Source organism: Micromonospora sp. CNZ299 (assembly GCF_002754415.1).
The window spans coordinates 5082237-5139070 of the sequence record NZ_PEFG01000001.1; the positions used below are offsets into that span (position 1 = coordinate 5082237).

Consider the following 56834-nt stretch of genomic DNA (forward strand, 5'->3'; position numbering starts at 1 on the left):
AGCGCTACCACCACAACCGGCGACCGCCCCTTACCGACCCGGGACCGGCCGGGGCATGATGTGAGCAGGCGTTTGTCCGACCTCACGGGCCGCCGTGGGAGGCGACGATGACGGCAGCGGCACACCGACCGGCCACTCTCGAGGACGTAGCGCGGGTCGCCGGGGTGTCCCGGTCTACGGCGTCCCGGGTGATCGCCGGCACGGGGTTCGCCTCGCCGGCTGCCCGGGAACTGGTCACAGCGGCCGTCGACCAGCTCGGTTACGTGCCCAACCCGGCAGCCCGGGCGCTGGTCCGCGGCGGCGGTGGCGGCGTACGAATGGTCGTGGCCGTGCTGGGCACCAGCGCAGCGGTGCTGGACGACCCGTACGTGCACCGGGTGGTCGGTTCGGTCGCCCGGGTGTGCACGCCCTCCGGGGTGGGGGTGGCGCTGCACTGGTTGCCGCTCGACGACCCACGAGGCCTCGACCAGCTCGACGATCGCAGCGTGTGCGGGGTGATCCTGGTCAACACCACCGAGGACCTGTTGGAGTCGGTGCCCCGCTCGCTGCGCGGCAGGGTGGTCTCGATCGGCGTCGGCTCGGCGAGCGTGCCGTCGTTCGACGTCGACAACGGCGCCGGCTCCGAGGAGGTGCTGCGCCACCTGTACGCGACGGGTCGCCGCCGGATCGCCATGGTGACCGGCCCTCGGTGGCTGCCCTGCGCGCAGCGCCCCGTTCAGACGTACCGCCGCCTCATGAGCCAGGCCGGCCTGCCGGAGCGGATGCTTCCCGGGGATTTCACGGCGGCGCGTGGCCGGGTGGCGGCGGGCGTGGCGCTGCGTCAGTGGCCGGACCTCGACGCGATCTACTCGATCAGCGACGACACCGCGCTCGGGGTGATGGCGGGCCTGCGGGACGCCGGTGTGCGGGTGCCCGACGACGTCGCGGTCGCCGGCTTCGACGACATCCCGCTGGCCGGGCTGACCGCCCCGGCGCTGACCACGGCGAGCCACCCGGTGGGGCGGATCGCCGCCGCCGCGGCCACCGCACTGCTGGACGGACGTCCGTCCGCGCCGGTGACCCTCTTCCCGTCCGCCCTGGTGGCCCGGGCCAGCGCCTGAGTCGACGGTCAGCACCTCGGCGACGGTTAACCCAGGTCGGGGCGGGTAACCGTGTCGGACGTTTTCCTCGACTGCGAGGGGTGGCCTGTGCCCGACTCCGCGCCGCCGTACCGGACCCCGCAGGACCCCCGGCACGGCCGGTTGACCGCCCGCCGCCACGCGCCGGTGGTGCCGGGGCCGACCGGGCTCGTGCCCATGAATGGCCCCGACGGTGACCAGCTGGCGATGGCGTACGCCCCGGAGCCGGCCGCCGACGGATCGGTGTACCGGTTGGTGCTGCTCCTGCACGGTGCGGGCGGCTCGGCGCGGCAGGGGCTGGACCTGCTGCTGCCCGTCGCGGACGAGCACCAACTGCTGTTGGTCGCCCCGCAGTCGTCGGCGGCCAGCTGGGACCTGATCGCTGGCGGCTTCGGCGCGGACGTGGCGCGGATCGACGGGCTGTTGGCGACCGTCTTCGACCGCTACCCGATCCAGGAGGTGACGTTCGGTGGGTTCTCCGACGGTGCCTCGTACGCGCTGTCGCTGGGCCTGGCCAACGGCGACCTGGTCGACGCGGTGCTGGCCTTCTCCCCCGGTTTCGCCGCGCCACCGGTCACCCACGGTCACCCCCGGATCTTCATCTCGCACGGCGTCGACGACCGGGTGCTGCCCATCGACGTGTGCAGCCGCCGGCTCGTCCCGCACCTGCACAGCCGTGGCTACGACGTCACCTACGAGGAGTTCCCCGGCGGTCACGAGATCCCGCCGCCGATCCGCGCTGCCGCCACCACCTGGCTGACCACCTGACCGGGCCGCGGCCAGGAGGCAGGGCGTCGGTCGGGGACGGGTCAGATCGCCGGGAGGCCGAGGGCTTCGTCCACCCGGGCAAGGACGGCGGCGTCGTCGTCGGGGTTGACGCCACGTAGCAGGTCGATGGCCGTTGCCCGGACCTGACCGATGATCATCGCCAGTGGGAGGGCCTGCGTCGAGCCGAAGAGCTGCCCGGCGGTGCGCACGGCGGCGAGCGCCGACTCGTCGGCCCGGGTTGCGTGCTGATCGGCGGTCTCGTCCTGCCCCGTCAGGTCGGCGGCGAGGGCAGCGCCGGCCTCGCGGACCGCCTCGGCCAACGACCGCAGGGCCGCACCCAGCTCGGGTGGTGCCGGGGCGTGCGTCCTGCTGAGTGTCACACCGGCGCGGGCCAGAACCCGGACGTTGCGTACCGCGTAGTCGATCTGCCGGATCGACTCGTCGACCGACTTCAGCCTACCGATGTGCCGACGTCGACGGACGTTGAGCTGCAGCGCCTCGCCGGCGGCGAGCACGCCGTCGCGCAGGCCGTCGACCCGGGCGTCCATCCCCCGGGCCTGCGTCAGCGCGGCGACCGCCGCGGCCTCGTCGCGGTGATCCAGGGCGTCGGCGATCCCGCCCAGCAGCCCGGCCAACTCGTCGAAGGTTCGCCGAACCTCGGCGACCAGCGGCGCGAGGGGGCGCCGGGCGTCGACCAGCAGACTGGCCGCGAGCGCGACCGCGCCACCGATCAGCGCGTCGACGAAGCGGAACGGCACCAGTGTGCCGTCCGGTGGTGCGACAACCACCAGGTAGAGCGCGGAGACCGCGGCCTGCACCAGCGTCACGCCGGTGGCACCGAAGGCCACCGCGAGGAGCACGGTGAGCAGGATGACGGTGAAGACCGTCCAGGTGCTGCCGGGGCCGAGCGCCTGCACCACCAGGTCCGCGACGAGCACCCCGGCGGCGACCCCGAGGACGACCTCGACGGCCCGGCGGATGCGCTGGCCCCGGGCCTGACCGAGAACGATCAGCGCTGCGGCCGGTGCGAAGAAGGGCTGCGGATGCCCGAGCAACCGGGTGGCGAGCAGCCAGGCCACCGTGGCCGCGACTGTTGCCTCCACCACCGGTCGCCAGCCGTGCCGCACACGCCCGCCAGCCGTCCGCAGACCGCTGAACCGCACCATCGCCAACCTTCCCGAACACCCGCCGACCAGCCACCGCGACGCGCCGCCCGACCCACGGCACCCCGAGGCGATCGTCTCCCATCACGCGACAGACCTGATCGGCGGGCTGCTCCGAGGAGACGACGGAGTCGGGGCGGTCAGCGTCCGGTCAGGGCGCGCAGCAGCGTACGGACCGCGGCGCCGAGGTCGGCTCGGCTGGCCGCGCTGCCGGGCTGTGGGGCGCTGAGCGCGCCCGCGCCGACCAGCCGGTCGAAGAGCAGCCCGTCCACGAACGCGACGAACTGGTCGCCCTGCCGGTGCGGGTCGGCGGCCCCTGCCCGGGTCAGCAGGTCCCGGGCCTGCACCCGCAGGCCGGTGCCGTGTTGCAGGATCCCGCGCAGCTCGGGCCGGTGCACCGCCTCCAGCAGGCAGGCGTAGCGGGCCAGGGTCCGGCTGCGACCGGTGCTCAACCACCGGTCGAGCACCTCGGCGACGCCGGTGGCGAGCGCGTCGAGGTCGTCGGCGTCGAGCTGAGGGGCAGGGGTCGGGGGCGGCGGCTGGGTCGGCAGGTCGTACGCCGCGAGGTCGCCGCGGTCGCGCTCGGCGAGCCGTCCCACCACCGCCTCGATCAACGCCTGCCGGGTCCGCAGGTACGCGGAGGTGGTGCCGGGTGGCATCCCGGCGCGGCCGTCGACCGCCCGGTGGGTGAGCGCTCGCATGCCACCGTCGGCGATCAGTTCGATGGCCGCGTCGGTCAGCAACGCGATCCGGTTCGTCCGGGCCGTCACGGCGCTCCCCCTTCCGGTGGTCCGCAGGTAGTATCACTCTTCTACAGATGTAGAAAGGTGATCGACATGGCTGACGCACACGCGGTGGTGGTGGGCGCCGGAATCGGCGGGTTGAGTGCCGCGCTCGCCCTGCACCGGCACGGGTGGCGGGTCACCGTGCTGGAACGCGCCGCCGAGCCGCGCGAGGTCGGCGCCGGCCTGACCCTGATGGCCAACGCGCTGCGCGGGCTCGACGCCCTCGGCCTGGGCCCGGCCGTGCGCCGCGGTGGAGCCGAGGCGCCCGGCGGGATCCGCGACCGGCACGGGCGGTGGCTGTCCCGGGTGGACGGGGCGGAGATGATCCGGCAGCTGGGCACCACCGCGCTCGGCGTCCACCGGACCACGCTGCACCGCACGCTGCGCGAGGCACTGCCCGCCTCGGTGCTGCGGACCAGCGCCGAGGTGGAGCACGTGGAGCCCGGCCCGGACCGCGCCGAGGTGCGCTTCCGGGGGCCTGCCGGCTCACAGACCCTCACCGCTGACCTGGTGGTCGGCGCCGACGGCCTGCGCAGCCGGGTCCGCGCCCAGCTCTGGCCGCGACACCCCGCCCCGGAGTACGCGGGCTCGACGGCGTGGCGGGCAGCCATCGCGTTTGCCGAGCCGGTCCCGGCCGCGATCAGCTGGGGCCCTGGTGCCGAGTTCGGCATGGTGCCGCTCGGCGACGGCCAGGTCTACTGGTACGGCGCGGTGAACGCCCCGCCCGGAGAGCACGCCCCCGACGAACTGGCGGCCCTGCGGGAGCGCTTCGGCGACTGGCACGCGCCCATCCCGGCGCTGCTCGCGGCGACACCACCCGGCGTCGTGCTGCGCAACGACATCCACCACCTGGCCGTGCCGCTGCCCTCGTACGTACGGGGGCGGGTGGCGCTGCTCGGCGACGCCGCCCACGCGATGACACCCAACCTCGGGCAGGGCGCCGGGCAGGCCATCGAGGACGCGGTGGTGCTCGGCGCGGTCTGCGCCGGCGGCGCCGACGGACTGCCGGCCGCCCTTGCGGCGTACGACGAGCAGCGTCGCCCGCGCAGTCAGGCCATCGCCCGGGCGGCGTTCCGGGCCGGCCGCTACGGCCAGCAACTGCGCAACCCTCTCGCCATCGCGGTACGGGACAGCGCGTTGCGGCTCACCCCGGGCCGAGCCGCCCTGCGCGGCATGGCCCGCTATGCGGACTGGAGCCCTCCGGCGGGTTGAACCGGCCCGGTGACCGCCCGGCCGGTCGTCATCGCGGCGTACTCGGGTGAGGAGAGGAACTGGGTCAGCACCTCGACGGCACCCGGTGTCCAGGGGCGGCCGTCGAGCACCTCGTCGCCGGGTACGAAGACCATCGCCGCGCCCTCACCGAGCACCACGTCCTCCTGTCGGGCCCGGGTGCGGCCGAGGAAGTAGTGCTTCACCCAGCCCAGCTCGGGAAACGGTTGCACGGCGATCGGGCGCAGCGGCCCGTCCGCACGCAGGCCGGTCTCCTCCCACAGCTCCCGCTCGGCGGTTTGCTCCGGCGTCTCCCCTGGCTCGCCGTGGCCACCGGGCAGACCCCAGACGTCCGGGTGGTGCGGCGCGTTGCTGTCGCGCAGTTGCAGCAGCAGTCGCCCGCCGGGGTCCACCAGGAGCACACACGCGATAATGATCATTCGGTCAGCCTACGGTCGCCGAACAACTGATGTCGCCCCAAAGCTCCAGAATAGTCATTCGGGCTGTCGTCGGGCTCAAACGAATGCGACAGCGCGCCGGTACAATCGGCGACTGCCTTGTGACCGATCGCTGACTGCCGACTGTGAAAGCGATCACACACACTGAGCCCATGAACAGGAGAGTCAACCGCGGTAAGGCACTCCGCGTCGCGGTGTGTCTCGTCCTTCTCGCCGCGCTGAGCAGTTGCATGCAGCTCAACATGGGCCTCACCGTCAACGCCAACGACACTGTCGACGGGCAACTGCTGCTGACGGCCGAGAAGTCCGTGCTGAGCGCCCGGAACAAGAACATCACGGCCGCCTTCGCGGAGCTGCGGCAGAACATTCCGGCCCTGCCCGCCGGAGAGGAGACCGGGTACGAGGACAGCAAATTCTTCGGCTCCCAGATCAGTTATCGCAAGGCACCGCTGGCGGGTTTCGACACGGAGAGCGTGAAACTGGTCCGGGACGGCGACCTGTATCGCTTCACATTGCCGCTCGACCCGAAGAAATACGGCGGAAAGGTCGCGCAGCAGAATCCGCAACAGCAGCAGGCCTTCCTCAAGCTCATGTCGTTCGAGATCTCGGTGACATTTCCCGGCCGGGTGATCGACAGCAATGGCACGGTGAACGGCCGGTCGGTCAGCTGGCGTGTCGACTCCAACCAGGACAAGCCGAGCGAGCTGCGGGCCGTCGCCGAGGCGCCACCCCGAACGTCCGCCTCGCCGGCCGCCGCCGGGGACGACGGCGGGGGGTTCCCGTGGCTGCTGGTCGGCGGCGGCGCGCTCCTGCTGCTGCTGCTGCTCGCCGCGGTGGGCGTACTCCTGGTGCGCCGCCGGCAGGCCGCGACGCCGGCAGCGCCCGGCCCGACGCCGCCCGGTCCGACGTCGCCGGGCCCGCCCGTCGGCGCCCCGGGGCCCGGCTGATCCACCTGGTGGCCGGCTCAGCCGGCCACGCCCGGCCCCGGCCGCCCCCGAGACGACGGCGACCGGCCCCGGTGTTCCCCACCGGGAGCACCGAACCTCACCACCACCACATCCCGGTCGCACCATCGCAGAAAAGGGGGATCGCCGTGAACGATCTCTTCACCTGGGCAGCTCTGGGGACCATCGCCGGCGCGAGCGCCGCCACCCTGCTGGCCACCAACGTCATCGGCGGGCTGCTCGGCCCGAGCGGCGACAAGTTCCGCAAGTGGATCGCCATCGGCATCGCACTGCTGCTGTCCTACGTGACAGCGGCATTCGCTGACGACGCCGGCGGCGAGAAGTGGGTCATCGCGTTCTTCAACGCCCTGGTCATCTTCTCCGCCGCGCTCGGCGTCAACCAGTTCCCGCCCGGCAACCGACAGGCGACGCAGCCGTCGCCGACCCAGGTCGCACAGGGTCGTGAGCCCCGAGTCTTCCGTTCCTGGGTTTGAGGGTGACGTCATGGTCTTCGGAATCATCAGCGCGGCGGTCCAGGTCAGTCTTGGCGCCCTGTTCGGTTTCCTCGCCGGTGGCACGATCGGGCTGATGGTGGGCGCCGTCGTGGGCCTGCTGGTCGGCGCGGTCTTCGGCTGGGCGGTGGCCTCCGCCGGGGTGTACGCGCCGGACGCGCGCGGCATCTTCCTCTTCGTCGTCGACCACACCTGGAGTCTGCTCAACACGGTCGTCGGCGCCATCTACCTGGCCGCACACCTGATCTTCGGGCACTCGCTGGACCGGCCCACCTCACAGGGCAGCGGACGGGTCAGCGTGGTGGAGGGGGTCTCGCCCCGCTACGCCACCACCATCGGCACCGTCTGCGCCGGCTCCAGCTCCGGCATCCAGCGGCACGAGGACGTGCACATCTTCCAGGGTCGCCTGCTCGGGCCGCTCTACATCCCCCTCGTCCTGGCGAACTACGTCCTGTTCACCATCGCCCCGGTGTGGCTGCTCTACCACGACCACGCCAACGCCCCGATCAACCGCTTCACCCGGTACTTCGAGATCGGCGTCTACCCGCACGTGTGGAACGAGGCCATCGCGTACCGGATCCAGGGGACGCCGCCGCGATGACCACTGACGGGCGCGGACCGATCGAGACGGCCACCGCCGAGCTGGTCGCCTGGCTGACCAGCGCGGCGGGGGAACCGGTCCCGGTCGGCCCGCCCCGCACCGACGGCGACGCCGACGGGCTCACCCTCTGGCCGCTGGAGCTGCGCCCGGCCCGGCAGACCCGCTCCAGCGGCGCGGTCCGTGAGCCGTACCGGTTCACGGTCCGTTTCCTGCTCTGCGTGACCGGGCCGGCCGGGTTGCCCCGGCTGGACCGGGTGCTCACCGCCGCGACCAGCGACGGCAGCTATCCGGTCGTCCTGGAGGCCGGTGACCCACCACTGTGGGCGGCGTTCGGCTCGGCACCGCGCCCGGCGCTGCTGATCGACGTACCCGCGCAGGTGGACCACCCGACCCCGGCCGCGCCGCCGGTGCTGCAACCGCTGCGCCTGCGGCAACTGGGAGTGCGCGCCCTCGCCGGCCGGGTGGTCGGTCCCGAGGACCAACCACTGGCGGCGATGCGGGTCGAGCTACCCGGCACCGGGTCCGCCACCCGTACCGACCCCGACGGCCGGTTCCTGATCGTCGGCATCCCGCACGACCCCGAGCACCCGGCTCCGGTCCGACTCCGGCTGACCGGGCGGGGCCTCGTCCTCACCGCCGACGTCGACCCCACCGAGGCCGACATCGTCATCGTCTGCGCGCCACCGACCCACTGACACCCACCCGCACAGGAGGACCGATGCCCAGCTACTTCTCCCCCGGCATCTATGTCGAGGAGGTCCCGAGCGGCGCCCGACCGATCGGCCCGGCGAGCACCAGCATCGCCGCGTTCGTCGGCATCGCACCGGACCGCTCCGCCCACCTGGGCAAGGCGGTGCCGGTCAACAACTGGACCGAGTTCCTGCGGCTCTTCGCCGGCGGTGAGCGGGTGGAGAGCACCCCGCTGGCCCGGGCGGTCTTCGGCTTCCTGGACAACGGGGGCGCCCGCTGCTGGGTGGTCAACGTGGGTGAGGGCGGCGCGATCACCGGCAGCGGCCAACGCCGTGGCGGTCTGCAACTACTGGAGGCCGTCGATGAGATCTCCATCATCGCGGCGCCCGGCTTCCATGACGTGGTGTCGCACGAGGCGCTGCTCAGCATGGCCGAGCGCACCCGCACCATGGTCGCGATCTGCGACCCGGCACCGGACATCGACGACATCTCCGCGTTGACCCGGGTCGCCACACCGTCGTCGGGAAAACCCCCCAAGCCCGCCGAGAGTACGGGCGGCGGCTCGGGCGGTCCCGGTGGCGGCTCGACCCAGCCGGGCGGCTCCGGTGGGCACGAGGGGGCGGCCTACCGGCCCCGGCAGTCCGAGTTCGGGGCCTTCTACTACCCCTGGCTGCGGGTCCGCGACCCGATCAGCGGCGAGTTGGAACTCACCCCGCCGAGCGGGCACCTGGCGGGCATCTGGGCCCGCACCGACGCCCTGCGCGGAGTGCACAAGGCACCCGCCAACGAACCCGTACGCGGCGCCGTCGACCTGGGCTACCTGGTCACCCGACCGGAACACGACGTGCTCAACCCCAAGGGCGTCAACGTGATCCGCTATTTCGCCGGTGAGGGCATCCGGGTCTGGGGTGCCCGTACGCTCGCCGCCGAGGCCAGCGAGTGGCGCTACCTCAACGTACGGCGACTCAGCATCGCCATCGAACAGGCCATCGCCAACGGCACCCGGTGGATGGTGTTCGAGCCCAACGACTTCACCCTCTGGCGCTCGATCCGGCGTGACATCGGGGCGTTCCTCACCCGGGTGTGGCGCGACGGCGCGCTGCTCGGGCGCAGCCCCGAGGAGGCGTTCTTCGTCAAGTGCGACGAGGAGACCAACCCGCCGGACGTCCGCGACGCCGGCATGGTGATCGCCCACATCGGCATCGCCGTCGTCAAGCCCGCCGAGTTCGTGGTGTTCAAGCTGAGCCAGTGGGCCGGCGGCACCGAGACCGAGACGATCGGAGGCTGACATGCCCACCACCGCCACCCCGCAGCCCGGCGCCCCGGTCGACCCGTACCGGGCGTACAACTTCCGGTTGCTCATCAACGGCGTCACCAACGGCCACTTCACCGAGATGACCGGGCTGGAGGTGAACATTCCCGGGCAGCCGTACCGGGAGCACGGCCTGGGCCGGATGCGGATGGTGCCCGGCCAGGCCGAGTACGAGCCGGTGACGCTGCACTTCGGCCTCACCGCCTCCCGCGAGCTGTGGGACTGGGTGAACGCCACAGCGCAGGGCACCCTCAACCGGCGCAACGTCTCGGTTGTGCTGCTCGACTCGGTCGGCACCGCCGAGGTGCTGCGCTGGAACCTGATCGACGCCTGGCCCACCCGGTGGCGTGGCGCGCACCTCAACACCCTCAGCCACGAGATCGCCATCGCCTCGTTGACCCTGCGCTACGAGGGACTGGAGCTGGAGACCGGCGGTGCCACCGCGCCGACACCCGCGTAGCTGGCTGGCCGGCCGGCTGCGCTCGGCCGCCGGGGCGGTGCAGCGCCTCGCCGGCCGGGTCGAGCCCACCGGCCACCTCCCGCAACGGCCGCCCCCGGACGCGCCGACGGACGCGCCACGCCGCTTCGGGGAACCCCCGCGGCACTGGCTGGACCTGGTCGCCGCTCACGCCCCCGGTCTGCTCCGCGACCTGGACCTCGACGCGTCCCCGACCGACGCCGGGCAGATCCGGGGCCACGACGACCAGCAGGACGGCCCGGCGACAGCTTCCGTGCCCCCGCCGGACGGACCGATCCGGGGGGCGGACGGGCCGATCCGGTGGGCGGACGAGCCGAGCCCGTGGGACACGACGGATCGACCCGGCACGCCGGCCGGGGAGGACACCGGGCGCTCCACCGGCACTGACGGATTCCGCGCCGACGGCACCCGTGGCGGGTTCGGCGACACCGCCGGCACCAGCCGGACCGGCGCGGTCACCCAGGCCGATGCTCGGGGTGGTCGTGTCCTGTGGTCAACCGGTACGCCGGGCAGCTTCGGCGCACCGGGCGGCCCCGCCACGGCGGGCGGCGTCGGACCCGTGGACGGCACCGGACGCGCAGGCACCCACGCAACGGTCGGTGACCTCGGAACGGCTGGCCGGCACAACATCGCAGGCCAGCACGGCACCGACGGCACGGCGACCGGCGTCGACGGCAGGGCCATCGGCGTCGGTGGCACGGCATCCGGCGTAGCCGTGCCGCGCACGGTGGACGGAGCCGGCAGGTCGGGCGGATCCCGGTCAGCGGGCGGGACGCGGCGGTCGGACGGCGCGCCTGACGGCCTGGCGAGCGGCAGCGCGATCCGCGGCGGCGGTGCGGTCGGCGGCGGCGGCGGCGGTGCTTACGACGCCGCGGAGACTCCCGGGGGACCCGGCGGGGGCACGCCCTTCGAGCCGTCGGGTCGGCACATGCCGGGCCGGATGCGGGACGGTTGGCGCTCGCCGTTTCGGCGGGGCCAGTCGACCGGGTCGGCAAGACCGTTCGGACCAGCGCCACGGGGCGACACCCCGGCCGTAGGCGGAGACGGGCTGCCCCGAGCGAGCGACCGTCCTCTCGCCCCTGAGGAGTTCCTGGACGGTCTCGATCCCTCCGGCCCCAACTCCACCGCCGACGGCACGGGGCGGGGCGGGCTCGCGGCGGTCGAGGCCGCCGACAACGGTCCGTGGCCGGCGCTACCCGGCGAACGGAGGTGGTCCGAACAGCACGCCGGCCCGCGCCCGGGACAGCACCGCGACCAGCGCGCCGGGCACCCGGGTGGGTGGCATGACGGCGACGTCGGAACGGCCGGGGCCGGGAGCGGCGGGTCGACGCGCGATCCGGGTGGCGGAGGGTGGCCGGTGAGCAGGGCGTTCGGGCCGACGGCGCGGACCACTGACCCGTGGCCTGCTCTGCCCGACGACGGAACGTTGTGGACGGTGCCGGGTGACGCCCTGGACGCCGCCCAGCTCGGTCGACTGGACCGGGAACAGGCGGGCGACTGATGGAACGCGTCGCCTTCCTCATCGACTCCTCCGGGGAACGGGTGGACTGCCTGCTCAACCCGGAGACCGTGCAGGTGACCCGGCTCGCCGGCGTACGCCATCGGGGTGTCGTCGGCGGGCAGCTCACCGGGTCCGGGCTGGCCGACGACCCGCTGGTCTTCACCGGTGGGGGCCGCACCGAGCTCGTGCTCGACCTGCTCTTCGACGTCGACTTCGTCCAGGCGCAGGTCCGTCCCGCCGACGTGCGGGTGCTGACCCGTCCCCTGTGGATGCTGGCGGAGAACTCCACAGCCGAGCACGGGTGGCTGCGACCACCGCTGGTCCGCCTGGTCTGGGGCAAGACGTGGAACGTGCCCGGTGTGATCATCGCGGTGGCGGAGCGGTTCGACGCGTTCACCGGCACCGGGTCACCCCGACGCTCCTGGCTGCGGCTGAAGCTGGTCCGGGCCGCCGAGACGGCCGATCAGGCGGAGGCCGGCTTCGCCGAGGAGCTGGCAGCCGCGAGCACCCCGACCGCCGCACCGGGCGGTGCGGTGATCCCCGCCGGCGACGGTGCCGCCGAGCCGGGCCGTTCCGGGGTGCGCTTCGACCTGCTGGCCAACGACGCGCTCGGCTCGCCGCTGCGCTGGCGCCTGCTGGCCGAACACAACCGGATCACCGACCCGCTGTCGGTGCCGGCCGGCACCACGCTCGCCGTGCCACCACCCGGCGCGCCGAGCGGCGGATCGGTGCTGGGTGCGGTGACCGGCGCCGCGCGGGCGCTGGCCGGCGCGGTGGGCGCCGGCGCGTCGTTCGTCGGCGCCTCGATCGCCACCGCGCCCGCCGCCTGGGGCCCGACGGGCCCCACCGCCACCGGCACCAACCCGGGGGGTACGCCGTGACGAGCGTCGCGCCCCGGGCGTTGATCGTCGTGCTCGACGGCGTCGAGCTGGCCGGCGCGGCCCGTCAGCGGATTCGCTCGCTGCGGGTGGCCGCACGGCTCGACCAGCCCACCCAGGCCGAGTTGGTGCTCGCCACCAGCGCCGGGACCGGCGCGTTCGACCCGGCGGTCCGCCCCGGAACGACCCTCGACGTACGGCTGACCGATCACGCCGATGCCCTGTTCGGTGGAGAGGTGACCGCCGTGGAGGTCGAGTACGCCGCCGACGGCGCGGCGGTGCTGCGGTTGCGGGCGTACGACCCGCTGCACCGGTTGCGCAAGCGGCAGGGGTTGCGGGTCTTCACCTCGGTGACCGCCGCCGAGCTGGCCCGGGAGCTGTGCGGCGACGTGGGGCTGGAGGTGACGGCCGAGGTCGACGGCCCACGGCTGGAGCGGCTGTTGCAGCACCGGCACAGCGATCTGGACCTGCTGCGCGAGGTGGCCGGTCGGGCCGGGCTGCACCTGGCCGCCGATGGTGACGGGGTGCGGCTGGTCACCCTCGCCGGTTACGGGGAGCCGGTCGCGTTGACCCTCGGCGCGGGCGTGCACACCCTGCGCCTGTCCACCAACGCCGACCAGGCCAGCGGTGCGAGCGTGGCCCTGGGCTGGCACCCGCAGCGGGCCGAGGTGATCAGCCAGCAGGCCGACGACGCGCGCTGCGGTCGACCCGCCGGCGACCGCCCGGACCCGGCCGACGTGGGTGCCGACGGGGTGCGCACCGCCGTCGACCAGCCCGGCCGCAGCGACGACGAGTTGGCGGCGCTGGCCCAGGCGCGACTGGACACCCGGGCGGCGGCGCTGGTCACTGCCGAGGGGGTGGCCGAGGGCGATCCAACGCTGCGGCCCGGCCGGCGGATCGCCCTGACCGGTGTGCCCGATCCGGTCGCCGGGGCGTACGTGCTGACCGAGGTGGTGCACACGGTGGACGGCAACGGGCACCTGACCCGGTTCTCCACAGTGCCGCCGGTCGCCCCTCCGGCCCCGGCCGGCGGGACTGTGGTCACCCTGGGCACCGTCACCGACGTCGGTGACCCGGACGGGCTGGGCCGGGTCCGCCTGACCCTGCCGGCGTACGGGGACCTGGACGCCGGCTGGCTCGCCGTGCTCTGCCCCGGCGCGGGCCGGGGAAAGGGCCTGGTGGCGCTCCCCGACCCGGACGACACCGTGCTGGTGGTGCTGCCCGGAGGCGAGCCGGCCTCGGGCATCGTGCTGGGTTCGCTGTTCGGCGCCGTCGAGCCGTACGACGCGGGCATCGACGACGGCCGGGCGCGGCGCTGGACGCTACGCACCGCGGGCGGGCAGTCGATCGTCGTCGACGACGTGCAGCGCAGCCTGCGGCTGGCCACCGAGGGCGGCAGCTATCTGGAACTGACCCCCGACCTGGCCACCCTGCACGCGGCGTCCGACCTGGTGATCTCCGCACCCGGCCGGGCCATGGTGGTGCGGGCCCGCAGCGTGGACTTCCTGCACGCCGAGTCGACCGAGGACCCGACGACCGCGGCGAGGCAGGCCCGTTCCCTCGCCCGCGCCCACCACGAAGGAGGCAGCTGATGCGCTGGATCCACAGTGACTCCGTGATCACCTGCGACCACGACGGCCGGGTCGAGAACCGGCCCTCGCAGCAGTGGGTGACCGTGACCGCCGTACCCGTGCTGGTGGACGACGACCCGGAGGGCCGCGACATCGTGGCCTGCCCCAACTACGGCCCGACGATCAAGCCGTGCGGCAAGACGCTGAACGTCCGCGTCGGCTACAGCGACTGGCTACGGGTCGACGGGCACCGGGTGCTGCTGTCACACCTGGAGGGGTTCACCGACGGCACGCCGCCGGGGTTGGTCCACCACACGGTGCGGGACCCGCGCCAGCGGTTCCTGGGGGCGGACCGATGAGGGCCTTCCGCTTCGTCGGCGCCGGCTTCGACGCCGGCCGGAGCGGCGGGTTGGCGCTCACCGCGGCCGGCGGCCTGGCGATGACCGAGGGCGACGAGAGCGTACGGCAGGCGTTGTTCCTGCTCCTGTCGACGACACCCGGCGAGCGGCTGATGCGACCCGGGTACGGCTCCCGGCTGCACCGGTTGGTCTTCGCGCCCAACGACGACACCACGGCCGGCCTGGCCATCCACTATGTCCGGCAGGCCATCGCCCGCTGGGAGCCACGGGTCGAGGTGATCGACGTGGACGCCGGGCCGGATCCGGACGACGCGTGGCGGCTGGTGATCCGACTCGACTACCGGGTGCGGGCCAGCCTGACCCCCGGGCAGCTGGTGTTCTCCGTGGATCTGCTCCCGGTCGACGATCCCGCGCAGGGAGGACCCTCATGACGCTGCCCGTGCCGCACCTGGACGATCGCGGTTTTCTCGACCTGGTCACCGAGGCCCGGGAACGGATCCGGCAGTCCTGCCCGGAATGGACCGACCTGTCGGCGCACGACCCCGGCATGGCGCTGGTGGAGGCGTTCGCGCACCTCACCGAGGTGATGATCTACCGGTTGAACCAGTTGCCGGAGAAGGCGTACGTCTCGTTTCTGAACCTGCTCGGGGTCTCCCGGCACGCGCCCACCGCGGCCTGGGCGGACGTCCGGTTCACCCGCAGCGGCACCGACCGCGGCGCGGTGCGGGTCCCGGTCGGTCTGCGGGTCGCGGCGGCCCGGGGCGCCGACCCCCGGCCGGTCGTGTTCGTCACCACCGAACCGGCGCTGCTGCCCGCCGACGAGGAGTCGGTGACGGTCCGGATGCACCACTGCGACCCGGTCGAGGCGGAGCTGCTCGGCGTGGGCACCGGCCAGCCCGGTCAGGTGCTGCGGGCCGCCCATGCTCCGCTGACGCACACCGCCGAGGCGCTGGACCTGCTGCTCGGTGTGGAGGTGCCGTCCGGCACTGTGGAGCTGGGCGCGGCGGCCCGCGAACACGACGGCCGCACGTTCGAGATCTGGCGACCGGTGGACAGCTTCGCCGGGCTCGGGCCACAGTCCAAGGCGTACCTGGTGGATCGCTGCTCGGGAACCGTCACCTTCGCCCCGGCCCTCGACCTGCGACCCCCCGCCGCGCCCGGCCAGCTCCCGGCGAGCGGGGCGACGGCGGTGACAGTGGCGGCCGTGCCGCCCGCCGGGCGACAGATCCGACTCTGGTACCGCGCCGGTGGCGGGCCCACCGGCAACGTGGCGGCGGGCACCCTGACCAGCCTGCGCGATCCGCTATCCGGGGTACGCGTCGACAACCCCACGCCGGCGGCCGGCGGCCGGGAGATGGAGGCGTTGGAATCGGTGCTGCTGCGCGGCCCGTACGAGTTCTTCGCGCAGCAGCGGGCCGTCACCGCCCGCGACTTCGAGGTGCTCGCCACCAGCTCCGGCGCGGTGGCGAGGGCCCGCGCGTTCACCCGTGCGGCGGTGTACAGCTTCGCAAGGCCCGGCGAGGTCGAGGTGGTGCTGGTCCCGTACGTGCCGCCGACGGCCCGCCCCGGTGGCCGGCTGCCGGTGGCGGTGCTGCGCGAGCACGAGGTGCCCGAGGCGCGGCGTCGGGTCGAGGCGGACCTGGAGGAACGCCGGATGGTCGGGATCCGGTCCCGGGCGACCTGGGCGCGCTTCAAGGCCGTGTCGGTACGGGCTCGGGTGGTGGTCCGGCGCGAGGAGGACGTGGACGCGGTCCGCAGCCGGATCCACGACCGGCTGCACCAGACGTTGAGCCCGCTGCCGACCGCGCTCAACCCGACCGGCTGGCCGTTCGGGGAGCCGCTGCGGGCATCCAACGTGTACCGGCTGCTGGAGCACGCCGAGCCGGGCGTGCGCTACGTCGAGTCGGTGCGGTTCGTGGTCGACGAGGCGCCCGACGCGGAGGTCCGCGCCCTCGCCGTCGACCAGTACCAGCCCCGCACCTGGTACGCCGGTCGCGGCCCGGTGCTGTTCCGTTCCAGCAACGGCGGCGCGGGGTGGGAGCCGGCCGGCCGCTTCGACGGCGAGACGGTGCTGCGGGTGGCGCCCGCGCCCGCGCCGGTGCGGCCGGGCATCGTCGCGCGCCCCGGCTCGGTGGCCGTGGTGACGCTGCGCGCGTCCGGTGGCTCCCGGGTGCACCTGAGCACCGATCTGGGCGAGACCTGGTCGCTGCTCACCGACCTGGACTCGCGGATCTCCGACGTGGCCTGGCTGGACCGCGACGGCGCGGGCGCGCTGCTGGTGGCCACCGACACCGGCCTGTACGAGGTGTCGTTGCTGCCCGGTGCGGTGCCGTTGCAGATCCTGGTCGACCCGTCCGACGCCGACCGGGGGTTCTACGCGGTGCGCGCGTTCGTCTCGGAGCGCGGCGCGCCGGGTGTGGCGGTGGCGGCGCAGGCCAGTTTCGGGGTCTACCTGTCGACAGCGGGTGGCCGACCCGGCAGCTTCACCCACGTCGGCCTGTCCAACGTGGACAACCGGGTCCTCGCCGTGCAGTACGACGGCCCGGCGACCCTGCTGTGGAGCGGCGCCGGCGAGCCGGACCCGAAGAAGCCCGGCCAGGGCTGCCACCGCACCCGACTGTTCGAGTCCGACGTGAAGTGGCAGAGCATGCAGGCCGGCTGGATCGGCGGCACCTGCCGGGACCTGGCGTTCGCCGGGCCACTGGCGGTGGCGGCCACGCAGAGCGGCGGGGTGCTGCGGTTGGACACCCTGGCCGCGCAGCCGCAGTGGCAGTCGGTGTCGGTCAACTGCGGGCTGCCGCTGCGCGACCGGACCCGCTTCGTACCCGTCGACGCCATCGCCGTGAGCGGTCCGACGGCCGGCGGCGCGGCCGGCGGGCCCGGTGCGGCGGAGCGGCTGATCCTGGCCGGCGGCGAACGCGGCGTCTACCGCAGCGCCGGGGCCGTCGACTGGACGCCCAGCGCCAACCAGGCCACCGCCGACGTGGTGACCGTCCCGAATACCTGGCTGCTCTGCTCCGGCGAGCACGACATCGAGGTGGTGCGCCAGGATGCGACGCTCGGCGATTGAACGGCTGCTGCCCGCCGCCTACCAGCGGGCCTGTGTGCCCGGCAGCGTGCTCTGGACGCTGCTGGACGTGATGGAGGCGCTGCACGCCCCGGACGAGGCGATCCTCGCCGAGGTGGACGCCCTGTTCGACCCGTACCGGGCGCCGGACGGGCTGGTCGTGCGCCTGACGCGGTGGGTGGCGATGGACCACGTGGTGGCCTCGCCCCGGCCGGACACCCCCCTGCCGCTGCCCGTGGGTCGGCTGCGTGACCTGGTGGCCAACGCCGCTCTGCTGGCCCGGTGGCGCGGCACCCCGTACGGGATGCGCAGAGCCCTCGAACTGGCCACCGGGTTGCCGGGCTTCGCGATCGACGAACCCGACGAGCAGCCCTTCCACGTCGTGGTGCGGGTGCCGGCGGCCGCCGCCGGCCAGCTCACCGTGATCACCCGCATCGTCGAGGCGGAGAAGCCCGCCTCGACGACCGTCGAGATCGTTCTCGAAGAGGAGTCGTCATGACCACCGAGTGGGCGGTCGTCGCCGCCGCCGAGCAGTTCACCCTCGACCCGCGCAACAGCGGCGAGCTGACATTCACCGTCTCCAACCCGGGCACCGCACCGGACACAGTGGTGTTCGACGTGGCCCCCGGCGACGGCTCCCAGCGGGCGTGGTTCACCGTCGCCGAGCCGCAGCGGGTGGTCCCCGGGCAGGGTTCGGTGTCGTTCCTGGTCAAGCTCGCCGTGCCCGCCGGCACCCCACCCCGGCGCTACGACATGACCGGCTTCGCGTACTCGGCGAACACCGCTCCGGAGGAGAGCTCCCGCTCCAGCGGTCGGGTCACCTACGAGGTGCGGGCGGTCGCGCCGCCACGGCGTACCCCGTGGTTGTGGATCGCCGCGGCGGTGGCGTTGGTGCTGGTGGTGGTGACGGTGGGGGTCGTCCTGCTGACCCGTGACGGCGAGCCGGCCCCCGGTGAGCCGCGGGTGGTCACCGTCGAGGCGGAGAGCCTGGTGGACGCCGCGGTGCTCAAGTCGCCGCAGAACAGCAAGGCGGCAGTGGGTGCGCAGCCCAACTGCTGCGGCGTGACCTGGTCCGGGGACAAGCAGCTGTTCTTCACGGGGCTGGCGATCGGCGATCAGGTCACCGTGACGGTGCAGATCCCGGCCGACGGCACCTGGCGGTTCGCGACGGTACGGACAACGGCCCCCGATTACGCCAACACCGTCTTCACCATCGACGGCAGCCAGGTCGGCGACACGTTCCTCGGCTTCACGCCGAAGGTGCAGAAGACGGAGTTCCTGGACGTCGGAACGGTCCGCCTGGCCAGGGGGCCGCACCAGGTCACGCTGCTGGTGGTTGGCAGGACACAGGGCACGAACTTCTACTTCGCCGGGGTCGACACCATCCGGTTCACCGAGGTCGTGGCGCAGGCCGTGACGCGATGAGCGGCCGGCAGAAGGCGCTGCTGGCGCTGGTCGCCGTCCTGCTGGTGGCGTTGTTCGTGGTCGCGGTCGGCGCGGGCGGTGGCGACCGGGGTGACCCGGGCGCCCGGCGCGGGTTGGTCGACCGGTTGGGTGCGCTGGGCGCCGAGCGCGCGGCGGTGGACCCGGCCACGGTCAGCGCCGACTGCCTTGCCGAGGTCGGCCGGCTGGTCTTCTCCGGCGGTTGCGTGCTGCGGGTCGCCGACCCCGGCGGGTCACGCACCCTGGTGCTGCGTAGCACGGCGCGGTTCACGGTCGTCGCGCCTGCTCCGGGCGACGCCGACCTGACCATCCGCGACGAGGTGGAGCCGGCACCGGACGGCACCGGCGCGGTGGCGAAGGTCGCCGTGGACCAGGCCACCGAGGTCGGCGTGCGCTGTCCCGGCCTGGGTTCCTGCACGGTCGTCGTGGCCGCATCCTGACCGGCTCGTTCCGATTCGAGAGGAGGCCGCCGTGGGTGACCTGCGCAAGCCGTTCCTGCTGCTGGCCATGCTCGCCATCGTCCTGGCGATCGGCGTGGAGCTGGGCGCCGGGCTGCTGCTCGGCGGCGCCGACGCCGGCGCGGCCCTCGCGGACAGCGCCGGAGCGCTGGACGTCGAACTCGACGACGTGTCCGGGGTCAGCGAGCCGTCCGGGCGGGGCACCGGATATCTCGCGTTGATCGACGCGGTGGCGGTCTGGAGCACCGGGCTGTTCTGCCTGGCCCTGCTGCTGCCCGAACGCGTCCAGGGCCGGGTGCAGGGCGTCGCCGGCCTGATCTTCTCGATCATCCTGATCATCGTCGCGCTGATCGCGCTGGTCGTCGCGTTCGTCGAGCTGACGATCATGGTGTCGCTGTTCCTGGCCGCCCCGTTCGGCACACTGGCGTACCTGGCCCTGTGGGGGTTCTTCCCGGTCGGCGAGGCGGCGGTGCTGCTCGGGCTGGTGCTGCTGCTCAAGCTCGTCTGGGCCGGGCTGCTGGTGGCAGCCCAGCCGCGATTCCTGCAGAACAAGGGTCTCGTCCTGCTGATCCTCACCACACTGCTGTGCACTGTCGTGCTGGAGTTCCTGCACAACCTGGTGCCGGTGATCCTGGTCAGCATCGTCGACGACGTGGCGGCACTGGTCTTCGCGATCATCGCGATCATCTGGGGGCTGGTGCTGCTGATCGGCTCGATCCCGGCGATCGTCAAGGCCATCCGGGTCACCGCCGCCCTGCCAGCCCGGACCGGCGGCCGTCAGTGACGGCCGACGGCTCTCGGTACGTGTCGTGCCACGGATGCCTGGTCGCCGCGAGGATCAGCTCGGCTGGTCCGTCACGTCGGACAGGTCGAGCACGGCGATCGCCTCCAGGGTGTAGGTCTCCAGTTCGTCGAACCAGTGGGGATACGACCCCCGCTGGCTGAAGAAGCGGATCGTGGCACCCTGGAGGGCGAAGTCCTCGTCGTCCACGTCCACATGTATGGCGACGACCGCCAGGAGCGTTTCCGAGCCCAACAGGCCGTGCGCCCCCGCCAGCATCCGTCGCGCGAAATGCAGACCACGGGACGCTGCCCTGGGTAGGAAGTCACTTCTCTCCCTGTCCAGGTCGTCGAGCGAGACATGGACGTCGTTGATCTCGTACTCACCGTCGCCCAGGGCGGTCGCCGGGATGTCGCGCAGGCGCTTCGGCCGGTGTGAGACCAGGAGGAGCGCGCCACTCGGCTCCACCACCCAGCCAGCATCGACCGTGTCCTGCTCCAACTCTGGCACCGTCGGCTGGTCGGCGGCGAACGCCGCATTGCGGAGCAGGCTCCGCATGGCGGCGTTGGTCCTCATCACGGACGTGGGATCTCCATGCACTTGAATGCCCTGGTGACGGCTCTCTCCGGATTGTAGTGATACCTCCGGGGCCGGCGGTTCGCTTCGGACACCGCCACGGCTCGGTGCTCGCCGCCGCCACCCTCCTGCAACCACCCCCGCCCGTGCTGGCCAGGGTCTCGCTGTTGACCTGTGGCCCGCCGCTGCGCAACACCTACGCCGGTCACCGACCTGCCGGCACCGCCGCGACCAGATTGGCGACCCGGCCGCGGTCGAGCGTCCCGTCGGCCACCCAGACCCGGTACCGGCCGTTCCGCGTCTCGCCGGCGGGCACCACGGCCGGTCGGTCGAACGCGAACGCCACGCAGACCCCCGGGTACATCCCGGTCCGTACGAACCACCGGTCGCCCGGCCCGAGACCGGCGAAGACCAGGGTGTACGCCCCGCCGCCCGGCCCGGTCCCGGTCAGCGCGAGCCACGGTGCCGCGCTGCCGTTGACGGTCTCCTCCCCCGCCGCGTCGGCGGTGAACACCGCTGGTTCCCCGTCGGCGGCGGCCCGCCAGAAGAACCCGCCGTAGCCGGCCCCGCCGGGGCGACCGTTGGTGGCCGGGCTTCCCAGGCGCACCTCCCGGTCGGCCGGGGCGGTGAGGGCGGAGTCGAGGTCGAGCCGCCAGACGTCCGACGTTGCCGCCGACACGGCGAGCCGTCTCCGCTCGCTCAGCAGGGTCCGGCCGGCCGGATCGCGCCACCGGAGGTCGTGCGCGTACCGGTCCGGGGACCGCTCGGCGTCGCCGACGTGCGCGATCCGCCCGTGGTCGTCGCGCCAGGTGTAGCCGACGTCACGCACGTAGGTGCGCCCGCCCCAGAGGTTGGTGCCGTTGACGTCCTGCACGGCCAGGGAGGCCCCGAGGTGCCACACGTGGTCGGCGGGCAGCGCGTCGGTGACCACCGTGCCGCCCAGGGTGCGTACCGGGTGCAGGTACGGCCGGGGCCCGTGCCGCGCGTCCAACACCGGGTCGAGCACGTACCGGGCCACCTCCGTCCCACCGACCAGCAGCCCGATCTGCTCGTCGGTCGTGGTGGCGTCGGCGGGCCCGGCGGCCCTGGCCGGACGATCGGCGGTCATGGCAGCTCCGGGTGGGCGGGAGCCGGTGCGGCGCCCGTCGCGAACCGCTGACGGCCGGCGACGGCGTGCAGGGCGGCCACTGTGTAACCGGCGAGGATCGGCACAGCGACCGGGGTGACCAGCACCGCGAGCAACCCGGCCAACGCGGTGACGCCGGTGAGCGCAGCCCAGCGGGTGGGCGCGTCGAGGCAGGCGCGGGCGGCGGACCGGGTCGCCGCCCGCCACCGCCCGCCCCCGTTGCCGCCCACCTCGACCACGACCAACCCGGCGTACCCGGCCAGGCCGGCCGCGACCAGTGCCGTCACCAGCAGCGCCACCGGGCCGCCCGGCACCCGGCCGGTGGCCAGTGCCGCCAGGTCGGCGGCGAGAAGCCCGGCCACGGTGAGCGCGAGCAGACTGACCGGCGCGCCGGGCAGCACCGAGCGCCCGAACCGACGCACTGTCGTCCGCGCCGACGGCCAACTGCCGGTACGCGTCCAGTCGTGCACCGCCGCGCTGGCCGTGCCGACCGCCGCCGCGGCGGTGACCAGTGGAACCGCCGCCAGCACCAGCAGGATGCCGAGCAGCGCCAGGTCGGCGGCGTCGCGGGCGACGTCGCGCCAGTCCCGCCGCTCGCCGGCCTCCTCCGGTTCAGCCCTTGATGCCACTGGTGTTGATCCCCTCGACGAGCATTCGCTGGAACGCGACGAAGAACAGGAACACCGGCAGCAGCGACAGCACCGACATGGCGAACATCGGCCCCACCGCGCTCTGGCTGGTCGAGTCGATGAACAGCGTCAACGCGACCGGCACTGTGTAGTCGTCCAGTTGGGACAGGAAGACCAGTTGCCGGAAGAAGTCGTTCCAGGTCCAGATGAACGAGAAGATCGCCGTGGTGACCAGCGCCGGGCGGCTCAGCGGCAGGATGATGTGCCGGAAGATGCCGTACGGGCCGGCGCCGTCGATCCGGGCTGCCTCGTCCAGCTCGCGCGGAACGCCGCGCATGAACTGCACCATCAGGAAGACGAAGAACGCCTCGGTGGCCAGGAACTGCGGGATGAGCAGTGGCAGGTAGGGCCAGTCGCCGCCGACCAGCCCCAACGTCCGGAACAGGATGTACTGCGGCACGATCAGGACGTGCTGCGGCAGCAGCAGCGTGCCGATCATCACGGCGAACCACATGCCGCGCAGCCGGAACCGCAGCCGCGCGAAGGCGTACGCGGCCAGCAGGCAGGAGAGCCCGTTGCCGACGACGGTGAGCAGGCTGACCATCGCGCTGTTGAGGAAGAACCGGCCGAAGCTGACGTCGAAGTTGGACCACCCGGCGGTGTAGTTGCCCGGGGTGAACCGCTCGGGCAGCAGCCCGAGGTTGTTGACGATCTCCTCCTGGGACTTCACCGAGGTCCCGATCATCCAGAACAGCGGGTAGAGCACCACGGCGACGATCGCCACCAGGATGAGCAGCCGCAGCACCGGCCGGCCGCCGGGCCGTCGGCGCGCGTTCGGCGGCGCTGTGGTCGGCGCCGCGCTCGTCGGGGTCACCGTCACCATCACCGGTCCTCGCCGTCGGAGTAGTGCACCCAGAACCGTCCGGTGCTGAAGAAGATCGCGGTGATCACCGCGATGGCGAGCAGGAACACCCAGGCCATCGCGGAGGCGTAGCCCATGTCGAGCTCGGTGAAGCCGGTGATGTAGAGGTTCAGCGTGTACATCAGGGTGGAGTCGACCGGGCCGCCGGTGCCGTTGCTGAGCACGAACGCCGCGGTGAAGCCCTGGAAGCCGTTGATGGTCTCCAGCACCAGGTTGAAGAAGATCACCGGCGAGAGCATCGGCAGGGTGACGTTGCGGAACTGGCGGAACCGGCCGGCGCCGTCGACGGAGGCGGCCTCGTACAGCTCGGTGGGCACCTGCTTGAGCCCGGCCAGGAAGATCACCATCGGTGCGCCGAACTGCCAGATGGCCAGCACCATCAACGTCTCAAGGGCCCAGTCCGGGTCGTTGACCCACGGCTTGCCCTGGATGCCGAAGAGGTTCAGCAGTGAGTTGAACGCGCCGTCGCGGTTGAACATGTTGACCCAGACGATGGCCAACGCGACGCTGCCGCCGAGCAGCGACGGCAGGTAGAACAGCCCGCGGAACAGGCCCACGCCACGCCAGGCGCGGTTGAGCAGCAGCGCCACACCGAGCGCCGCGGCCAGCTTCAGCGGCACGGCGATCAGCGCGAAGGTCAGTGTCACCCGCACCGCGTGCCAGTACGACGGGTCGGCGGTGAACATCCGTTCGTAGTTGGCCAGCCCCACCCACTGGACCTCGGAGAAGGGGGTGAGGATGTCGTAGTTGGTGAAGCTCAGGTACAGCGACAGCAGCATGGGGACCGCCGTGACACCCATCAAGCCGATGAGCCACGGCGACAGGAAGACGTACCCCGCCAGACCTTCGCTGTGCCGGAAGCGCCCGGGCCCACGCCTTGCGGTGTGGGCCCGAACGGATCCGGGGCCGCGTCGGGTCGGGTCGGGCGCCGTGGTCAACGCCACGAACAGCTCCTCTCCTAGCCTGGTGAGGCGGTCAGGCGATGGCGGACTTGCACGCCTCGATGAACTGGGCGGCGGCCTCGGCGGGGGTGGCCCGGCCGTACTGCGCGTTCTCGGCGGCCTTGATCAGCTCGGACTTGACCTTGCTGTGCCCCTTGATCGGCACCTGCGGCGACTTGCCGAACTTCTGGGTCAGCTCCGCCTCCACGGCGATCGACTGCTTCATCGCCGGGTCGGTGGTGTCGTCGCTGACCACCCGGCGCAGGTCCAGGTTGGACGGCAACCCGCGGTCGGTGCCGAGCAGCTTGACCGCCTCCTGGTCGTTGTTCAGGAAGTTGATCACGTCGACCGCGACGTCCTTGTGCTTGCTGCCCTTGAACACCGACCAGTACATCGAGGCCCGGGCCCACTGCGCGCTGGGGTCACCGGGGTAGGCGATCACGCCCAGCTCGTCCTTGGTGTTCTTCTTCAGGTCCGGCATCTGGTTGGCCCACACCCAGGAGGTGGCCGACTTGCCGGTGACCACCAACTGCTTGGTGACATCGCTGGAGTTGCCCTCGTGGATGACGTCGGCGCTCGGCGTGGCCTTGCGGTCCCGGGCACCCTTCCACAGATCGAACCACCTGGTCACGTCCTCGGCGGTGAAGCCCAGCTCGGAGCCCTTGTAGAGGTCCTTGCCCTGCTGCCGGAGCCAGACCCAGAACGCCTTGTAGTCGGCGCTCGGGTCCTGCGTGCCGGGCACCTTGGTCTTGACGGTGACCTGCTCGGCCCAGGCGATGTGCTCCTCCCACGACATTCCGGTGGTGGGCTCGGGCAGGTTGTTCCTGGTCAGCAGCGTCTTGTTGTAGACCAGGCCCTGGGTGTTCTCCCCGGCGGCCAGACCGGCGAGCTTGCCGTCGACCACGCCGTACTGCCAGAGGCTCTCGGGGAACTTGGAGGTGTCCAGCTTTCCGGACTTCTGGTAGGAGGTCAGGTCGAGCGTGGTGTTGCGGGACGCGTACTCGGCCAGGTAGTTGTCGTCGATCTGGAACAGGTCCGGCGGGTTGCCGCCAGCGGTGAGGGTGGCCAGCTTGTCGAAGTAGCCCTGGTTGGCCTGCCAGGTCTTCTCGAACGTCACGTTCGGGTGCTTCCTGGTGTAGAGCGCGAGGGCGTCCTCGGTCAGCTTGGCCCGGGCGTCGCCGCCCCACCAGAAGATGGAGAGCTTGACCGGGGCGTTCGGGTCGGCCGCGCCGCCGCCGTCGTCGTCTCCGCAGGCGGCGGCTCCGAACATCAGCGGCGCGGCGACCGTCACGGCGAGCAGGCCGCGCAGCAGGCGCCGCCGAGGCAGCGCGGTACGGTGATTGCGCCCGGCAGGCGCGTTAGTGGTGGGGGGCGTTGCGGGGTGCATGTGCGCTCACTCCTCGGCATTAGGAGGCGACGGCGTCACCGGTGGCCGCGGTCGGGATGCCCGGGCCCGCAGGGCAATGCGGGTCCGGGCCAGGCGGCGCGGCCAGGGGACGTGCCGGTCGGGCGTACGGGCCCGGGCCGGTCGAGTCGCGGATGACCAGGTCGGTCTGGAGCATTACCTGTGCGGTGGTACGACGGACGCCGAGCGCCGTGCCGGCACCGAGCCCTCGCGCGCCGCGCGGTGATTCGGTGTCCTGTTGCAGCAGCATGTCGACGGCCGTCCGGCCGGCGGCCCCGGTGGGTGTGGCCACCGTCGTCAGTTTGGGGCGGGTGAGCCGGCTCAGGGCGATGTCGTCGACCCCGACGACGCTCACCTCCTGCGGCACCCGCACCCCGAGCGCGTCCAGCCCCTCGATGAGGCCGATCGCCATCAGGTCGTTGTAGGCGAGCACGGCCGACACACCGCTGCGCCGCACCTGCTCGGCGATGGCGGAGCCGCCGGTCTCGGTGGGCGCGTTCGGGCCGAGCACTGTCAGCTCCGCACCACCCGCCCGGGCGGCAGTGCCGGCGGCGCGGCGCATCTCCCGGTTGGTCCACGAGCTGCGCGGGCCACCGAGCAACGCGATGCTGCGGTGCCCCAGGCCGATCAGGTGCTCGATCGCCGCCCGGGCACCCTGCCCGACGTCCATCAGCACGCAGGGCAGGCCGGTCACCTGTCGGTTGACGACCACCAGCGGCACCTCACGGCTGAGCTGTTCGATCAGGCTGTTGCTCATCCGAGGACTGCACAGCAGCACCCCGTCCACCTGCTTGGCCAGCGCGTGGACCAGCTCCTCCTCGGCGGTCGGATCCTCGTTGGTGTCGGCCACGAAGACGTGGTAGTCGCGGTGCCGGGCCTGACTCTCCGCCGCCTTGATCAGTGGCGGGAAGAACGGGTTCGCGATGTCCGCGATGATCAGCCCGATGTTGTGCGTACGCCCGGTGATCAGCGCCCGGGCGGCCCGGTTCGGCCGGTAGCCCAGATCCTCCGCGCAGGCCAGCACCCGGACCCGGGTCTCCGGGTTGACCAGGTGCGGAGCGGAGAAGGTGCGGGACACGGTGGAGATGTGCACACCGGACGCCCGAGCGACGTCCCGGATGGTGACTGGCACGGCGGCCCCCTTCGTCCGATGTGGTGGTGGTCACGTGGGTGTGGCCATTAATGCAAACGGTTGCGCCAGTGTCAACGGTGGATGGTTACGGCTTTGTTGCACCCACACTCCCCTTGGTGACTTGCTGCCCCGCAAACACGGATATTTGCCGCCGATTGCGTCACCCTCGTTGACGCAGTCGGATCGATCGTGATTACTTCACTGCAAACGTTTGCAGGATCACCGGGAGGCGACCGCATGTCACCGAGAGTCGACGGCCGGGTCCGGTACGCCGTCGTGGGCACCGGCGCACGGGCGGAGATGTTCGTCCGCGCTCTGGTGCTCGGCCACGCCGACACCACCGAGCTGGTCGCGTTCGCCGACGTCAACCAGGCCCGGATGGACGCGCACAACCGCTGGCTGGCCGAGCTGGGCCACCGCCCGGTGCCCACGTACCCGGCGGGTGACTTCGCTGCCATGCTGGACTCCGAACGCGTCGACGTCGTCCTGGTCACCAGCGTGGACGTCACCCACGACGAGTACGTGGTGGCCGCGCTGCGCGCCGGGCGGGAGGTCGTCACCGAGAAGCCGATGACCGTGGACGCACCGCGCTGCCGGCGCATCCTGGACGCGGTCACCGAGACCGGCGGTCGGGTGACTGTCGCGTTCAACTACCGCTACAACCCGCTGCACGAACAGGTCCGCCGGCTGCTCGCCGAGGGCGCGGTCGGTGAGATCGGCTCGGTGCACTTCGAGTGGCTGCTCGACGTACGCCACGGCGCCGACTACTTCCGCCGCTGGCACCGCGACAAGGCCACCTCCGGCGGGCTGATGGTGCACAAAGCCAGCCACCACTTCGACCTGGTCAACTGGTGGCTGGCCGCCACCCCCGTCGAGGTGTACGCGGCCGGCCGGCTGTTCTTCTACGGCGAGGACGGCAGCCGGCACGGCTACGCCCGCGACTACGACCGGGCACACGGCTCCCCCGCCGCCGTCGACGACCCGTTCGCGCTGCGACTCGACGCCCACCCCCGGCTGCGTGAGCTGTACCTCGACGCCGAGGCCGAGGACGGCTACCAGCGCGACCGCAACGTCTTCGCCCCCGGCGTCAGCATCGAGGACGACATGGCGGTGCTCGCCCGTTACTCCACCGGCGCCACGATGACCTACCACCTCACCGCCTACGCGCCCTGGGAGGGTTACCGGGTGATGGTCAACGGCAGCCGGGGCCGGCTGGAGCTGGAGGTCACCGAGAACGACTTCGTCGACCGGGGCACCGCCGGTGCCGTCAAGGGCGCCGCCCTGCACGGCACGGAGGCGCCGGCCGAGGGCGGTGGTGCGACCCTCACCCTGCGCCCGTTCTGGCAACCGCCCCGACAGATCCCCGTCGAGGGTCGCAGCCGGCACGGCCACGGTGGCGCGGACGCCCGGATGACCGCTGTGCTCTTCGGGGGTCAACCCGACCCCCTGGAGCGCGCCGCGACCGCCCACGACGGCGCGTTGGCCCTGCTCACCGGCCTGGCTGCCAACCGGTCCTTCGAGACCGGTCAACCGGTCCGGGTCGCCGACCTGCTCACCCCCCGCTGACCTGGAGACGAGGAGCCCATCCCCGTGCCGACGTTCGACCACAACGACCTGCTCCTGCCGCCCGAACCGGGCCAGCGCGCGCTGGCCCGCGAGCTCTACGCCCTGGCAGCGGAGCAGCCCATCATCTCGCCGCACGGGCACGTCGACCCGGCCCTGCTGGCCGAGGACCGACCCTTCCCGGACCCGGCGCAGCTGCTCATCGTGCCCGACCACTACCTGACCCGGATGCTGCTCAGTCAGGGCGTCCCCCCGTCCGACCTGGGTGTGCCCACCCGTGACGGCAGCCCCGTGGAGACCGACGGCCGGGTGATCTGGCGACGCTTCGCCGCGCACTGGCACCTGTTCCGGGGCACCCCCTCGCGGCTCTGGTTGGAGCAGACCTTCCGCACCGTGTTCGGGGTGCACACCCCGCTCGGCCCGGCCACCGCCGACACCCTCTACGACGAGATCACGGCCCGGCTCGCCGAACCGGACTTCCGGCCCCGGGCGCTGTTCGAGCGGTTCAACATCGAGGTGCTCGCCACCACCGAGTCGCCGCTGGACGACCTCGGCCGGCACGCCAAACTCGCCGCCGACGGCTGGGGTGGGCCGGGCGGCCGGGTCGTCACCACCTTCCGCCCGGACGACGTGGTGGACATGGAGTTCGACGGCTGGTCGACCAACGTGGAGCGGCTCGGTGAGCGGGCCGGCGAGGACACCGGCACGTACGCCGGTTACCTGGCCGCGCTGCGTGCCCGGCGCGCCGCGTTCATCGCCGCCGGCGCGACGTCCTCCGACCACGGCCACCCCACCGCCCGCACTCTGGACCTGACGCCGGCCGAGGCCGAGCGGCTGTACGACCGGGGCCGGCGCGGCGAGGCCGACGCCGCCGACGCCGAGGCGTTCCGGGCGCACATGCTTGTGGAGTTCGCCCGGATGTCACTCGACGACGGCCTGGTCATGCAGCTGCACCCCGGCGCGGTGCGCAACCACAACCGTTGGCTGCACGCCCGGCACGGCCGCGACGTCGGCGGCGACATCCCGCAGGCCACCGAGTACGTGCACGCGCTCGCCCCGCTGCTGGAGCGCTACGGCAACGACCCGCGGCTGCGGGTGGTGCTCTACACCCTCGACGAGGACACGTTCACCCGGGAGCTGGCGCCCCTCGCGGGCGGGTACGCCGCGCTGCTGCTCGGCGCGCCCTGGTGGTTCCTGGACTCCCCCGAGGTGCTGCGCCGGTTCCGGGAGACGGTCACCGAAACCGCGGGCTTCTACAACACCACCGGGTTCGTCGACGACACCCGGGCGTTCTGCTCCATCCCGGTACGCCACGACGTCGCCCGTCGGGTCGACGCCGGCTTCCTGGCCCGGCTGGTCGCCGAGCACCGGCTGCCGATGGACGAGGCCGCCGAGACCATCGTCGACCTGGCGTACCGGCTGCCCAAGCAGGTCTTCAACTTCGGAAAGGCCGACCAGTGACGGTGACCATCACCTCCGTCGAGGTGCACGACGTGCGGTTCCCGACCGCCGCCCGGGGCGACGGCTCCGACGCGATCAACCGCGGCGACTACTCGGCGACGTACGTGGAGCTGGGCACCGACGCCGGCCCGACCGGCGCGGGGTTCACCTTCACCAACGGCCGGGGCAACGAGATCACCTGCGCGGCGGTCCGCGCGCTCGCCCACCATGTGCGGGGGCGCACGATCGAGGAGATCACGGCCGAGCCGGTCGCGTTCTGGCGCTCGCTCAGCGCCGACGTGCAGCTGCGCTGGCTGGGCCCGGAGAAGGGCGTCATCCACATGGCGACCGGTGCGCTGGTCAACGCGGTGTGGGACCTGCGGGCCACTTTGGCCGGCAAGCCGATGTGGCGGTTCCTCGCCGAACTGCCCACCGACGAGATCGTGGCCAGCGTCGACTTCCGGCACATCACCGACGCGATCACCCCGGACGAGGCGGCAGCCATCCTGGACAAGGGGCGCGACGGCCTGGCCGACCGGTTGGCCACCCTCGAACGGGACGGTTTTCCCTCGTACACCACCTCGGTCGGCTGGCTCGGCTACCCCGACGACAAGGTGCGGGCGCTGACCCGGCAGGCGTACCAGGACGGCTGGCGGGCGATGAAGATGAAGGTCGGCGGCCCGCTCGCCGACGACCTGCGGCGGGCTCGGATCATCCGGGAGGAGATCGGCCCGGACGCGCTGCTGATGATGGACGCCAACCAGGTCTGGGACGTCGACGAGGCGATCACCGCGATGACCACGCTCGCCGAGGTCGACCCGTACTGGATCGAGGAGCCCACCCACGCCGACGACATCCTCGGCCATGCCCGGATCGCCCGGGCGGTGACCGAGTTGACCGGCGGCCGGTGCCGGGTGGCCACCGGTGAGGTGGCCGCCAACCGGGTGATCTTCAAGCAGTTGTTGCAGGCCGACGCGATCGGCGTGATGCAGATCGACGCCTGCCGGGTCGGCGGCGTCAACGAGGTCCTCGCCGAGCTGCTGCTGGCGGCGAAGTTCGGGGTGCCGGTCTGCCCGCACGCCGGCGGTGTGGGCCTCTGCGAGTACGTCCAGCACCTGGCGATCTTCGACTACCTGCGGGTGGGCACCGGCCTGGACGGTCGGATGGTCGAGTACGTCGACCACCTGCACGAGCACTTCGTCGACCCGGTCCGGACCCGCGGTGGCCGCTACCTGCTGCCCGAGCGACCGGGATACAGCGCCACCATGAAGCCGGCGTCGATCGCCGAGTTCCGCTTCCCGGACGGCCCGGCATGGCGGTGACCGTCGGCGCCTCCCGGCTCGGCCTGGGCATGCTGCGCCACCTGCCCGCCGAAGCCCGCCCCCTGATCCGGCCGGGCACGGTGCCGACGGGCATCGTGCACCTGGGCCTGGGCGCGTTCCACCGGGCACACCAGGCCGTCTTCACCGAGGCGGCGGTCGGCGCTGCCGGCGGCGACTGGGGCATCATGGCCGTCGCCCCCCGCAGCACCGCGATGGTCGAGGCGATCGCCGCCCAGGACAACCTGTTCAGCGTCAGCACCCTCTCCGCCGCCGGCAGCGCCACCCGGGTGGTGGGCGCCCTGAGCGGCGTACGGCACGCTCCCCGCGACCCGGACGCCGTGGTGGCGTTGCTCGCCGACCCGGCGGTACGCGTGGTGACCCTGACCGTCACCGAGAAGGCGTACCAACTCGACCCGGTGACCGGGGAGCTGTCCCCGGACGCGGCGCTCGCCGCGGACCTGGCCGGCGGCCGACCACCGACCACGGTGCCGGGGCTGCTGCTGCGCGGGCTGGCCGCGCGGGCCGCCGCGGGCGCCGGGCCGGTGGCCCTGGTGAGCTGCGACAACCTCCCAGCCAACGGCCGGCGACTGCGCGGAATGCTCGACCAGGCGGTCGGGCGTGCCGACGGGGTGCCCGCCGGGCTGGTCGAGTGGGTGGCCGGCAACGTCACCTGCCCGGGGACCATGGTGGACCGGATCGTGCCGGCCAGCACCCCGGAGACGATCGAGGCGGCACGCCGGGTGCTCGGCGTGACCGACCTGGCCGCGGTCGCCGCCGAACCATACTCGCAGTGGGTGATCGAGGACGACTTCCCCGGCGGACGGCCCGGCTGGGAGCACGCCGGGGCGGTGCTCACCGACGACGCCGGCCCGTGGGAGCGGCTGAAACTGCGCACCCTCAACGGCGTGCACTCGGCCATCGCATACCTGGGTGCGCTGGCCGGTCGGGAGACCATCGCCGAGGCGCTGGAGATCCCGCACCTGGCCGACGTGCTGCGCCGGCTGATCGCCGAGGACGTCGCGGCCAGCTTCACGCCGCCGGACGGGGTCCGGGTGGTCGACTACGGCGAGCAGGTCCTCGCCCGGTTCGGCAACCCGGCAATCCACCACCGCACCCTCCAGGTCGCGTTGGACGGCTCGCAGAAGCTGCCGCAACGCGTCCTGCACACCATCGCCGACCTGCGCGCGGCCGGCCGGTCCGCGCGCTGGGGCGCGCTGGTCGTGGCGTCCTGGTTGCGCTTCGCGCTGGGGTACGCCGACGACGGGCACCCGTTGCCGTTCCAGGACCCCCTCGCCGGGCCGATCCGCGCCGCGCTGGACGCCGGTGCGCAGAGCCCGGCGGGTGCCGTCGACGCGCTCTTCGCGCTGCGCGAGGTCATCCCGGTCGAGGTAGCCGAGGACGACGAGGTCCGCGCCGACGTGATCGCCTGGTTGACTGCGCTGCAACGACACGGCGTCGAGGCCACACTGGCCGGTGCCCGGTGAACGGGCCGACACCGGCCGGTCGGTGGTGAGCGCTGTGACGCCGCCCCGGGTGGCGGTGATCGGGGCGAACGGGCACGGCCGGTGGCACCGGCGGGTGATCGCCCCGCTGCACGCCGCCGGCCGGTTGCGGCTGGTCGCCCTGGTCGACGTCCGACCGGTGGAGGACGATCCGGCGGCGCCGGTGCCGCCCGGGGTCGAGGTGTTCACCGACCACCGGGCGATGCTCGCCGCCACCCGGCCGGAGGTGGTGGTGATCTGCACGCCGCCGCACACCCACCTGGCGATCGCCCGGGACGCCCTGGCCACCGGCGCGGACCTGCTGTTGGAGAAACCGCCGGTGTTGTCGCTGGCCGAGCACGAGGAACTGGCCTGGGCGCTGACCGCCGCCGACCGGGTGGCTCAGGTCGGCTTCCAGGCGCTCGGCTCGGCGGCCCTGACCGCGCTGAGCGACGCGCTGGCGGCAGGCCGGCTGGGCACGGTCACCGGCATCTCCACCGTCGCCGCGTGGCAGCGGCCGGACGCCTACTACGCCCGCTCCTCGTGGGCCGGTCGGCGAAGCCTCGACGGCCGGCCGGTGCTGGACGGCGCGTTGGCCAATCCGCTCGCGCACGCGGTGATGCAGTGCCTGGCGGTCGCCGAGGCGCTCGGTGGGGCGACGCCCTGGCCGGTGGCGATCGAGGTGGAACGCTACCGGGTCCGCCCGATCGAGGTGGAGGACACTGCCGTGCTGCGGGTCCTGTTCCGCGCCGGTCCGCCGGTGCTGGTGGCGGTGACCCTGGCCGCCGAGGAGTTCGTCGCGGGCGAGGTGGTGGTGACCGGCACGGCGGGTCAGGCGGTGCTGGAGTACCCGACGGACCGGTTGCGGCTGCCCGGGGACGTGGTGACCCGCCGCGTCCCGGGGCGGGTGGGGTTGCTGGAGAACCTGCTGGCGCACCGGGACGACCCGGCGGCGGTGCCGCTGATCGCGCCGCTGGCCCGTACCGCGCCGTTCACCGCGCTGCTGGACGCGCTGCGGGTCGCCCCCGAGCCCCGGCTGCTCGACGGCGACCTGGTGACCGTCGTTGGTGAGGGCGGGGAACGGGTACGCCACCTGCGGGGCGTGGTCGACGTGCTGCGTCGGGCGGCCGAGCGGGGGGCGCTTCCGAGCGAACTGGCGGTGCCGTGGGCGGCGGCGGCGTACCGCGCCGAGTTGACCGGATAGGGGGCCCACGGCAACCGGAGTACAAACGTCGCCCGCACTCGGGCGGTCACATCGGACACACCCCCGAATATCCGACCGCCCCACCACCACCAGCGAATGGGAAGAGTCGATGCGCAGAATCCTCACCGGCGTTACGGTGATCGCCCTCCTGCTCGGTGCCAGCCCGGCCGCCGCCGCTGCGCGCCCCGACACCCCGGCCACCGACGGGCTCTCCTGGCTGGCCGGCCATCTCGGACGGCAGACCCTGCCCGAGCGGGACGGCTGGGCGGCCGAGGGCACCGGCACCACCGGCGGTTCGACGGCCGCTCCCGACCGGACCCGGGTGGTGCACAGCCGAGCCGAGCTGGTCGCCGCCCTGGGCGGTGACAACGCCAGCAACGCCACCGACGCCACGCCGAAGCTCATCTACGTCGACGGCGCCATCGACGGTTTCGAAGGGCCGGAGGGCACCGCGCTGAGCTGCGCCGACCTGGCCGACCCGGCGTACCGGTTGGACGCCTACCTGGCCGCGTACGACCCGGCGGTGTGGGGACGGGTTTCCCCGAGCGGGCCGCTGGAAGAGGCCCGGGTGCGTTCGGTGACCAACCAGACCCGGCAGACCCAGATCAACGTCGGCCCGAACACGACGATCGTCGGGCTGCGCGGCGCCCGCCTGACCGGGCTCACCCTCATGATCGACCGGGCGTCGAACGTCATCGTCCGCAACCTGACCCTCGTCGACGCCCGGGACTGCTTCCCCGCCTGGTCACCGACCGACGGAGAGGCCGGCAACTGGAACAGCCAGTACGACCAGATCTCGGTACGCCGCAGCGAGAACGTCTGGGTCGACCACAACACCTTCACCGACGGCGACAACCCGGACAGGGCCCAACCCGTCCACTTCGGACGGCCCTACCAGGTGCACGACGGGTCTCTGGACGTCACGCACACCGCCAGCCTCGTCACCGCGTCGTGGAACCGCTTCACCGGGCGGGACAAGCTGCTGCTGATCGGCTCGTCCAACACTGTCGGCCCGGACGTGGGCCGGTTGAAGGTCACTCTGCACCACAACCTCTTCGACGGCGTCCTGCAACGGCTGCCCCGGGTGCGCTTCGGTCAGGTTGACATCTACAACAACCACTACCGGCTCGGTGGGGACGACTTCCAGTACGCGCTCGGCGTCGGTGTCCAGTCGGCGATCTACGCGCAGAACAACTTCTTCACACTGGACGCGCCGGCCGACCCGGCCGACCTGCTCTACGACTGGGGCGGCACCGCGCTGACCGAGCGGGGGTCCTGGGTGCGCCAGAGCGGCAGCCCGGCCCGGCCGGTCGACCTGCTGGCGGCGTACAACGCGACCCATGACCCGGACCTGGCCGCCGACGCGGGCTGGACGCCCACCCTGCGCCGCGACCCCGTCCTGCCGGCACCACTGGTCCCCCTCCTGGTGGGCCCCCTCGCCGGCGCCGACCGGCTGCCAATCTGACGGATCGGCGCGCCCGCAACTCGCGGTCGGGTGGGCGACGTAGGGGCCCATCGATGTGGTGAAGATCGGCTATAAGTGACGCATGGACTTCCCGCCGCACCTGGGCAGCATGCCGATGCACGCGATCACCGAGATCCACGGCGAACCGGGCCTGCTGGAACGCTTCCGGTTGGAGGTCCAGCAGTTCGACGACGACGCCCGGGAGCGGCTGAACGCCGCGCTGGACCTCGCCGCCGAGCTGCACCGCGACGACCGACGGGTCCGCGAGCCGTACCTGAATCACCTGCTACGGGTGGCGATCCGGTTGATGCACCACTACCAGGTGCGCGACGTGGAGGTGATCGTCGCCGGCCTGCTGCACGACGCGGTGGAGGACCACCCGGCCGAGCTGGCCGGCGGTGAGCCGGGGGCCGACCCGACCGCTGCGGCGCTGGTCGCGCTCGCCGCGCGGTTCGGGCCGCGGGTGGCCACCCTGGTCGCCGCCGTCACCAACCCGGGGTACGACCCGGAGCGGGACCGCAACGCGCAGTACCGGGAGCACCTGGCGGTGAGCCTGGACCGGGAGCCCTGGGCCCGGGTGATCAAGGTGTCGGACTTCACCGACAACGGCGTGGGGGTGATCCACACGGTCGGGCCGAAGGTCGTCTCGTCGGCCCGGAAGTACCGGCCGCTGGTGCCACTCTTCCGGGACCTGATCGGCCGACCGGACACCCCGTTGTCGCCGGCGGTGAAGCGGCACATCTTCGGCCAGCTCGACCTTGCCGAGGAGCGGTTCAGCGCCATCCTCGACCAGCCCGCCCCGAACTGACGGCCCGCTCCCGAGCTGACCGCCGCCTCTGAGCTGACGGTCGCCGCATCACCCGACCGGGTTCCGCGACAAGTTCTCGGATCTTCGGCGAACCTCTCGCATTACGGTGAGTTTGCACCAGATGAGAGGCATCAGCCCTCTTGCTCCTGATTTCTGGTGTGACCCCGATCGAGAGGATTCGGACCATGCGCGACCTTTCTCGTCGTGATCTGCTCAAGGCGACGGCCGTCGGCGCCGGAGCGGTCGCTCTTCCAAGCGTGATCGCCGGCAGCTCGGCGATCGCGGCCGACGGTCCCGGGTCGTCCTCCGGCGCCACGTACCCACCGGCGGAACTGACCGGGCGCATCGTCCGCCCCCAGAACCCGAACTACGCGGAGGCCAGCCTCGGCTGGGACGAGCTGTTCGTGCGCTATCCCCTGGTCATCGTGTTCGCCCAGGAGACCCAGGACGTGGTCAATGCCCTCACCTGGGCGCGGCAGCACGACCTCGCGCTGCGGGTACGCAGCGGGCGCCACAGCCTCGAAGGCTGGTCGAACGTCGACAACGGCATCGTGATCGACGTCAGCGAGCTGAAGGACGTCCACATCGACGCCGCCGCTCGCGTGGCGAAGCTCGGCGCGGGGCTCAACCAGTCGGAGGCGATCACCGCACTCGGGGAGTACGACTTCGCGGCGACGACCGGAACGGAGGGGACCGTCGGCCTGTCCGGCGCGACCCTCGGCGGCGGCTTCGGGTTCCTCACCCGCTATCTCGGCATGGCCTGCGACAACCTGATCGGCGCGGAGATCGTCGTCGCGGCCGGCGCCAACGGCGCGAAGGTGCTCGAGGTGGACCCGTGGAATTACCCGGACCTGCTCTGGGCCCTGCGCGGCGCCGGAAACGGCAACTTCGGGATCGTCACGTCGCTGACCTACAAGGTGGCCCCGCTGAAGAGCGTCGCCTACCTTCAGGCGACCTGGCCGGGCCTCGACAACCTGCACGAGGTCTTCGAAAACTGGCAGCGCACCGCGCCCTTCAGCGACCCCCGCCTCGGCACCCAGGTCGAGGTGCACCCGAACGAGATCCTGCTGTTCGCGGTGCTCGCCGAGGGATCGGAGGCCGAGACGAGGAAACTGCTGGAGCCCATCCTCTCGATCGGCGACCCCGAGGTCACAGTGCAGATCGGCGGCTGGAGCGAGACCTACTCCGGCTTCCAGATCCCGAGCGACGAAGAGCCGGCGAAGTGGAAGTTCTTCTCGCAGTTCACCAGGCAGCCCTTCCCGGCGAAGGCGATCAGTATCGTCCGCGAGTTCATGGAGAACTCCCCGTCGCCGGACAGCAACTTCTTCACCCAGGCCTTCGGCTCCGGAGCCCAACGACAGGAACCCTTCGGCGGTGCGGCCTTCCCACACCGCGACGCGCTCTTCTACTCCGAGCCCGGCGCGGGCTGGGGCACCCGCGGCGAGCCCGACAGCGATGACGCCATCACCCCGATCGCCCAGACCTGGATCGCCGAGTTCAGCCAGGCGCTGCGGCCCTACGTGGACGGCGCCTACGTCAACGTGCCGAACATCGGCATGGCGGAGTGGGAGGAGGCCTACTGGGGGCGCAACTTCCCACGGCTGCGCAAGATCAAGGCAAAGTACGACCCGCACAACGTCTTCCAGTACGAGCAGAGCATCCCGCCCGCGACGCACTGACCAACCTGACCGGTCAGACCAGCCGGACTGGTAAGACCAGCCGGACCGGTCAGACCAGCCGGACCGGTCAGACCAGCGACGCGGGAGGCACACCACCCGCTCGGCCGGATCTCCTCCCACCCCACCCACCCCAGCCGCCCCCTTTGCTCTGCACCCATGGACGCACCACTTACAGACCGTGAGCGTCGCATCCGTGGGTGCAGAGCAAAGGACGGATGTCCGGGTGCGCCGGGAGGCCGGCCTGGGCGGAGTCTGGGCTGGTGGGACGCCGGGATGGGCCCTGCGGCCGGCCGGTCACGGAAAGGGGACGGTCACCCTGGGTGCAGGCCGGCGCGAACAAGACGCTCCAGCCACGGGGTCGGCGCGACCCCCAACTCGCGGCCCAGGTCGGCGCGGAACAGCTCGAACCGCCGTACCGCCTCGTTGATGTTGCGCTCCGCCAGGTGCACCGCGATCAGCGTGCGGGTGGCGCTCTCCCGCAGCGGCTCCAACTGCACAGCGGTCAACGCCACCTGCACCGCCTCGCTGTACCGGCCCTGCGAGGTGAGCCGCTCGGCGAGCGCCTCCAACGCGTACAGCTGGGTCTGGCGCAACCGTTCCCGCTCGGTCAGCACCCAGTCGTCGTACCAGCCGGGCAGCAGCTCACCGGTCGCCAGCGCCGGCACACCGGGGCCGACGTCGACAGGTGACCCGCCGGCCAGCAGGGCGGTGGCCGCCGCGCCCAGGGTGGCCACGTCGCTGGTCACCCCGGCGGCCAGGGCCAGCCGGTCGTCCTCGTCCACCAGGGGTTCGGGAGTCACCCGGTGCAGCCGCCAGAGCATCGTGCGCAGGTTGGCCCGGGCCCGGTCCTCGTGCGAGCCGGGCCAGAGCGTGCCGGCGGCCTCCGAGCGGGCACACCGCTGGCGTACGCCGAGGTAGGCCAGCAGTCGGCGGGCGCCCTGCGGCACCGTCACCACCCGCCCGTCGCGTTCCAACCCGAACCCACCGAGCAGCCGCAACGCGTACCGGGGAGGCCGCCCCGCCTCGATCTCGGGTGCCGCGGTGCGAAGGTCGTGCGTAACCTCGTGAACAGCCATTCCTGCGCCTCTCGCACCCGATCGCCCCGTGGGACTTCACGGTCGGGTGTGGACGATCGCCGCGCCAGCGCAGTGTCGTCACACCGACCCGGCGAGCGGCGTGGATCAACCGTTCGCCGGATCCGGCACCGACCGTTCAGCGCAGCTTGCTCAGCGTCCGGGCGTACCCGGTCCACTCGGCGGCGTCGCCGACGTTCGCGCGCACCTGCGCCTCCTTCATGATGGCGAGCACCTGCTCTGTCGGGGCCTCGGCCAACTTGCCGAGCGTGCTGATCCCGGCGCGGGCCAGCGCCGCCCGGGCCTTGGTCGGCACCCCGCTGAGCATGGCGATGTCGGCGTCGCCGACGTTCTCCAACTCACCCTCGATGCCGAGCGCCGCGGCGACCGCCGACTGGGCGCCAACGGTGGTCCGGACGATCACCGCCTCCCGCTCGCTCACCTCGCCGAGCATCGCGTCCACGCTCGGGTAGTTGGTGTCCGCCGGCAGCACCTTGAGCACGTCGCGGATCAGCCGACCGTCGGCCACCTCCTCCTCGCCGAACGCGCGGATGAACTCCGACAGCTTCACCTCGCGCGGGAAGCGCTGCCGGACGTCACCGTTCTCGGCGGCGTACCGCTGCAGGTAGGCCGCGCCCCGGACCTTCGGCCCGACGACCACGTCGACGCCGAGGGTCTCCACGGCGGGCAGCACGATGGTGCCGGCCTTGGTCTGCCAGATGCTGACCTTCTTGTCCATGAACATCGTGGTGCCCATGTACTTGCCGAAGTCCAGCGCGCCGATGTAGTTGGGGATCTGCTCGATCGCGTACGGGCCCGGGCTGACCTTGTTCTCGTGCACCGTCGAGTGCAGCCGGTTGATCTCCGCGCGGATCTCGTCGAGAAGCCGCCGCAGGCTGACCCGCATCGCCGCCATGCAGGAGAACGCCTTGGCCAGGTCGGTGCCGAGGTGGTCCAGGTCGTGTTCGATGCGGTGGAACCGCTCGTTGAAGCCCTGCTCCCCCGGGGTCTGCCCGGCCTGCACCACGTCCTCGCCGTCGACCCAGTCGCTGTGGGCGAAGGTGCGCGCGAACGGCGGCGGCGCGCAGCCCGGCTCCACTGCGGGGAACGACTCGGCGTAGCTGAACACCCGCTTCGCGGTGCCCACGTTCTCGTAGATCCAGGATGAGACCAGCACACTGGCGTCCGAGGCCGGAATGCCGTGCTTGGTGAACGCCTCGTACAGCTCGGTGACGGTCACCCCGTCGTAATTGATCTCGCTCGCCATGGTGGTGTCCCTCTCAGAGCTGGTCGTACACGCCGCGGTGCCGGCGCTGCTGGAAGGTGCGGAAGGTCCGGGCCACCGTCGGGCGCAGCGGCTCGGCGGTGCCGTCGGCGTCGAGGTCGACGTGGTCGCGGCGAATGCCGAACGTGTTGATCTCCACGCCGAGCGGGCAGACCCGGGTCAGCGCGTTCATCAGGCGCTCGTACTGCGCCAGGGTCAACGTCACCCCGTCGGGCAGCTCCACCCGGAACTCGTACGGGTCGGTCCGGCCGGTCCGCACGTAGGAGAGCGCCACCACGGCGACCAACCCGGCGTGGGTGGGCCGCAGCGCGGTCCGCGCGCCGACCGCCTTGATCTCCGCGGTGCCGCCGCCGAGCCCCACTGTGTACCAGCGGAACCCCGTGGCCCGGCGCTCGGCCAGGTTCAGCCCGGCCTGCGGCAGCCCGATCACGCTGCACACCAGCAGGATCCGGTTGCCCGTCTCGACCAGCGGCAGCGCGGCGGCGAGGTGCTGCTCGCGCAGCAGCCCGACCAGGCGGGCCAGCCGGTCGCCGGCAGCCGGCTGGCCGGCGATCAGCGCGCTGGCCAACGCGGCCGGCAGCTCGATGGTCTCCACCAGCTCGTCGGGAAGGCGGTTCAGCGCGGCGACCACCGGGGCCGGGTCCCGTACCGCGGGAAGGCCGGCGGCGGCCAGCACCTGGTCCACCGGCTGCCCGGCCGGCCGGGTCGGCACCGCCGCCCACCGGGTCCGGGCCGCCGCGTCGGTCAGCGGCGTCCACGCCGGCTCCCCAGAGCCGGTCCAGGCCGACGCGGCGGCGACCAGACCGGCGAGGAGCAGCGCGTTGCCGCCCGGGTCGCCCGGCGCGTGGAACTGCGCCTCGACAGGTGTGTCGGCCCCGACCGCGGCGCTCAGCGGCGCGGTCACCGCCAGCCCTCGGGTGGGCAGGTGCGACAGATACATCCTGGTGGTGCTGACCCGGTGCGTCGTCGGCAACCCGCACACCCGCCACAGCCAGGCCAGCTCCCCGTCGGCTGCCACAGTGGGCACGCCCTGCGCACGGGCGGCGGCGATCAGCGCCTCGGCGGTCCGGTCGGCCGTGACCGCCCGACCGGTGTCCAGCACCCGATTGCGCAGGTCGGTGGCCTGCGCGGGGGTCGGCCAGCTCACGTCGACGCCGAGGCCCAGCTCGTAGCGACTGCCACCGGCGTCGTCCTGGGCCCGGGTCACCTGCCAGACGATGGACGAGCCGAGCGCCCGGCAGACCCGACCGGCCCGGTCCAGGGCGGCGGCCAGCGGCGGTGCGACGCCGTGCGCGCTGTCGAAGGCGTACGACTGGCGCAGGCTGGCCCGCAGCGCGGTGACCTCGGCCAGCCGACTGGCCGGCAACGCCCGGCCGGCGTGCACTGTGTTGTTCGGCGGGGTGTTCGCGGGCAGCACCAGCCGGTCGCGGCGCAGTTGCGCGAGGAAGTTCGTGCGGTGCTGCGGATCGCCGGCGGCCACCAGACGGATCGCCACCGCGAACCGGTCGTCGTCCTCGCGCACTGTGAACCGGGCGCCGCCGGGCAGGTCGGCGAAGAGCCCGGTGTTCGGGTCGGTGTCCGTGCCAGTCCCGTTGAGCAGCCGGCGCACCGCACCAGGGGTGGGCAGCAGGAACCGCCGGTAGAGACCGAGCCGGTGGGCGTACGCGGCGTCCGGCTCGCGGGCCGGTGGGGCCAGGCGGCGGGCGTACACCTCACCGGAGGCCGGCTCGTGCACCAGCTCGTCGACGAAGCGGGCCACCCCGACGTCGGCGCCGATCCGGTCCAGTGCGTCGCGCCGGGCGTGCGCGAGGGTCCGGTACGCGTGCACCTCCCGGGCCGCGCGGCGCAGCCGGTGCTTCTCGTACGACATCAGGTAGAGCAGCCGGCCCAGGTTGCCCTCCAGCACGGCCAGCTCGACCAACCCGGTGAGCGCGGCACCGGTGACCGCCGTGGCGGCGGCGCCTTCGACGGCCCGCTCGGCCGTCACGGCGACGGGGAACGACGCGACCAACGGCTCGTCGGCGGTGTCCGGGGCGTACGCCGGCACCGACGCCCCGGCGGCCGACCAGGGCGCGAAGACCACCGGCGGCAGCACCCGCTGGCCCGCGCCGCCGGGGTCCACAGTGACGGTCACCCGCACGGTCTCCTCGGCCAGGTCGCGGCGCAGCACGACGGTGAGCAGCGGGTGGCGGCTGGTCCAGTCCACGACGGCGGCGCCGGTGCCGGTCAGTGGCACCACCACCCGCCGGACGGTGCCCGGGTACGGGCCTTCCAGCTGGTCGACGAGGTTACGTTCGACGGACGGGTCGGCGCCGTCCACGGGTACCCGGATGTCGGTCATCGGTCCCCCGCTCAGACGATCCGGAACGGCCGGGGCTCGTCCCGGTCGACGTAGACGGGCACCTGGTTCGCGGCGAGCACCGCGTTGTCGCCGACCGGCAGGCGCTGCACCCCGTCGCCGGTGGGCGCGCTGCCGGTCACCACCACCGCCGAGTCGGCCGGGAAGCGGACCAGCCGCAGTGCGCGGACGTCCGCGACGCCCGGCTCGTTCATCAGCGTCCAGATCACCTCGGCGGCGCGGACCGGCTCACCGAAGGGCAGCTCGTCGACGTAGCGGCGCAACCGGGCGTGCAGGCGGGCCCGCAGCTCGGTGGCCGCTGTGGACGCGTTCACCGTCTCCTTCGAGCCGGTGGGCAGGGGCAGGCCCCGGATCACCAGATCGGCCTCGACACCGATGCCCACCTCGTCGGCACGGTCCACGGAGGCGAAGATGCCCACCGGGCGCAGGTCCTCGATGACCGACTCGACGGCGGCGTGCAGCCCGTCCGGGCCGTCCCAGATGGCCGCGGCGGTGGGCGCGACCAGCACCGTGACGTAGTACGGGTTGCCGAGGTCACGTTCGGTGCTGAAGACCCGCTCGATGAAGTTGAAGTTGCCGAAGATGGACTGGTTGAGGTCCAGCCCGCCCCGACCGTCGAAGACCTGCACCTGACGTACGCCGGGCACTGTCGCCACGGCCAGACCGATCGCCTCGGCTGTCCAGATGGAGCGGGGCGCGGCCAGCAGCAGCTGCCGGTAGCGCGCGTCGGGGACCTGCTGTTCGCCCCCGGTCAGCGCGACGGTGTGGGTGATCTCCACCAGTTCCTTGCCGGCGGCCTGCTCGGCGTCGTCCAGGTCGGCCAGCAGGGTGTCGGCCCGGTTCCAGCGGTCGATCTTCTGGCTGGGTTGCGCTGGGTCGAGGTTGTGCGCCGGGCCGGGGTAGAACGCGGCGACGGCCGGCACCCGTTCGCCCACGGCGGCGGAGAGCACCACCGTCTCGTCCAGCGCCACGTGGTGCCCGCCGGGTGTGGACAGCCGCGCTCCCCGGGGCAGTGTGAGCTGGGTGCGCCCGGTGGGCAGGGCGGCCTTCAGCTTCAGCTTCACCGTGCCCTTCGCCGGCAGGTACGGGCGGGGTATGCCGAGTTCCTCGCCGAGGCGGGTCAACGCGTCGGCGGTCGCCGACACCACGTACGAGTTGTCGTAGACGGCACCGAGCGCCGCCCACAGCCGGGCGTCCTCCAGCGCGGCCAGTTCCAGGACCTTGCGAAGCACCGCTCCGCTGGTCAGGTCGATGTCGTCGCCGAAGAGCAGCCGGGCGGTGGCCAGCTTCTCGGCGAGCAACCGGGCGAAGGACTTCGGCACGAAGCCGCTCTCGACGATGCCGAAGCCGGTCGAGCCGGTGGCCCGCAGCGCGGTGGCGTCGACGGCCAGGACGTCGGCCAGCTCGGCCGGGAGGGTGGGATCAGACACTGGGCAGCTCCCCGAGATGCACCGAGAGCCGGTCGTCGGTGATGGTTTCGAACTGGACCTGCACCTGGAGGGTGCGGGACGCGCGCAGCGCGGCCTTCGCCGCGTCGTCGGTGCCGTTCGCGCCGAGCCGACCGTCGTCGAGGTTCACGTCGACGATCTTGCGGACGCGGGGGTCGCGGTCGAGCAGCGTGATGATGCCGATGCGCACCTGCTCGCGGATCAGGTTCGGCTCGATCTGCTCGGCGAGGGCGTTGAGACCGTCGAAGCCGAAGGTGGCGTCGAAGACGTTCGAGCCGCGCAGGGTGGTCAGGGCCACCGCGAGGCTCTGGGCCACGTTGTCAGTGCCGGCGACGAGGGCCAGCACCCGGCCGTTCGGGCCGTCGTCGAAGACGATGTCGCGGGCCAGGTCCAGGCCGGGCATGGTGGGTTCGAAGGCGAGGCCCCAGCCGAGGTAGCGGCGCTGGGCGGCCTGCCGTTCCCGCTCGGTCCGATCCATCTCAGACCGCCTTCAGCTTGCTCTGCCCGGCGCTGGCGGACAGGCCGGGGGTGCTGCCGTTGGTGGCGCCGCTGAGTGTGGCCAGCGCCACGCCGGCCCAGCCGACGTGCAGCTTCTGGGCGGCGCCGGTCGCCGACACCACCGTCTTGCACTGCACGGTGGAGCTGCTGTCGGTGATCGTGCAGCCGGTCACCGACTTGCCGGTGATCCCGTCGAGGCGGGTCACCTGGGCGCCGGCCACGATCAGCTTCGCCTGCCCGGCCGGGGTGACCGCGCCCTGGTTGGGGCAGTGCACGTTGCTCGACGTGGTGAGCACGAAAGCCATGTCGCTCTCCTCAGTGGACGTTCATCGCGTTGCTGACCTGGACGTCGACGTCGTCGGCGGCGATGTTGACGGTGCCGCCGCTGATGTTCACCGCGCCGTTGCCCGCGTCCAGGTCGATCTGGGTGGCGGTGATGGTGATGGAGCCGTCCTGCTTCATCACGATCGACGACCGTCCGGCGGCGTGCTCGATGGTGATGCTGTCGGCCTCGTCGGCGCGGGCTGGGCGCTGACCGCGCCCCTGCAACTGGGCCCGGCCCACCCGCACGGTCAGCTCACCCAGCTCGATGACCCGGTTGCCGTCACCGTCGGTGAGGTCGTGCGCCACCTTGCCCTCGTGGTCGGCCGGCACCACCGTGTCGCCGACCGACGAGCGACTGTTGGTGGCCACCCCGACCGGCAGGGACAGCCACCAGTCCCCCGGCTGGGAGACCGGGGCGTGCCCGGTGGGCCAGAGCGCTCCCACCTCCACCGGGTCGTCCGGCGCGCCGTTGCGGTAGGCCAGCGCCACCCGGGTGCCCGGGTAGCGGGGCAGGATGAGCCCGCAGCCACCCCAGGCGAACGGGGTCAGGTAGGTCACCCCGGGCAGCGGCGCGGGCTGCTCCCGGCGGACCGGCAGGCGGCGGGCGCCGTTGGGGCGCCCGTCCGGGCGGGCCAGCCCCTCCCACACCGTCTCGGTCTGCGCCGGCGGTTCGACCGCGCCGGTGGCGTTGGTGGCCGCCGCGCGTACCTCGCCGATCTCCAGGCCACGCGTCTCGCCCCGGGCGGCGCGGGCGGCCCGGCGCACCGCCTCGGCGGCGGCCACCCCGGGCGAGGACGCCGGACCGGCCGGCTCGGCCGCGCCCACGCCGGAGGCGTCACTCCAGCTGTCCCAGGCCTGGGCGCCCGAGGTGACCTCGACGCCCTGCACCACGGTGACGAAACCGGCGGTACGCGACAGGGTGTGCCGGGCCGCGCTGAGGTAGAGCAGCTTCGCCCCAGCGCCCAACTCCCCGGTCGACGGGGCGAACGGGGCCGCGAACGAGCCGAGCAGTGCCGCTCCGACGCTGCCCAGCGTGGTGGCCTCGTCCACCGCCGGCGGGTCGAAGCGCACCAGGTCGCCGGGCTTCAGGTCGGGGCGGCCCTTGAGGGTCAGTGTCCACGCCCAACGGCGCGGCGCGGCGGTGCCGCCGGCCTCGGTGGCCGCGTACGGGTCGGTGTCCTGGCTGCCGTTCTCGGTGCAGGCGAGCAGGCCGGTGGCGAGGGTGAGCGGCTTGGGCTCCCCCTCCGGGTAGGGGATCGGCCGCTTGCCGACGTGCACGGTGCCGTCCCGGATCAGCAGCATCCCCCGCCCGTACGTGTTGAGCGACTGCTGCAACGCGCCGCCGATCCGCTCCAGCGCGGCGCGGTGGAGCAGCCCGGCGCCGAAGGCGACCCGCTCGTCGCCGGCCGCCTCGGTGGCGCCCCTGGTCATCGTGCCGTCCGGGTTCGCGCCCCAGGTGGCGATGTCCACTCTGGTCCGCTCGGCGACGGCCCGGATCGCGGCGCTGAAGGTCGCCGCCTCGAACCGCTCGGCGACCCGCTGACCGAGCCGGGCGTACGCCTGCTCGACGAGGGTCAGCTCGGTGTCGTACGTCCGCTCGCCGGTGAGCCGGCGCACCTTCGTCACCCGCAGCACGGCGACCAGCGCCTGGGTCAGCTCGGCCGGGGTCGGCCCGGCGTTGACGCCGACCAGGTTGGTGAAGAACGCGCCGACCGAGGTGTTGGCGTCGCGCCAGTACAGGTGCAGTTTCGCCACCAGCGGTGGTTGACCCTCGGCGGTGCGCAAGAGTGCGAAGTGCTCGTCGATCAGCCCCTGCACGGTGATCGTGTACGCGCCGGGGCCCAACCCGTCGGGCAGCGCGGCGTCGATGGCCGCGTAGTAGTCGGCGCTGGACAGCGTGAGCGCGGCGTCCTGGCTCAGCCCGGTCGGGGTCTCCCGGTGGAAGGTCAGGGTCCAACCGGCGTCGTTGCCGACGGCGCCCTGGCGGACCTGACCGGTCTGGAACGGCGTTAGCGTCATCGCAGCACCCTCCGCAGCTTCTTGTCGAGCAGGTAGCGGTAGCGCAGCCGGCCGGGGCCCAGCTCAGATTCGACGCGCTGGGCGGGTGGGCGGCGACGCCAGACGAACTCGTTGATCGGTGGCGGCCCGAACTGGTCCGCCGCGCGGTCGGCGCGCCGCCAGGCCAGCGCGATGGACGAGCCGTAGTCGCCGGAGCCGCGTACCGTCCCGGCGTGCAGCAGCCAGCCGAGCACCACCACCTCGACGGCGATCGGGGTGGCGGCGCGAGCGGGCTGCGCGGTGGCGGCGACCGCCGGGCCGGCGTCGGGGCAGACCCGGCGCAGACCTGCGGCGAGCGGCACCGAACCGAGGATCCGGGTGCCCTGCCGGACCACCAGTCGCAGCGGCACCCGCCCGACCAGCGCCGGTGGCGGGGGCACGGCCGGGGGCGCGGGCCGGGGCTCCAGGTCGTCGGCGGAGGTGCTGACCACCGCGAGGGGGTCGGTGTTCAGCCACTGCCGGGCCAGGCCGGTGGGCAGGATCAGCACCGCGTGGACACCGGCGCCCAGCTCGACGCGGTGCGGGAGGCCGGCGGTGAGGCTCTGCCGTACCTCGGTGAACCCGTCGGGCACCTCGACAGGTGTCTCCGGCAGCAGGTAGCGGTCGATCGGGAACGGTGGCATCAGTTGCCCAACCCGTCGGCGAGCGCGCCGACTCCGATGCTGGCCACGTCGAGCAGCTTGCCGAGCAGGCTGGGACGGGGCACGTGGACGAGGGTGATGGTGGTGTCCAGGACGTCGCGGCGGGCGGCGGACGCGTTGAAGGTCAGCGACTGCACCTGCATGTCGGTGCGGATGGTCATCGAGGTGACCAGGATCAGCCCGCCGAACTTCCCCCCGGAGTACGCGGCGAGGGCGGTGCCGCGTTTGCTCGCCTCGGCCATCGTCTCCAGGGCGAACTTCCAGGCGTAGCGTTCCGCGCCGACGAGGACCCCGGTCAGGGTGATGGTGTCGTCGTGGGTGGCCACGATGGCCTTGTGCGCGGTGGAGCCGATCGGCGGCAGGTGGTAGGTCTGCGCGAGGGAGATGGCGGTGACGGCCCAGAGCGGGATCGGCAGCACCCCGTCGCTGATGATCGCCGACGGCACCGTGCCGTACCGCATGAAGCTGCTGGTGATGGCCATGCTCAGCGCCCTCCGATGGGTGGCAGCGACACCGGCGTACCGGTGGGTTCGACGGCCAGACCCAGGTCGCGCAGCGCCTGGGTGATCTCGCGGACCTCGCCGGCGGCGCTGGTGACGCGCAGCCGCAGCCGGCGATCCTCCAGTGCCCGGCTGATCCGCGCGGGCCGGGTGGACGCGGAGCCACGCCGGTTGATCCGGTCGATCTCGGCTGCGGCGTCCTCCATCCGGGAGATCGCGTCGAGGATCCGCGGGTCGGGGGTGAAACCGGGGTCGTCGCGTTGCAGCCGGGCGATGGCGTCACGGAAGTCGGAGGCGTCGCGGCGCAGGTTGGTGACGAGGTTGTCGGTGAGCGCGCTGACTCCGCTGACACTCCTGGCCCGGTGCGACTTGTCGTCGATCAGCCACACCCAGCCGTCGTGGCCGATGCCGACCAGGTCGGTGCCGGCGACCTTGACGTTGGCGTCGGGGCCCTTGAGGAACAGCTCGATGCTGCTCAGCGAGAACGCGGCGCCATACTCGCCGAGCACGCCGCGGCCGTAGGTGACCATGTCGTGGCGCAGGTAGGCGCGGAATCCGGGGCCGTCGTCGGCGCGGCCGCCCCGGTCGCGGAAGCGTCGCCACAGGGTCGCCAGGGCCTCCGGGTTGTGCACGGCCAACTGCTGGGTGAGCCAGATGTCGCCGCTGGCCACCACCGCGCGCAGCTCCGGGTCGGCGATGCGGGCCAGGGCCTCGGTGAGCCGGGCGTCGTTCATGTGCAGGCCCTTGGAGCGGGCCTTGCCGAGTTCACCCACTGCGGTCCGCAGCCGGGCGACGTCGTCGGGGGTGAACCGGCCGCCGAGCCGGGTCTCCAGGTCCGTGACGGCGGCCCGGCTGCCGCTCTCGGTTTCGGCGGCCACCGCCCGCCACAGCGCCTCCGGTTCCAGCTCGGCGGCGCGGCGCAACGCGGCCTGCTGGTCCGCCGGCATGGCCCGGAACGCTTCCTGGACCACTGCGGCGGGCTCGACGTGCCAGCCGGCCGCACTGGTACCGCCGGCGACCTCGAACTCGCGCAGCAGCGAGTCGGCGTACTGGGCTGCGTCGCCGGCCAGCCGCAGCGGCGCGTCCCCGACGATGCCCTCGCGCGGGCGGCTCAGTTCGCGCATCTCGGTGTTGAGCTGGTCGAAACGCTCGCCGAGCGTCTCCAGCCGCACGCCCTCGGGCAGGGCGCCGCCCTCCAGCACGTGGTCGAGGATCGCGGCGATGTTGTCGCGCAGCACGGCGATGCGTTCCAGCCGGTTGAGCGCGTTGTTCAGGTGCAGGTCGCCGACGTCGTCGACGACGCGGCGGATGAGGTGCTCCAGCAGCCGCCGGGAACGCACGTCACCGGCCTCGCTGTGCGCGGCGATGGTTCGCATGAAGCGTTGCAGTCGTGGGTTGGCGTCGGCGGCGGCGTGTACGGCGGCGGCGTCGAGGAACCGGCCGGCACGGAACCGGCGTGGCCCGGTCACGGCCGCACCACCGGGACGCGCGGACCGGCGGCGGCGCCACCGGGCTGTGAGTCCAGCACCATGAGGATGAACCGGGCGCCCTCCGGGCCGCCGACAGCGCCGCTGAGCATCGCCTCGCGTTCCACGTACGCGAGCACCGGCTCCATCAGCTTCTGCACGACCCGTTCCAGCACCTCGTTGAGCAGGATCTCGGTGAGGAACCCCTGGAGCAGGTCACGGGACGCGGCTTCGACGATCTGCCGGGTGACCCGGCGTACCACGTACCCTCGGGCGGTGCGCAGCCCCGCGCGGACGCCGAAGCGCAGGGCGACCCGGCCTCCGCGCACGGCCGCGCCGCCGATGGTGCCGGCCTCCGGGATCAGCGACAGCGCGAGTCCGAGGTACGCGGCGAACAGCTCGACCTCGACCTCGGTGCGGGTGAGGACCAGCTCCGGGTCGAGCATCGATCCGTAGAGGCGCTCGCGCTGGTGTGCGTGTGCCACGTCGACGGCGGCGACGGCCACCCCGACCACGAAGCCCAGCGGCGGGCAGAGCAGCGACAGCGCGATGATCCCCACCATGACGCCGAACGCGCTCAGCGCCTCCCGGCCCAGCTCGGTGTGGAACAGGCTGTCGACGCCGGTGGCGTAGTAGAGGTTGCCGCCGAAGAACTCGCCGATCTGCTGGTGGGTGACCAGGTGGATGCCCTGCAGCGCGAACTGTCCTCCGGGGATGGTGGCCGACGGGATGTGCTCGCTGATCCGGCTGGACCGGAACGCGAACCGGGCGTCGGTGCGGGCACGGCCGAGCATCTCGGTGTTGTTGCGCCGCATGTCCTGCAGCACCCGCCACAGCTCGTCGCGGATCGCCGACCGGTTGCCGGCGAAGCGGGCCAGCACGTCGGGCAGGTCGCTGATCTGCTTGACCAGCGGGTCGATGCCCTCGGCCTCGCCGCGTTGGATGACCAGCGCCTGCTCGATCTCGGCGAGGGTCCAGAGCACCGCGTGCGAGTCGCGGATCCGGGTGGTGCCGTCACGTTCGACGATCTCGCCGGCCGCGCCGGGGCTGCTCAACGCGGCCTCGGTGGCGAGGAACGCGCTGGAGATGGCGCGGGCGGCCCCGTACCAGGCGGTGGACGGGTTGGCCATGCTGACCGTGGCGAGGGTGCCGCCGCCCGCATCGGTGTGTTCGGCCGTCCACCGGGCGGCCTCGTGGCGACGCAGCCGCTCGCGCAGGCCCTGAAGCTCGGCGTAGTCGGTGAGCTGGGACACGATCAGCCGCTCGAAGATCGGCGCGTACCTGTCGAAGTGGGTGATCCGCGCCTCGATGCCGGTGCGCGAGCTGAGCAGCAGTTGCACGAGCATCGCCTGGCTGCCGACGACGAAGAGCTGCCCGACGGCGCCCTTGATCGCGCCACTGAGCGCCTGGACGAAGTGCAGGTTCCAGGACGCGGACGTGTCGATCCAGCCGCCCTGGATCCGGGCGAAGTGCTCGGGCTGGCTGTAGCGGCGCATCACCAGTTGGGCCAGGTGATCCAGGCGGGGCACGACCCCGGCCAGGTGGCGCAGGAACTGCACGGCGGGCGAGGCGACCGGCCGGAAGTCCAGCGGGCCGAGCCCTCCGGAACCCTGCGGCACGGGTCTGGTGAACGCCTCGCGTTCCGAGGCGCCGACCAGCAGGCTGATCGCCGCGGCCCGGCCGCGCAGCATGGCGGCGGCCTGGAGGCAGAAGTTCGCCGGGTAGCGGCAGGCCTCGCCCATCTGGAGCCGGAACGCGATGTCGTCCATCAGCCGGCGCAGCTCGTCGCCGTCCGGGCCGAGCGCGGCCAGCTCCGGTTCGCCGTTGAACGGGGCGCAGGCCCGCATCTCGGAGTGTTCGCCGGTGACGGCCGGAAACCGTCGACCCTCGGCGCCGGGCGGGGCGCTAGGGCTGCTCGGGTCGAAGACGAACCCGCCCCGGCGGGCCCCGCCGCTGCCGTCCCCACCGGCGCCACCGCCGCCCGGCCCGGTGCCGGTGCCCAGGCCACCGGCGCCAGTGCCGTCGGGTCCGCTGCCGCCGCCGGAACCGCTGCCCGCACCGGATCCGCTTTCACCCGCCCCGGAACCGGTGCCATCGCCGGTGCCACCGCCGGGGGGCGCGTTCGGGTCCGGCGGAGCGGCCGGCCCCTGCTCGACGGTGATGGGCAGCAGGTTCGCCGTGCCGGTCCAGTGCAGCGTGGCGTCGGTCTCCGCATTGCCCACCAGCAGCACGCCGGCGCCGCCGAGGCGGACGATCACCAGGCAGGTCGGCGCCGGCCCGTCGGGCGGACCGACGATCTCGTTGACCCGCCGGATCACCGCCCGGTCAACGGCCCGGTCGATCTGCGCTCGGTAGTCCTCCACGCTGGTGGTCTCGGGCCGTGGCCGGGCGATGCGCAACCGCTGCCGGGCGCCGTCGGCCATCTCGTCGTCCACCATGGCGATCAGGGCGGACCGGTCGGTGATCGGACGGCGCTCGACTGTGCCGGGTTGTGGGGTGGGCTGCACCGGCTGAACCTCGAAGTGCGGCTCTGGGTTCAACACCGTGACCGTCTCACCGAAGGCGTCGAACGTGAAGAAGGACAGCGGCGTGGTGGTTACCATGACCAACCATTTCGGCTGACCGTTGAGGTCGAACACTCGGGCGATCACACCATTCGGGGTGCCCGACGGCAGGTCACCGTGCTGACGTGCCGCCTCGCGAGCCAGCTCGGCGAAGTGGCTGGCCAGGTACCTGACCGGCCGTAGCAGCCACTGGTAGGTCACCGGGGGCGGCTCGTCGCCGTCCATCGGCACCTCGGCGGCGTCCCCACCGTCGTCGTAGGACGGCACCCGGTAGACGGCCAGCAGGTGACGCATCCGCTGCGGGTCGAACACCTCGGCTGCCGGTCGGCTCAGCGGCGCGGCCACCCCGGCCGGAAGCCCCGGGTCCAGCCGCGCCGCGGTGATCACCTCGTCGATGCGCCGGCGCACCCGGGCCTCGAAGGCCCGCCGGTCGTCCGGGGACACCCGCTCGCCGCCCGCGCCGGTCCAGCGGAACTCCGGCGCGCCTGCGCGTACCTCCAGGTAGCCGCCGCGGGGCGCGACCACCTCGCGGCGGGAGCGTTCCAGCGCGCGGGCCAGGGCCGCACCGAGCGCGTCGGTCACCGCCGCCGGCCGCTCGGTCACCGACCGGGCGTCCAGCCGGATCCGCACCGGGACGTGCACCGAGATGGCCACCGTCAGACCTGCCCGTCCAGGTGGTCGGCGAGGCGGGCCAGCGCGAGGTCGGCGAGCGCGTCGGCGTCGACCGCGCCGCCGGCCACGACCACCTCGATCTCCACCGGGAAGTGGTACGCGACGACAGCGCGGTCGTCCTCGGCCACCTGCGCGGCCTCCGCCTCGCTGCCGGCCGCCGGCAGCACCAACTCACCCGCGTGCACCAGGGCCAGCCCGGTACGGGTGACCCGGGCGGCACGGCCAGCACCGGTCGTCATCTGCTACCTCCGGTTGATCGTTGGCGGGCTGTCGCGTCCTGCCCGGTCAGGGCAGCACGGACTGGTCGCCGGTCTTCGGGTCGACGGTGGCGGCCAGGCTGAAGCCGCTGAAGGTCGCGGCCGGGGCGCCGGAGATGGTGGCGGTGGTCGGCGTGGCGCTGGTGATCATGCAGTCGCGCAGGACGAAGGACGAGAACGCCCAGTCGTCGCCGGTGTGCTCCAGCAGCGCGATGTCGAACAGGTCGCCGTCGAGGGCCAGCTTGGTGAGCCGGCCGGCGACGTCCCCGATCGCCTTGACGGTCATCGTGAAGTTCATCGACACCGGCGCGTGGATGACACCCAGGTGGGTGACCTCGCACGAGTGCAGGGCCTCGACGTTGAGCGAGAAGGATGGGCTGAACGAGTCGATGGGGCTGATCAGCACCGTCTCGGTGCCCTTGGTGTACTGCACCGCGAGGCGGGTCTTCCACTCCATGGTCTGGTTCCTCCGGGTCAGAACTTGGCCACGAGCGTGACCAGCAGGCGGCTCACGGCCGGGCCGTACGTGACGGTGACGACCAGGTCGACGGTGCGGTCGGCCCGGGCGGCGGTGACGATCGAGGTGTCGGTTGCGGTACGCGCGACCTCGGGGATGGTGAGGATGTCCAGCACCGGGATCTCGATGCGGTAGTCGTCGATCACCGACTGCCGCTTGAGTGGGCCGAGGATGCCGTCGACCTGGGTCTTCAGCAGCGTCATGCCCGGCTTGGTGATCCGCGCGTCGCCGACCAGCCCGATCAGGCCGGCGCGCAGCATGAACTCGATCGCATCGAGGGTGCGCACCAGGTCGACGTGCAGCAGGCTCGCGTCGGAGGTGAACAGCCTCCCGTCGGCGAAGTGCAGACTCTCCCCGGTGATCAGCGTCGGGTCAATGATCGGCGTGAGGTTGGCCTCGGACAGGCCCTTGATCTCAGCCGGGCCGTACTGCTTGGCCACCGGGATGGCGACCCCGCGGATCTTCTTCAGCACGATGCTGTGGTGCACCGGCAGCCCGGCCACGGCGGCCATCGCGGCGGTGGCCGCGTCACCGTCCGCGCCCCGGGCGGCGATCATCACCATCCGGCTGGTGCTGCTCTTGAGCGGGTTCGCGGCTGTCGTGATGTCCGCGACGTAGGTGGGGCCCTTCTCGGTGGCCGGGTTGACCATGGCGAACCCGAGCCGCCGCTGGCCGGCCGCGGACATCGTCTCCACGTGCGCCTTGAGCGCGTGCAGCCCCGTGGGCGCGCCCGCACCGGCGGGGTTGCCGACGCCCGACTCGTTGGCCAGCGACACCATGGTCACGTCGTCGGCGGCCTCCAGACCTCCGAGCGCGGCGGCGTAGTCGTCGCCGGCGACCTTGACCCCGTACACCTTGGCCGGACGCGGGTCCTGCAGGAACGCCAGCTCCAGGGAGTTGTAGAGGGCGTTGCGCACCACGTTGCCGGCCTGCCGGCGGGCGAAGTTGGTGACCGCGTCGTCGAGAGTCTCGATCCGGACCGGCGTGTTCGCCGGCGCCGAACCGCCGTCGGCCGTGGCCGGCGCCTTACCCACCACGGCGATGACACCCGGTGAGCGCTGGGCCAGCGGCGCCGGTGGCGGCACGATCCGGACCTCGATGAACGGGAATGCTGCTGTCGGTGCCACGGGTCCTCCCGGACGAAGTTGCTGCTGCGGTCTGGGGTCTCAGGTCGTCACGGCGGCGAGGCCGATGCCGCTGCGGGCGAGCCACTGGCCGGCCCGGGCGAACCGGGCGGCCCGCTTCTGTGCGTCGGTGCCGGTGTCGCCGCCGGGCCAGCCGTCGTCGTCGAACGTCTCGACGGGGACCACCCAGACGGCGACGACCCGATGTCGTCGCCGGACGTCGTCCGGTGCGGGCACGTCCAGGCCCAGCTCCTCGGCGCGGGCCCGCACCAGGCGGGTCTCGACGAGCAGGTCGGCCAGGGAGAAGCCCTGGTCGCGGATCAGCACGGCGGCGGCGAACGGCAGCGGACGCGGGGTCGGCGGGGCGGCCGGCGGCGCCGCGTAGCGCAGCTTCACCGTGGCCCCCGCGGCCTGCCCGCGCATCCGCGTCACCAGATCGCCGGCGGTCGCGGCGCCGACACCCGCGAGCAACCGGTCCAGGTGCGCGTCGGTGAACGCGGCCGGCTGGTGCAACCCGGCCCGCAGGCGGGCCACCAGCCGGCTCCGGCGCTCGGTCTCCAGTTGCGCCGGGTCGGCCGGCAACGCGCCCAGGTCGGCGACGATCTGCGGATCCACGTCGAAGGCGGGCACCGCCACGTCGAGGTCCTCGACCCGGTCCCGGGCGGCGCTGGTCCGCACCACCAGGCTGCCCCGCCACAACGCGTCGATCCGCAGCGCCGCACCGCCGAGCCCGTGCAGACGCACCCTCAGCTCGGTGCGGGTGGTGCCACCGGAGCCCAGCCACTCCCCCTCGGCCACCGTGACGGGAGCGGCGGCGAAGCCGAGGGTCAGCTCGTCGAAGACCGCCGCGTACGGTGGCGCGACCGGCATCGCCTCGGTGTCGTACGCGGCCTCGACCAGGTGCGCCAGGGACGCGTCATCGAAGAGCGCGGCGCGGGTGCCCGGATCGGCCAACCGCACCAGCACCCCGTCGACGAAGTCCACCGCACGGCCTCCCCGCTGCCCGCGCCGGTGCACAGTGCCCGGCTCGGCACGAGGATCGCGAAGGGCCCGTCACCGGACCGTCACCGCCACCGTCACCGTGGCCCGCCCCCGCCGCGACTGTCGGAAACTGAGCACCCGCACAGCTCTCCGCAGCCCTCTGCCGTCCGTCCTCAACGGCGGCAGGGCGCGGCGCGGCCCGGGGAGGTCCTGCTCATGAGCGTGATACCTCACAGTCATATTGATGCCTCACAGTCATCACGCTCATCCGCACATGCGCCTCCGACTGCCCTCACCCACCGTGAGACACCCTCCGCGCGAGCCGACTAGCGGTCGGCGGGCGAAGCTCCGTGCAGGACCACACGGAGAGGATGTGGGGCGCTGGTGGCGAGATCGCCGAACACGGCGAACAGCAGGGCGTACTGACCGGCCGGCTCGTCGACGAGCAACTCGCCAGCGTCAATGATCAGCAGGGTGAGCGGGCCGGCGTCCAGCCGGTCCCGGAGCACGTCGGCGAGGGCGTCCCAGGTGCTCCCCAGGTGGGCCGGCAGGGCCAGCGCACCGGCCAACGCGGCGAAGAGCGCGGGCCGGGTTCGAGCTGCTCCACCGGACAGCACCACCGCGCCGGGCAGCTCGGGGACGGCGCCGCGGAAGACCGTCAACCAGTCGGGCAGCCGACCGTCGTCCTCGTCGTACATCAGGTTTCTCCTGGTCTGGCCTGGGCGACGGTGCCGGGGCCGGCCGACGCAGCCGGCCGGCCCCGGTCGGTCAGAGCCGGTAGAAGTCGGTGTAGTGGTTGGGTGAGAACCAGGTGACCCCGGTGCTGCGGTTCACCACGATCCGGTACGCGTCCCGGGCGGCGCCCCGGGTCCGCGGGTAGACGTCGTACTCGTAGTAGGTGGCGTTGGTCGGCAGTTGACCCTCGTAGTTGTAGAAACGACCGCCCGCGAAGTTGGACAGTCCGCCGCTCCACGAATACCAGGCGCGGCTGGTCGGGAAACCCTTGGCGGACCAACCCGAACGGGCGGTACGGGCGTCCGCGCAGCGGCTGACGGTGCAGGAGCTGTAGACCGCTGCCGAGGCGGAGTCGGTCAACCGCGGGGCCACCACGGACGGGCCGACCAGCGCGGCGGCGACCATGGTGACGAGCAGGGCGAGAGTGGTGGTACGCCGGCGGATCGCGCCGAGCGTGGCCAACGGGGACACGAGGGTGGACACGGGGGTGGACACAGGCTGCCTCCAGACCATCCAGTCGATCGATCCGGGTCACTGTCGGAT

54 protein-coding genes are annotated in these 56834 nt (G+C 72.7%); 27 read left to right on the forward strand and 27 right to left on the reverse strand.

Translation table 11 applies throughout. From position 1 onward, the window contains the following. The first annotated feature begins 107 nt into the window (after positions 1-107). Both CLT68_RS23185 and CLT68_RS23190 read left to right on the forward strand, forming a co-directional pair. Positions 108-1100 carry a LacI family DNA-binding transcriptional regulator gene (locus CLT68_RS23185; protein ID WP_099853976.1) on the forward strand — a complete coding sequence of 331 codons (993 nt, stop codon included), beginning with the start codon at positions 108-110 and terminating at the stop codon, positions 1098-1100. Positions 1101-1187: 87 nt separating this feature from the next. Next, complete coding sequence (locus CLT68_RS23190; RefSeq protein WP_099853978.1) at positions 1188-1886, forward strand: phospholipase; 699 nt, start codon at positions 1188-1190, stop codon at positions 1884-1886. Positions 1887-1927: 41 nt separating this feature from the next. Here the strand turns inward: CLT68_RS23190 and CLT68_RS23195 are convergent, their stop codons facing one another. Continuing rightward, the gene (locus CLT68_RS23195) at positions 1928-3052 is read right to left on the reverse strand and encodes an FUSC family protein (protein ID WP_088948402.1); all 1125 of its coding nucleotides are present in this window, start codon (positions 3050-3052) and stop codon (positions 1928-1930) included. A 137-nt stretch (positions 3053-3189) separates the two neighbouring features. After that, positions 3190-3819, reverse strand: a complete 630-nt coding sequence (locus CLT68_RS23200) for a TetR family transcriptional regulator (RefSeq protein WP_099853980.1) — start codon at positions 3817-3819, stop codon at positions 3190-3192. 66 nt (positions 3820-3885) lie between these two features. On the opposite strand from CLT68_RS23200, the gene CLT68_RS23205 reads away from it, so the two are divergent. Further along, complete coding sequence (locus tag CLT68_RS23205; RefSeq protein WP_099857519.1) at positions 3886-5046, forward strand: FAD-dependent oxidoreductase; 1161 nt, start codon at positions 3886-3888, stop codon at positions 5044-5046. Here CLT68_RS23205 and CLT68_RS23210 read toward each other — a convergent pair. Beyond that, a complete protein-coding gene (locus CLT68_RS23210; protein ID WP_099853982.1) occupies positions 5016-5483 on the reverse strand; it encodes an NUDIX hydrolase in 468 nt (155 codons plus the stop codon). The genes CLT68_RS23205 and CLT68_RS23210 overlap by 31 nt on opposite strands. Before the next feature lie 170 nt (positions 5484-5653). Here CLT68_RS23210 and CLT68_RS23215 point away from each other — a divergent pair, with 170 nt between their 5' ends. From CLT68_RS23215 to CLT68_RS23290, 16 genes are all read left to right on the forward strand, one after another. After that, positions 5654-6448, forward strand: a complete 795-nt coding sequence (locus CLT68_RS23215; protein ID WP_099853984.1) for an LppM family (lipo)protein — start codon at positions 5654-5656, stop codon at positions 6446-6448. 146 nt (positions 6449-6594) lie between these two features. Continuing rightward, complete coding sequence (locus tag CLT68_RS23220; protein WP_099853986.1) at positions 6595-6939, forward strand: hypothetical protein; 345 nt, start codon at positions 6595-6597, stop codon at positions 6937-6939. A 10-nt stretch (positions 6940-6949) separates the two neighbouring features. Next, positions 6950-7558: a glycine zipper family protein gene (locus CLT68_RS23225; protein ID WP_099853988.1), complete on the forward strand. Its 609-nt coding sequence runs from the start codon at positions 6950-6952 to the stop codon at positions 7556-7558. Further along, the gene (locus CLT68_RS23230) at positions 7555-8253 is read left to right on the forward strand and encodes a carboxypeptidase regulatory-like domain-containing protein (RefSeq protein ID WP_099853990.1); all 699 of its coding nucleotides are present in this window, start codon (positions 7555-7557) and stop codon (positions 8251-8253) included. Before CLT68_RS23225 ends, CLT68_RS23230 begins: the two co-directional genes overlap by 4 nt. A 23-nt stretch (positions 8254-8276) precedes the next feature. Then, the gene (locus CLT68_RS23235; RefSeq protein ID WP_099853991.1) at positions 8277-9536 is read left to right on the forward strand and encodes a phage tail sheath family protein; all 1260 of its coding nucleotides are present in this window, start codon (positions 8277-8279) and stop codon (positions 9534-9536) included. A gap of 1 nt (position 9537) precedes the next feature. Then, positions 9538-10020 carry a phage tail protein gene (locus tag CLT68_RS23240; RefSeq protein ID WP_030327509.1) on the forward strand — a complete coding sequence of 161 codons (483 nt, stop codon included), beginning with the start codon at positions 9538-9540 and terminating at the stop codon, positions 10018-10020. Beyond that, complete coding sequence (locus CLT68_RS23245; protein WP_099853993.1) at positions 9995-11539, forward strand: hypothetical protein; 1545 nt, start codon at positions 9995-9997, stop codon at positions 11537-11539. Before CLT68_RS23240 ends, CLT68_RS23245 begins: the two co-directional genes overlap by 26 nt. After that, positions 11539-12420, forward strand: a complete 882-nt coding sequence (locus tag CLT68_RS23250; RefSeq protein WP_099853995.1) for a CIS tube protein — start codon at positions 11539-11541, stop codon at positions 12418-12420. Before CLT68_RS23245 ends, CLT68_RS23250 begins: the two co-directional genes overlap by 1 nt. After that, positions 12417-14009, forward strand: a complete 1593-nt coding sequence (locus CLT68_RS23255) for a contractile injection system protein, VgrG/Pvc8 family (protein ID WP_099853997.1) — start codon at positions 12417-12419, stop codon at positions 14007-14009. Before CLT68_RS23250 ends, CLT68_RS23255 begins: the two co-directional genes overlap by 4 nt. Further along, a complete protein-coding gene (locus CLT68_RS23260; RefSeq protein ID WP_099853999.1) occupies positions 14009-14347 on the forward strand; it encodes a hypothetical protein in 339 nt (112 codons plus the stop codon). The genes CLT68_RS23255 and CLT68_RS23260 overlap by 1 nt, the downstream gene beginning before the upstream one ends. Further along, on the forward strand, positions 14344-14778 hold the full coding sequence (locus CLT68_RS23265; RefSeq protein ID WP_099854001.1) for a GPW/gp25 family protein: 435 nt from the start codon (positions 14344-14346) through the stop codon (positions 14776-14778). The genes CLT68_RS23260 and CLT68_RS23265 overlap by 4 nt, the downstream gene beginning before the upstream one ends. Then, a complete protein-coding gene (locus CLT68_RS23270; RefSeq protein ID WP_099854003.1) occupies positions 14775-17417 on the forward strand; it encodes a putative baseplate assembly protein in 2643 nt (880 codons plus the stop codon). Before CLT68_RS23265 ends, CLT68_RS23270 begins: the two co-directional genes overlap by 4 nt. Continuing rightward, entirely contained in the window at positions 17398-17913 is a 516-nt protein-coding gene (locus tag CLT68_RS23275; protein ID WP_088948417.1) for a phage tail protein, read from the forward strand. Before CLT68_RS23270 ends, CLT68_RS23275 begins: the two co-directional genes overlap by 20 nt. After that, the gene (locus CLT68_RS23280) at positions 17910-18839 is read left to right on the forward strand and encodes a hypothetical protein (protein ID WP_099854005.1); all 930 of its coding nucleotides are present in this window, start codon (positions 17910-17912) and stop codon (positions 18837-18839) included. Before CLT68_RS23275 ends, CLT68_RS23280 begins: the two co-directional genes overlap by 4 nt. Continuing rightward, positions 18836-19297 carry a hypothetical protein gene (locus CLT68_RS23285; protein ID WP_099854007.1) on the forward strand — a complete coding sequence of 154 codons (462 nt, stop codon included), beginning with the start codon at positions 18836-18838 and terminating at the stop codon, positions 19295-19297. The genes CLT68_RS23280 and CLT68_RS23285 overlap by 4 nt, the downstream gene beginning before the upstream one ends. Positions 19298-19328: 31 nt before the next feature. Further along, positions 19329-20099 carry a hypothetical protein gene (locus CLT68_RS23290; protein ID WP_099854009.1) on the forward strand — a complete coding sequence of 257 codons (771 nt, stop codon included), beginning with the start codon at positions 19329-19331 and terminating at the stop codon, positions 20097-20099. A 54-nt stretch (positions 20100-20153) separates the two neighbouring features. On the opposite strand, the gene CLT68_RS23295 is transcribed toward CLT68_RS23290, so the two are convergent. From CLT68_RS23295 to CLT68_RS23325, 7 genes are all read right to left on the reverse strand, one after another. Continuing rightward, a complete protein-coding gene (locus tag CLT68_RS23295) occupies positions 20154-20672 on the reverse strand; it encodes a hypothetical protein (protein WP_143743227.1) in 519 nt (172 codons plus the stop codon). A 205-nt stretch (positions 20673-20877) separates the two neighbouring features. Further along, entirely contained in the window at positions 20878-21780 is a 903-nt protein-coding gene (locus CLT68_RS23300) for a DUF6807 domain-containing protein (RefSeq protein ID WP_099854013.1), read from the reverse strand. Continuing rightward, a complete protein-coding gene (locus CLT68_RS23305; RefSeq protein ID WP_099854015.1) occupies positions 21777-22427 on the reverse strand; it encodes a hypothetical protein in 651 nt (216 codons plus the stop codon). The genes CLT68_RS23300 and CLT68_RS23305 overlap by 4 nt, the downstream gene beginning before the upstream one ends. Continuing rightward, a complete protein-coding gene (locus tag CLT68_RS23310) occupies positions 22411-23310 on the reverse strand; it encodes a carbohydrate ABC transporter permease (protein ID WP_099854017.1) in 900 nt (299 codons plus the stop codon). The genes CLT68_RS23305 and CLT68_RS23310 overlap by 17 nt, the downstream gene beginning before the upstream one ends. Beyond that, on the reverse strand, positions 23310-24293 hold the full coding sequence (locus tag CLT68_RS23315; RefSeq protein WP_099854019.1) for a carbohydrate ABC transporter permease: 984 nt from the start codon (positions 24291-24293) through the stop codon (positions 23310-23312). Before CLT68_RS23315 ends, CLT68_RS23310 begins: the two co-directional genes overlap by 1 nt. 31 nt (positions 24294-24324) lie before the next feature. Continuing rightward, the gene (locus CLT68_RS23320) at positions 24325-25677 is read right to left on the reverse strand and encodes an extracellular solute-binding protein (RefSeq protein WP_099854021.1); all 1353 of its coding nucleotides are present in this window, start codon (positions 25675-25677) and stop codon (positions 24325-24327) included. A 19-nt stretch (positions 25678-25696) separates the two neighbouring features. Continuing rightward, positions 25697-26827 carry a LacI family DNA-binding transcriptional regulator gene (locus tag CLT68_RS23325; protein WP_099854023.1) on the reverse strand — a complete coding sequence of 377 codons (1131 nt, stop codon included), beginning with the start codon at positions 26825-26827 and terminating at the stop codon, positions 25697-25699. A 237-nt stretch (positions 26828-27064) separates the two neighbouring features. Here CLT68_RS23325 and CLT68_RS23330 point away from each other — a divergent pair, with 237 nt between their 5' ends. From CLT68_RS23330 to CLT68_RS23365, 8 genes are all read left to right on the forward strand, one after another. Continuing rightward, complete coding sequence (locus CLT68_RS23330; protein ID WP_099854024.1) at positions 27065-28393, forward strand: Gfo/Idh/MocA family protein; 1329 nt, start codon at positions 27065-27067, stop codon at positions 28391-28393. Between the two features lie 24 nt (positions 28394-28417). Continuing rightward, positions 28418-29851 (forward strand): glucuronate isomerase, encoded by a 1434-nt coding sequence (gene uxaC, locus CLT68_RS23335; RefSeq protein ID WP_099854026.1) that lies wholly within the window; start codon positions 28418-28420, stop codon positions 29849-29851. Then, on the forward strand, positions 29848-31152 hold the full coding sequence (locus CLT68_RS23340) for an enolase C-terminal domain-like protein (protein WP_199177127.1): 1305 nt from the start codon (positions 29848-29850) through the stop codon (positions 31150-31152). Before uxaC ends, CLT68_RS23340 begins: the two co-directional genes overlap by 4 nt. Further along, positions 31143-32636: a mannitol dehydrogenase family protein gene (locus CLT68_RS23345; protein WP_099854027.1), complete on the forward strand. Its 1494-nt coding sequence runs from the start codon at positions 31143-31145 to the stop codon at positions 32634-32636. The genes CLT68_RS23340 and CLT68_RS23345 overlap by 10 nt, the downstream gene beginning before the upstream one ends. Continuing rightward, complete coding sequence (locus CLT68_RS23350) at positions 32626-33837, forward strand: Gfo/Idh/MocA family protein (RefSeq protein WP_486482284.1); 1212 nt, start codon at positions 32626-32628, stop codon at positions 33835-33837. The genes CLT68_RS23345 and CLT68_RS23350 overlap by 11 nt, the downstream gene beginning before the upstream one ends. Positions 33838-33946: 109 nt before the next feature. Next, a complete protein-coding gene (locus tag CLT68_RS23355) occupies positions 33947-35302 on the forward strand; it encodes a polysaccharide lyase family 1 protein (RefSeq protein WP_099854029.1) in 1356 nt (451 codons plus the stop codon). 82 nt (positions 35303-35384) lie between these two features. After that, positions 35385-36110 carry an HD domain-containing protein gene (locus CLT68_RS23360; protein ID WP_088948431.1) on the forward strand — a complete coding sequence of 242 codons (726 nt, stop codon included), beginning with the start codon at positions 35385-35387 and terminating at the stop codon, positions 36108-36110. Between the two features lie 185 nt (positions 36111-36295). Further along, positions 36296-37789 carry an FAD-binding oxidoreductase gene (locus tag CLT68_RS23365; protein ID WP_099854031.1) on the forward strand — a complete coding sequence of 498 codons (1494 nt, stop codon included), beginning with the start codon at positions 36296-36298 and terminating at the stop codon, positions 37787-37789. Between the two features lie 311 nt (positions 37790-38100). Here the strand turns inward: CLT68_RS23365 and CLT68_RS23370 are convergent, their stop codons facing one another. The 17 genes from CLT68_RS23370 to CLT68_RS23450 all read right to left on the reverse strand — a co-directional run bounded on the left by CLT68_RS23370 (position 38101) and on the right by CLT68_RS23450 (position 56696). Continuing rightward, positions 38101-38865 (reverse strand): AfsR/SARP family transcriptional regulator, encoded by a 765-nt coding sequence (locus CLT68_RS23370; protein WP_088948432.1) that lies wholly within the window; start codon positions 38863-38865, stop codon positions 38101-38103. A gap of 136 nt (positions 38866-39001) precedes the next feature. Beyond that, the gene (locus CLT68_RS23375; protein ID WP_099854033.1) at positions 39002-40129 is read right to left on the reverse strand and encodes a hypothetical protein; all 1128 of its coding nucleotides are present in this window, start codon (positions 40127-40129) and stop codon (positions 39002-39004) included. Between the two features lie 13 nt (positions 40130-40142). After that, entirely contained in the window at positions 40143-42488 is a 2346-nt protein-coding gene (locus CLT68_RS23380) for a hypothetical protein (protein WP_099854035.1), read from the reverse strand. Between the two features lie 11 nt (positions 42489-42499). Beyond that, a complete protein-coding gene (locus CLT68_RS23385; RefSeq protein ID WP_158240917.1) occupies positions 42500-43936 on the reverse strand; it encodes a baseplate J/gp47 family protein in 1437 nt (478 codons plus the stop codon). Beyond that, the gene (locus tag CLT68_RS23390; RefSeq protein WP_099854039.1) at positions 43929-44432 is read right to left on the reverse strand and encodes a hypothetical protein; all 504 of its coding nucleotides are present in this window, start codon (positions 44430-44432) and stop codon (positions 43929-43931) included. Before CLT68_RS23390 ends, CLT68_RS23385 begins: the two co-directional genes overlap by 8 nt. A 1-nt stretch (position 44433) precedes the next feature. After that, on the reverse strand, positions 44434-44757 hold the full coding sequence (locus tag CLT68_RS23395; RefSeq protein ID WP_099854041.1) for a hypothetical protein: 324 nt from the start codon (positions 44755-44757) through the stop codon (positions 44434-44436). 10 nt (positions 44758-44767) lie between these two features. Continuing rightward, entirely contained in the window at positions 44768-46795 is a 2028-nt protein-coding gene (locus CLT68_RS23400) for a hypothetical protein (RefSeq protein WP_099854043.1), read from the reverse strand. Further along, positions 46792-47457 (reverse strand): hypothetical protein, encoded by a 666-nt coding sequence (locus CLT68_RS23405; RefSeq protein ID WP_099854045.1) that lies wholly within the window; start codon positions 47455-47457, stop codon positions 46792-46794. Before CLT68_RS23405 ends, CLT68_RS23400 begins: the two co-directional genes overlap by 4 nt. Then, the gene (locus CLT68_RS23410; RefSeq protein ID WP_053659787.1) at positions 47457-47957 is read right to left on the reverse strand and encodes a hypothetical protein; all 501 of its coding nucleotides are present in this window, start codon (positions 47955-47957) and stop codon (positions 47457-47459) included. The genes CLT68_RS23405 and CLT68_RS23410 overlap by 1 nt, the downstream gene beginning before the upstream one ends. Positions 47958-47959: 2 nt before the next feature. Further along, positions 47960-49444: a hypothetical protein gene (locus CLT68_RS23415; RefSeq protein WP_099854047.1), complete on the reverse strand. Its 1485-nt coding sequence runs from the start codon at positions 49442-49444 to the stop codon at positions 47960-47962. Then, positions 49441-52659 (reverse strand): hypothetical protein, encoded by a 3219-nt coding sequence (locus CLT68_RS23420; RefSeq protein ID WP_099854049.1) that lies wholly within the window; start codon positions 52657-52659, stop codon positions 49441-49443. Before CLT68_RS23420 ends, CLT68_RS23415 begins: the two co-directional genes overlap by 4 nt. A gap of 2 nt (positions 52660-52661) precedes the next feature. Further along, on the reverse strand, positions 52662-52916 hold the full coding sequence (locus CLT68_RS23425; RefSeq protein ID WP_099854051.1) for a hypothetical protein: 255 nt from the start codon (positions 52914-52916) through the stop codon (positions 52662-52664). A 46-nt stretch (positions 52917-52962) separates the two neighbouring features. Then, a complete protein-coding gene (locus CLT68_RS23430; protein ID WP_099854053.1) occupies positions 52963-53391 on the reverse strand; it encodes a hypothetical protein in 429 nt (142 codons plus the stop codon). Positions 53392-53408: 17 nt separating this feature from the next. Further along, entirely contained in the window at positions 53409-54578 is a 1170-nt protein-coding gene (locus CLT68_RS23435; protein WP_099854055.1) for a hypothetical protein, read from the reverse strand. 39 nt (positions 54579-54617) lie between these two features. Then, a complete protein-coding gene (locus CLT68_RS23440; RefSeq protein WP_099854057.1) occupies positions 54618-55559 on the reverse strand; it encodes a hypothetical protein in 942 nt (313 codons plus the stop codon). A gap of 323 nt (positions 55560-55882) precedes the next feature. Continuing rightward, positions 55883-56254 carry a barstar family protein gene (locus tag CLT68_RS23445; RefSeq protein ID WP_099854059.1) on the reverse strand — a complete coding sequence of 124 codons (372 nt, stop codon included), beginning with the start codon at positions 56252-56254 and terminating at the stop codon, positions 55883-55885. A gap of 70 nt (positions 56255-56324) precedes the next feature. Continuing rightward, positions 56325-56696 carry a ribonuclease domain-containing protein gene (locus tag CLT68_RS23450; RefSeq protein ID WP_486482454.1) on the reverse strand — a complete coding sequence of 124 codons (372 nt, stop codon included), beginning with the start codon at positions 56694-56696 and terminating at the stop codon, positions 56325-56327. Positions 56697-56834: the final 138 nt, after the last annotated feature.

Bases quoted from the DNA above. Each gene is read 5' to 3' on its own strand.
- CLT68_RS23425 (WP_099854051.1), bottom strand. From the start codon at position 52,916: ATGACGACCGGTGCTGGCCGTGCCGCCCGGGTCACCCGTACCGGGCTG.
- CLT68_RS23225 (WP_099853988.1), top strand. From the start codon at position 6,950: ATGGTCTTCGGAATCATCAGCGCGGCGGTCCAGGTCAGTCTTGGCGCC.
- CLT68_RS23280 (WP_099854005.1), top strand. From the start codon at position 17,910: ATGACCACCGAGTGGGCGGTCGTCGCCGCCGCCGAGCAGTTCACCCTC.
- CLT68_RS23395 (WP_099854041.1), bottom strand. From the start codon at position 44,757: ATGGCTTTCGTGCTCACCACGTCGAGCAACGTGCACTGCCCCAACCAG.
- CLT68_RS23445 (WP_099854059.1), bottom strand. From the start codon at position 56,254: ATGTACGACGAGGACGACGGTCGGCTGCCCGACTGGTTGACGGTCTTC.
- CLT68_RS23215 (WP_099853984.1), top strand. From the start codon at position 5,654: ATGAACAGGAGAGTCAACCGCGGTAAGGCACTCCGCGTCGCGGTGTGT.
- CLT68_RS23275 (WP_088948417.1), top strand. From the start codon at position 17,398: ATGCGACGCTCGGCGATTGAACGGCTGCTGCCCGCCGCCTACCAGCGG.
- CLT68_RS23205 (WP_099857519.1), top strand. From the start codon at position 3,886: ATGGCTGACGCACACGCGGTGGTGGTGGGCGCCGGAATCGGCGGGTTG.
- CLT68_RS23400 (WP_099854043.1), bottom strand. From the start codon at position 46,795: ATGACGCTAACGCCGTTCCAGACCGGTCAGGTCCGCCAGGGCGCCGTC.
- CLT68_RS23405 (WP_099854045.1), bottom strand. From the start codon at position 47,457: ATGCCACCGTTCCCGATCGACCGCTACCTGCTGCCGGAGACACCTGTC.
- CLT68_RS23295 (WP_143743227.1), bottom strand. From the start codon at position 20,672: ATGAGGACCAACGCCGCCATGCGGAGCCTGCTCCGCAATGCGGCGTTC.
- CLT68_RS23355 (WP_099854029.1), top strand. From the start codon at position 33,947: ATGCGCAGAATCCTCACCGGCGTTACGGTGATCGCCCTCCTGCTCGGT.
- CLT68_RS23320 (WP_099854021.1), bottom strand. From the start codon at position 25,677: ATGCACCCCGCAACGCCCCCCACCACTAACGCGCCTGCCGGGCGCAAT.
- CLT68_RS23410 (WP_053659787.1), bottom strand. From the start codon at position 47,957: ATGGCCATCACCAGCAGCTTCATGCGGTACGGCACGGTGCCGTCGGCG.
- CLT68_RS23365 (WP_099854031.1), top strand. From the start codon at position 36,296: ATGCGCGACCTTTCTCGTCGTGATCTGCTCAAGGCGACGGCCGTCGGC.
- CLT68_RS23195 (WP_088948402.1), bottom strand. From the start codon at position 3,052: ATGGTGCGGTTCAGCGGTCTGCGGACGGCTGGCGGGCGTGTGCGGCAC.
- CLT68_RS23330 (WP_099854024.1), top strand. From the start codon at position 27,065: ATGTCACCGAGAGTCGACGGCCGGGTCCGGTACGCCGTCGTGGGCACC.
- CLT68_RS23380 (WP_099854035.1), bottom strand. From the start codon at position 42,488: ATGACCGACATCCGGGTACCCGTGGACGGCGCCGACCCGTCCGTCGAA.
- CLT68_RS23360 (WP_088948431.1), top strand. From the start codon at position 35,385: ATGGACTTCCCGCCGCACCTGGGCAGCATGCCGATGCACGCGATCACC.
- CLT68_RS23210 (WP_099853982.1), bottom strand. From the start codon at position 5,483: ATGATCATTATCGCGTGTGTGCTCCTGGTGGACCCCGGCGGGCGACTG.
- CLT68_RS23230 (WP_099853990.1), top strand. From the start codon at position 7,555: ATGACCACTGACGGGCGCGGACCGATCGAGACGGCCACCGCCGAGCTG.
- CLT68_RS23260 (WP_099853999.1), top strand. From the start codon at position 14,009: ATGCGCTGGATCCACAGTGACTCCGTGATCACCTGCGACCACGACGGC.
- CLT68_RS23390 (WP_099854039.1), bottom strand. From the start codon at position 44,432: ATGGATCGGACCGAGCGGGAACGGCAGGCCGCCCAGCGCCGCTACCTC.
- CLT68_RS23285 (WP_099854007.1), top strand. From the start codon at position 18,836: ATGAGCGGCCGGCAGAAGGCGCTGCTGGCGCTGGTCGCCGTCCTGCTG.
- CLT68_RS23265 (WP_099854001.1), top strand. From the start codon at position 14,344: ATGAGGGCCTTCCGCTTCGTCGGCGCCGGCTTCGACGCCGGCCGGAGC.
- CLT68_RS23240 (WP_030327509.1), top strand. From the start codon at position 9,538: ATGCCCACCACCGCCACCCCGCAGCCCGGCGCCCCGGTCGACCCGTAC.
- CLT68_RS23185 (WP_099853976.1), top strand. From the start codon at position 108: ATGACGGCAGCGGCACACCGACCGGCCACTCTCGAGGACGTAGCGCGG.
- CLT68_RS23345 (WP_099854027.1), top strand. From the start codon at position 31,143: ATGGCGGTGACCGTCGGCGCCTCCCGGCTCGGCCTGGGCATGCTGCGC.
- CLT68_RS23310 (WP_099854017.1), bottom strand. From the start codon at position 23,310: ATGGTGACGGTGACCCCGACGAGCGCGGCGCCGACCACAGCGCCGCCG.
- CLT68_RS23235 (WP_099853991.1), top strand. From the start codon at position 8,277: ATGCCCAGCTACTTCTCCCCCGGCATCTATGTCGAGGAGGTCCCGAGC.
- CLT68_RS23370 (WP_088948432.1), bottom strand. From the start codon at position 38,865: ATGGCTGTTCACGAGGTTACGCACGACCTTCGCACCGCGGCACCCGAG.
- CLT68_RS23450 (WP_486482454.1), bottom strand. From the start codon at position 56,696: ATGGTCGCCGCCGCGCTGGTCGGCCCGTCCGTGGTGGCCCCGCGGTTG.
- CLT68_RS23250 (WP_099853995.1), top strand. From the start codon at position 11,539: ATGGAACGCGTCGCCTTCCTCATCGACTCCTCCGGGGAACGGGTGGAC.
- CLT68_RS23430 (WP_099854053.1), bottom strand. From the start codon at position 53,391: ATGGAGTGGAAGACCCGCCTCGCGGTGCAGTACACCAAGGGCACCGAG.
- CLT68_RS23300 (WP_099854013.1), bottom strand. From the start codon at position 21,780: ATGACCGCCGATCGTCCGGCCAGGGCCGCCGGGCCCGCCGACGCCACC.
- CLT68_RS23270 (WP_099854003.1), top strand. From the start codon at position 14,775: ATGACGCTGCCCGTGCCGCACCTGGACGATCGCGGTTTTCTCGACCTG.
- CLT68_RS23375 (WP_099854033.1), bottom strand. From the start codon at position 40,129: ATGGCGAGCGAGATCAATTACGACGGGGTGACCGTCACCGAGCTGTAC.